Source organism: Corynebacterium sputi DSM 45148 (genome assembly GCF_000427865.1).
Lineage (GTDB): Bacteria > Actinomycetota > Actinomycetes > Mycobacteriales > Mycobacteriaceae > Corynebacterium > Corynebacterium sputi.
Genome location: NZ_ATYV01000004.1, coordinates 115,343 through 173,013 on the forward strand (window position 1 = coordinate 115,343; position 57,671 = coordinate 173,013).

A 57,671-nucleotide genomic window follows, 5' to 3' on the forward strand; every position below is an offset into this window, starting at 1 on the left:
GGCCAGGACGACCTGGCCCATCACGACACGGTCGACGGCCTCCGGGGACACTCCGGAACGCTCGACGGCTGCGCGGATGGCGTGGGCTCCGAGGTCAACCGCCTCGAGGGACGCCAGCTGGCCGAGAAGCTTGCCCTGCGGGGTTCGTGCTCCGGTGAGGATGACGACATCGTCGGGACTTGCTGCGGGGATCGCGCTCATGGGGTACTCCTGTTGTCGTTCTGTCGGGACGCCTGAGTCGACGCCACCCGATATCAGTGATGATTCTATCTACACCTGTCAACCCAGCGAGTGGTAAATCGCATTCTTTCACCAACTTTGACGGTCGGCGCCATGTCTGCTCGCCCCGATCTCAGACCCAACCAAGGATCCGTGGAGCCATTTCCCGCATCTCGACCTTGCGGACCTTGCCGGACGTGGTCATGGGGAAGCCGTCGACAACGTGCACATACCGAGGGATCTTGTGCCGACTGAGTTTTCCGCGGGAGAACTCGGCCAGGTTCTCAGCTGTGAGAGGCTCATCCGGATCTGCGAGCACGACCCACGCCATGATCTCCTCTCCGTAACGATCGTCCGGGACCCCGATCACCTGCGCGTCTCGAACGTTGGGGTGAGTGAAAAGGAATTCCTCGATCTCTCGCGGGTAGATGTTTTCGCCACCGCGGATGAGCATGTCCTTGATCCGGCCAGTGATTGCCACGTAACCGTCCTCATCCATCGCTCCGAGGTCGCCGGTATGCATCCAGCCGTCCTCATCGATGGCTTCGGCGGTCTTCTCCGGGTGGTTCCAGTAACCCTTCATCACTGAGTAACCGCGGGTAAGCATCTCGCCGGATTCGCCCCGCGGTACTGTCTGCCCGTCTTCGTCGACGATTCGCACTTCCAGATGTGGATGGACCAACCCCACAGTGTTTACCCGCTTGTCCAGAGGCGAGTCCTTGTGCGTCTGCATGGACACCGGAGATGTCTCGGTCATTCCGTAGCAAATGGCGATTTCCTCCATATTGAGGTGCTCCATCACCTGATGCATCGTCTTCGACGGGCACGACGTGCCTGCCATGATGCCCGTGCGCAGCGTCGACAGGTCATACGGAGAGCCATACTCCTCGTGGTCGTGGGCTTCTTCCAGCATGGTGATGAACATCGTCGGAACGCCATACAACGAAGTGGCCCGTGAGGAATGCACAGCCTTGAGCGTCTCCCGCGCCTTAAAGGTTGGGCCTGGGATGATTACTGCACCTCCATGACTGAATGTTGCGATAGTTCCCAGCACCATCCCGAAGCAGTGGAAGAACGGTACCGGCAGGCAGACACGGTCCTTTTCTGTGTAACCAAGCAACTCACCGATGAAGTAACCGTTGTTGAGGATATTGCGATGGCTAAGAGTCGCGCCCTTGGGAAAACCGGTGGTTCCGGAGGTGAACTGGATGTTTGCGGCATCATGGTGGTCAACCTCTGCGATTGCGGCAGAGAGGTCATCCACATCGTGGTGAACCTTGTCGAACCACTCCGGTAAGCCGAAGTAGACGATCTCCTCCAGCTCCACTCCGCGCTGCTTCCTCGCTTCAGTGAGCATGGAGCGGTAGTCGGAGTCCTTGTACCTGCGGGCTGCGAACACGCAGCGCACGCCGACTTTTTCCAGGACGTAGTTCAGCTCATGCTGGCGATAGGACGGATTGATATTGACCACCACCAGTCCCAGCAAGTGGCAGGCGTACTGGACGATGATCCATTCCCACCGGTTGGTTGACCAGATACCAATGCGGTCGCCATTGCGATAGCCGGCATCATGCATTGCCGAAGCCAATCGCAGGACCTTGTTGTAAAGCTGCTCGTAGGTGAAGGTCACGTCCGCGTAGACGTCGACAATCGCGTCTCGTCCTGGATGCTTCTCCACCATCGCCCGCAGGTTCGCGGCCAGTGTTTCCTCACGCAATGGCGCGACTCCCTGGTCGATGCCGGGACCATAGACGTGCGAGAGGGCATTGCCGTTCTCATCAACCGCCGTTCGGCCGTAGGAGGTGGGGACGGTCTGGACCTGGGTCATGTCGGACATTGTCATTCTCCTTGGGGTGTAGCGGCGCGGGTTCGGCGTTCGATGGCCTGTGCCTGGCGGAACAGGGGTTCGTCGACCATGCGGCCGTCGAATCGGAATGCGCCTCGATTGTTCTCTGCTTCGGCCAGTAATCGTCTGGCCCAGTCAGCCTGGTCGTCGTCGGGTCGGTATGCCTCGCGGATCACCGGCACCTGCGAAGGATGAATGCACACGGTCGCCCCATAGCCACCGGCTGCGGCATCCAGCGCTTCCTCACGTAGGCCGGCGGTATCGGGGATATCTAGATACACCGAATCCAGTGCCGTTTTGCCGAAGGCACCGGCGGCGAGATGGACCCGCGAACGAACATGCTTCACGACGTCCCGATACGTTCCATCAGCCCGGCGCGACGAGGACCCTCCCAGTCCCGCAGTGAGATCTTCAGCTCCCCACAGCAGCGCTACGACGGGCGCTGCCTCGGCGATTGGCTCTGCTGCCACGGCACCCTTCGGGGTTTCGACCAGAGCAATCACGAGGTAGCCCTGCAGCCTCGTGACCTGTTCGGTGCTCTCAGTCTTGGCGAGCATGACCAGGGAGTATCCGCTGGCTGCGAGGGCTTCGACATCAAGGTCGAAATCCTCGGTGTCAGCCGGATTGACCCGGACAATCGTGCGATCAGAGTCAAGGTCACTGTCGATGACGTGCTGGCGTGCGGCTGCTCTGTTCTCGGGTCGGCAGCCGTCCTCCAGGTCGAGGATGACGCAATCAGCGGCAGCAGCGGCTTTACTAAACCGCTCAGGACGGTCGGCTGGGCAGAACAAAATCGCTGGCCCCGGTGGGATCCAGGCAGTCATGAGGGGTCTCCATCTGAGTCGCGCCCGGCTGGATCGCACTGGACGAGGGTTGTGCGGGTAGCCCTGCAGACGATCTCGTCGTGCTGGTTCCGGCCGATGTGCTCCAGTTCGACAATTCCCTGCCCCGGGCGCGATCCGCTGAGCCGCTTCGAGGTGCATACCGTTTCTGCATAAAGGGTATCTCCGTGGTACATCGGCGCCGGGAAGGAAATCGCCCCGAATCCAAGATTCGCGACAATCGTGCCGAGAGTGAGCTGGGAGACAGACAGCCCCACCACCGTGGACAGGGTCCACATGGAGTTGACCAGCCGTTCACCGCCAAAGCCCGGCTGCTGGGATGCCCAGTGTGCGTCGAGATGCAGGGGCTGGGTGTTCATCGTCAGGGTCGTGAACATCACATTGTCGGTCTCAGTGACGGTTCGACCCGGACAGTGCAGATACCGCACACCCTCGGTGTATTCCTCGAACCAGAGGCCGCGTTGGGTGATGACGGGGGCGTCGGGAAGCGAATCTTGTGTCATTTCCTACAACCCCAATCCGCGAGCGATGAGCATGAGCTGGACCTCGGTGGTGCCTTCGCCGATCTCCAGGATCTTCGAGTCGCGGTAGTGACGGGCGACGCGGTACTCGTTCATGTAGCCGTATCCGCCGTGGACCTGCGTGGCATCGCGGGCATTATCCATCGCAGACTCAGACGACAGCAGCTTCGCGATGTACGCCTCCCGGCGATAATCGACGCCCTTCATCATCTTCGCTGCTGCGTCGTACCAGGCGGTGCGGGCAGCATGAGCGCGTGCCTCCATGCGGGCAATCTTGAACGACACTGCCTGATACTCAGAGATGGAACGGCCCATCGACTTACGTTCCTTCGCGTACTTCACTGATTCATCGACGCATCCCTGCGCGACTCCAGTGGCAAGGGCTGCGATGGCGATACGTCCCTCCGCCAGGATGGACAGGAAGTTCGCGTAGCCGCGGCCACGCTCACCAAGCAGGTTCTCCTTCGGCACTCGCACGTCCTTGAACGTCAGCGGGTGGGTATCGGAGGAGTTCCAGCCGACCTTGTCGTAGGCCGGCTCCGCGGTGAACCCTTCAGTGCCAGCGGGAACAATGATCGTGGAGATCTCCTTCTTCCCGTTCTCCTTCTGGCCGGTGACGGCGGTGACGGTGACCAGCGAGGTGATGTCGGTTCCGGAGTTGGTGATGAATTGCTTGCTGCCGTTGATGATGAAGTCGTCGCCGTCCTCTCGGGCAGTGGTGCGGGTGGCTCCAGCGTCCGATCCTGCTTCTGCTTCGGTCAGGCCGAAACCGCCCAGGGCCCGGCCCGTCACCAGGTCCGGCAGCCACTTCTGCTTTTGCTCTTCAGTGCCGAAGCGATAGATCGGCATAGCACCGAGTCCGACACCTGCCTCGAGGGTGATCGCCGTGGACTGGTCGACGCGGCCGAGCTCCTCCAGCGCGATGCACAGCGAGAAATAGTCGCCGCCCATGCCGCCGTATTCCTCCGGGAAGGGCAGACCGAACAGGCCCATCTCCCCCATCTGCTTCACCACGTCATAGGGGAACTGATGGTTGCGGTAGTTCTCCGCGGCCACCGGATCGACAACGTTATCGGCAAAGTCGCGGACGACCTTCTGCAGTTCGAGGTACTCGGAGGGAAGGACAGCGGTGTTGAGGTCAGTCATGGTGTTCTCCTTGGTTCGTGTTATTCGTTGTTCTCTGCGGTGACTTCGGCCAGCAGCTGACCTGAACCCACCTGGTCTCCGGCGGTGACGGAGAAGGTCACTTCACCTGCATGTGGGGCGCGCAGGGTGTGCTCCATCTTCATGGCCTCTACGACAAGGACGGCATCACCTTCTTCGACGTGGGCGCCGTCCTCCACTGACACTGCAATGACCGAACCGGGCATCGGTGAGCGCAGTTGGCCGTCTCCGGCCTCTGCATCCGCGGCCGCTCGAATGCGCGCACAACGGCGCAGCGACCAGGCCTGGCCGCTGTCTGCGGTGACCACCCAGTACTCGCCGGTGACCGAGACCGACCACCGACGGCTGACCCCGTCGATGACGGTGCGATCGCTGTTGACCGAGGCACTGTGGGGCTCTCCCCCATCGATGACGACGGCAGCGGCCTCCGGCGTTCCAGTGACTTCCACAGTCACGTCGCCCTCCCACCGCAATGTCGTGGCGACGGGGCCAGAGGGCCTCCATCCGTCCGGGGTCTGCCAGGGTGAGGCGGAGTCAGCGCCGCCGGCGGGCCATCGAGAGTTCAGATCATGCATCGTGGCGGCGATGAGTGCCTCGTCAGGGATATGAGCAGCGACGAAGTCACCGGCGACCCGATCCAGCAGTCCAGTGTCGAGGGCTCCGGCGACGACCTCTGGCACATTGATGAGATACCGGCAAAAGTCGGTATTCACTCCGACCCCGGCCACCACGGTTCCCGCAAGTGCAGCATCCAGCCGAGCCAACGCCTCGGCGCGGTCGGCGCCGTGAACGATGACTTTCATCAGCATCGGGTCGTAAAGAATACTGATCTCTGAGCCGTCAGTGATGCCGGAATCCACCCGAACTCCAGATCCGGCGGGTTCAACCACGTGCTGTACGACGCCTCCGGTCGGCAGGAACCCTGCCGCCGGGTCCTCCGCGTAGATCCGAGCCTCGATGGAATGCCCGGTAAATTTCACGTCCTCCTGCGATAGCGGGAGCTTCAGTCCCCGAGCAATGTCGAGTTGGATCGCCACCAAGTCCAGTCCGGTGATTTCCTCCGTCACTGGGTGCTCAACCTGAAGGCGGGTGTTCATCTCCATGAAGTAGAAGGTGTCCGGCTCATTTGCCGGGACGATGAACTCCACGGTGCCAGCACCGACGTAACCCACAGAGCGGGCCGCATCGCACGCTGCCTGGCCGATGCGGTCGCGGGTCGCCTCATCAAGAAGCACGCTCGGTGCTTCCTCGATCACCTTTTGGTGGCGGCGCTGCAGCGAGCACTCGCGCTCACCTGCGTGGATGACCGTCCCGTGGCTGTCAGCGAGGACCTGGACCTCGATGTGCCTCGGGGTGTCTACGAAGTGCTCGAGAAAGAGTGTGTCATCGCCGAAAGCACTGGAGGCTTCGCGGCGTGCGGTGCGGAGGGCGTCGGGAAGCGAATTCGCGTCGTCGACGCGGTGCATTCCCTTGCCTCCACCACCGGCGGATGGCTTGATGAGAACGGGAAAGCCAATGCCCGGCGCGGCGTCAATGAGGTCCGCGTCGCTCAGGCCTGGTCGGGAGATACCCGGAACGGTGGGCACACCACGCTTCTCGACGGCCTCGCGCGCAGAAATCTTGTCACCCATCGTCTCGATCGCGCTAGCGGGTGGACCCATGAAGATGATGCCAGCGTCTGCGCAGGCCCCAGCAAACGCTGCGTTTTCCGAGAGGAACCCGTAGCCGGGGTGGATAGCCTGAGCACCCGTGCGCGCGGCGGCGTCGATGATCTTCTCCGCGACGAGGTAGGACTCCCGTGCTGGGGACGGGCCGATGTGCACCGCCGTATCCGCCAGGTGCACGTGCGGTGCGTCGCGGTCGGCGTCGGAGTAGACGGCGACAGTGCGAACTCCCTGCTCGTGGAGGGTGCGGATGATGCGGCAGGCGATCTCGCCGCGATTGGCAACGAGAACTGTGTCGATGTAATTCATGTGATTCTCCGTGGCCTTTTCGCTACATCCGGAAGAGGCCGAAGCCCTGGTGTCCGGCAGTCTCTGGCAGGGGCTTTCCGGAGGCGACGTCCAACGCCATCCCCAGCATCCGGCGGGTGTCGGCGGGGTCGATCACACCGTCATCCCACAGTCGAGCGGTCGAATACCAGCAGCTGGACTGCTCCTCGAAGGTCTCGCGGACCGGACGCTCAAAGTCCTCCTGTTCCTGCTCGGACCACTGCCCACCGGTGCGCTCAATCTGATTGCGACGAACGGTCGACAGCGTCATCGCTGCCTGCGGTCCACCCATCACTGCGATGCGCGCATTGGGCCACATCCACATGAACCGCGGCGAGTAGGACCGGCCGCACATGGAGTAGTAACCGGCGCCGAACGCTCCACCGATAACGACGGTGAACTTCGGAACCCGCGTCGATGCGACGGCGGTGACCATCTTCGCGCCGTGTTTGGCGATGCCGCCGGACTCGTACTCACGACCAACCATGAATCCGGTGGTGTTCTGCAGGAAGATCAAGGGGATTCCGCGCTGGTCACACAGTTCGATGAAGTGCGCACCTTTCTGCGCGGACTCAGCGAACAACACGCCGTTGTTGGCGATGATCCCGACCTTGTGTCCGTGCAACGTCGCGAAGGCAGTAACCAGCGATGTTCCGTAGTTCGCCTTGAATTCCTTGTAGTCACCGCCGTCGACGAGGATCTCGATGACTTCGTGGACGTCGTAAGGCTGTTTCGGGTCCACCGGAACCACGTCGTAGAGGTCCTTCTGGTCGCGCGACGCCGGGGTGCTTTCCCCCACGTGCCATGCAGGCGCTGCTGGCTGCGGGAGCGTGTCGACGATGCCTCGCACAATCGCCAGCGCATCCTCGTCATCATGAGCCAAATGATCGACGACTCCGGAGACCTTCGCGTGTAGTTCTCCTCCACCGAGCTCCTCAGGGGTGACGTCTTCGCCGGTAGCGGCCTTCACCAGCGGCGGACCGGCGAGGAAGATCGTGCCCTGGTCACCGACGATGACAGTCTCATCCGACATCGCCGGAACGTAAGCGCCACCGGCGGTGCACGACCCCATTACTGCAGAAATCTGCGGTACCCCACGGGCAGACATGTTGGCCTGGTTGTAGAAGATCCGCCCGAAGTGCTCCTTGTCGGGGAACACTTCCTCCTGGCTCAACAACATTGCGCCGCCTGAGTCCACTAGGTAGATGCACGGCAGATCGTTGTCATCCGCTATTTCCTGCGCCCGAAGGTGCTTCTTCACGGTCACTGGGTAATAGGTACCGCCGGAAACCGTCGCGTCATTGGCAGCGACCATGCATCGTCTGCCATTAATGAGGCCGATACCAGCAATAATGCCCGCCGCCGGCGCTGCATCTCCATACATGCCGTTGGCCGCAAGAGGCGCGAACTCAAGAAAAGGGCTGCCAGGGTCCAACAACTCAGTAATGCGGTCCCGCGGGAGCAATTTGCCTCGCTCCATATGGCGGGCGCGAGCCTTTTCAGATCCTCCCTGTGCAGCGAGCGCCAGCCTGTCACGGAGGTCTCGGACCAGCCCCTCGTGCTGCTCCCGATTTGTTGTCGCCATCAGTTCCCACTTCCGTGAATTAACATTAACTAACCGATATGGGGCCAGATTAACGTGACGCAGGACACACGGCAAGAGTTTGTTCCGAAAATGAAGATGGCAAGGAAAACAAAAGCCAGACTCCAGGCGTTTACGCCGAAAACCATTATCGGCATGCGAGAGAGGCTTTTCGACGCAGCCCGCGCCGCCGCAGACGCCATCGGCTACGAAGGCGCCGGCACCGTGGAGTTCCTCGCGGACGCCAAGGGTGAGTTCTTCTTCCTTGAGGTCAACACCCGACTTCAGGTCGAGCACCCAGTCACCGAGGCAACCACCGGGCTGGATCTGGTGGCGTTGCAGCTCTCGGTCGCTGCTGGGCATCCGCTCCCCTCCCTCGAGCCCCCAGAGGCGCTCGGTTGGTCGGTGGAGGCCCGCCTCTACGCCGAAGATCCTTCCAATGAATACCGGCCGATGTCCGGAAACCTCACGGCACTGGAATTCGACGATGTCGTCGCTGAATTCCAAGGTCCGGGTTTCCCAGGTATCCGCCTCGACACCGGCGTCGACCCCTCGCCGGGTGCTCCTGCGCATGTCGGCGTGCACTACGACGCAATGCTGGCGAAGGTTATCTCTTGGGGGCAGACCCGTGGTGAAGCAGTGGCCCGTTTGGCAGCGTCGCTGCGCCGCGCCCGCATCCACGGTCTCGACACCAACCGCGCATTACTGGTCCGGATTTTGGAGGACCCGGAGTTCTGCTCCGGTGACTTCGACACTGGGTTCCTGTCCGGGGATCGGTTCGAGGCTCTCACCGAGCCGCTTCTCGACGCCTCCGCCACCTCCCTCAGCTCCATTGCCGCAGCAGCAGCTCTTGACGAGATCGCTGGTGCCTCCGGGCCGCTGTCCAACTTCCCGCTCGGCTTCCGCAATGTCGGCACCTCGTCTTCCTCTCGTCGTTTCCTGTTGGGCGAAGAAGAAATCACCGTTGCTTTACGACGTTCCCGTTCCTCCACCGTCGCCGCCGACGACCCGGAGATCAGCATCGAGTCCGTCGATGTGGTTCCCACCGCCGGCGGTGCCGCCAAAGCCACTGTCCGTATCAACCGGGCCGGGCTCAACCGAGTTTTCCGAGTGCAGTTGCACGCAGACGGCTCACTTGGGGTCGACTCCGGACTCGGCCCGCTGTCCCTGACCGTCCTGCCTCGCTTCGAAGACCCGGCTGACGCAGTTGCCGAGGGTTCTCTGTTGGCACCGATGCCAGGTTCGGTCACTGCCGTACACGTTGCAGTCGGAGACACCGTGTCCAAGGCCGACATCCTGCTGTCGCTCGAGGCCATGAAGATGGAGCACGGCATCCGGGCCGGCTCAGACGGTGAAGTCACCGAACTAGCCGTGTCCGTCGGCGACCAGGTTGAATCCGGCAAGGTCCTCGCAGTGGTCGAATCCGGCGCTTAACGCCTCATCGACCTGCACACACAACACCTCACAGACACACCACTTTCTCAAGGAGAGAACATGTCCAATCCCCTGAACTTCACCGAGACCTCCGAGCACCGCGACCTACGTAAGGCGGTGGCCGGCGTTGGTGAGAAGTACGGCGCGAAGTACATGTATGCCAAGGCCGACGAGGGTGAATACCCGATGGAGCTGTGGAAGGAAGCCGGCGAGCTGGGCTTCATCGGAGTGAACCTCCCAGAGGAGTACGGCGGCGGCGGTGCAGGCATCACTGAGTTGGCAATTGTCCAGCGCGAACTGGCCACCCATGGCGCTCCGCTGCTGATGCTGGAGGTCTCCCCGGCCATTATCGGCACGATCATTAACACTGCCGGTACTGAGGAGCAGAAGCAGCGCTGGCTGCCGGGTATCGCCTCCGGCGAGTACATCGCAGCCTTTGGAATTACCGAGCCGGACGCTGGCACGAACACTCACAAGATCACCACCACGGCTCACATGGAAAATGGCGAATGGGTAATTAGCGGTCAGAAGACGTTCGTCTCGGGCGTGGACGTCGCTGACTCCGTTCTCATCGTCGCCCGCGTGAAAAACGAGGAGACCGGCAAGTACACCCCGGGCCTCTTCATGGTTCCGACCAACTCGGACGGATTCACCGCCCATCAGATCCCGATGGAAGTGAAGCTTGCCGAGTGGCAGTTCCAGTTGTTCCTGGATGAGGTGCGCATCCCCGAGGACAACCTCATCGGATCCTTAGACACCGGCATGACCCAGCTCTTTATGGGCCTGAACCCGGAGCGCATCATGGCAACTGCCATGGCCGTAGGCAGTGCTGAATACGCTCTGCGCATCGCCACCGAGTACGCCAAGACCCGCGCCGTCTTCGGCCAGCCAATCGGAGCCCACCAGGGAGTCTCCCACCCGCTGGCCCAGTGCCGGATCGAACTGGAGTTGGCGAAACTCATGGGAGAAAAGGCCGCGTCACTGTTCGACGCCGGTGACATCTTCGAAGCGGCAAACATGGCCAAGTATGCCGCGGGTGAGATCTCCGCGAAGGCACTGGACCAGTCCGTTCAGACCCTCGGCGGCAATGGCCTGACCACGGAGTACGGACTCGCGAGGATGTTCTCCGCGTCCCGACTCGGCCGGATCGCGCCGGTCAGCCGCGAAATGATTCTGAACTACGTGTCCCAGAACATGATGGGCCTTCCCAAGAGTTACTGATCCACTACCGACGAACTACCAGGAGACATCATGGCGATCCACTACACCACGCAGGGCGGCACTGCCCGCATCACGCTGAATTCCCCAGAGAACAAGAATGCGCTGTCCCCGCAGATGATCGAGGACTTCACCGACACCCTCACTAGGCATCTGAGGACGAATCAATCCGCACGATCATCGTCGACCACACCGGAAACACCTTCTGCGCTGGCGCAGACCTCAAGGCGGTCGACCTCAACGCAATCGAGGACACCGCTCGGTTGTTCATCGGCCTGCTGCACGGCATAGTCACGACGCCGAAGCCGGTTGTCGCCGTCGTCGATGGCAACGTTCGTGCCGGCGGCACTGGAATCGTCGCAGCCTGTGACATTGCATTTGCTTCTCCGAACTCCACTTTCGGCGTCACCGAGGCACGCATCGGCGTTGCCCCAGCGATGATCACGCTGACCCCGCTGCCGAAGGTCGACCCCCGGGCCGCGGCGTATCACTTGCTAAGCGCCGACACGTTCGGAGCCGACGAGGCACAGCGCATTGGCCTCATCACTGAGACAGTCGAGGATCCCACAGCGAGGGCTAATGCCTGGAGCACTGAGGCTCTCAAGTGCTCGCCGCAAGGCCTGCGCGAGACCAAATCGTTACTTAATCGTCAGTTACGAGAAAGTTTTGATACCCAATCAGATACTCTGGCAGCAAAGTCAGCCAGCCTGTTCCTCACTGAGGAAGCGATCGAGGGAATCTTCGCTTTCCGTGAGCGCCGGGAGCCTTCGAGGGCTGCGGTACCGTGACCCATGCACCGCTGCTCTTGGCTATCCCGGGCGCAGCTACACAGGTTGATGCAGTACCAGTATCCGCCTGATCAGGAAGGAACCGCATTTTGTCCAGGATGCCGAAGCAAGACCGCAGTCGGGAGACTAGGCAGCGACTGCTCGAGACGACCCTCCGCGTGGTCTCCGAACGCGGTCTGCATTCGATGACCATCGGACAGGTCGCGGAAGAGGCTTGCGTTTCCCGGGGCGCTGCACAGCACCACTTTCCTACCCGGGAGAGCCTGATCAAGGAGGTACTCACCTTCTTCTTCGAGCAGCGCAGAGACAGCCTGACATCATCGCTAGACGCACTGCACGAGGAGAAGGGTGAGATCGAGACGCTCGATATGATTCGCCTCGTCATCGCTTTCTTCAATGACAGCTCCTACAGCGCCGCGGTTCACGTCTGGTCCGCTGCTGCCAATGATCCCAAGGTCCGCGAGATCGTGCTGCCTGCTGAGGAGCTCATCTCCCGTTCGGTGTACGAGATGTCCGCGCAGGTCCTCAAGGCTGACCTCAGTGACCAACAGACGCGGCGCATGGTGGGAATGCTCTTGGACTTATCACGCGGATTGGGCTTATCGACGATGCTGATCGACAACCCAGACCACGCCGAGCGCATGGCTCAGGCTTTTGCTGTGGCGTTCGATCAAACCGCTAAACGCCTGAATTAATCGGCGCCCTGGCACCGCCGTGGGACCTACATCCCTAGGCCAGCTGCAGCCATCTCAGTGGCGAGGCGCCGGACTCGCTCCGGCCCCGCCCAACGGACCGTGTGCCGTGACGAGTTGATCAGGCCAGCGGCCAATTGCACCTTGATCCGGGCATCCTCACGATTGAGTCCCGGCTGAGCCGACCGCAAGGTGTCAATCCACATCTCCAAGTACTTCCGCTGAAGCGACCGAACCGTCTCTCGGGCTTCATCGCCCAGGTTCCGCCCCTCCCGCTCCTGCACCCGAATACGGTCCGGGTCAGTCACGGCGAAGTTCACGTGGAAGTCAATCAGCTCCCGCATGGTCTGGTCGGATCCCCAGCCTTCAATCTCAGAGCGCTTTACGACGGCTTCCGCGCCCGCCACCAGTCGCACCGAAATGTCGATGAGAATCTGCCCAAGGAGATCTTCTTTACCAGTGACGTACCGGTACAGTCCCGGGCCGCTGATACCGACCGCCTGGCCGATATCCTCCAGCCTGGTTGAGTGATAACCGCGGTCCGCGATAATCGCAGCCGCTGCGGTCAGGATGGCGGCGTGCCGTTGCTCTCGCACTTCAGCTCGTCGGTTCATGTGGTCATCTTAGCTTTAATTAGCCGCTGTTAACTGAACGTTGGTGAACTTTCCGCACAGTACGGTGCCGCCGACATGGCTCCAGAAACAAAAACCCGGCCCAGGCATGAAGCCTGTGCCGGGTCCGCGCCGAGAATCCTCGGTGCCACGTCCCTGCCTACTGAGCGACCAGTGTGGCACTCGTTTTCAGGGAGTCACTCTCGACCATGTACGAGTCCAGGACTGCATCCTTGATAACCAGTTGGTCTGAGATCAACGCCGGAAGGTTAATAGCGATCGAGGCCAAAGCGGACTCGATGTCTTCCGGGACCCAGTTTGCATCGATCGTCAGAGAAATCGTCTCGAGACCAGCGATCACCGGCGTCATCGTTGCGACCTCAACCAGAATGGAGAAGTTGCCCTCCAGTGTGGTGACCACACCTGGTTTAGCCGTCTTGTTCAACGCGGGGAAGGCACTGTTCGGGGCCTCGAGGGTGAGGTTATCGAGCTCCACCTTGTCTGCTGCGATGCGAAGCGCAGGCTTCGACTGACCCGACGTCGTGATGACGTTGGAAACAGACAACGAAACGTTGTCGATCAGGCGCACTGCGTCCGCCTTGATGGTGAAGTTCTGATCAGACACCGGCATCGCACCGAGTTCCTGTGGAGAGATCGTGCGACCCAACTCGAACGCGGCTTCATCGCCTTGCTCCAGCAGATCATCGATCGACTCTTCAATCCCGCCGATATCCGGAAGCTCAATTTCCGGAAGCCCCGGAGTTTCCGGCAGGAGCTGCCCGCCGGCCTCGTCCGGGACGGTGATGCCGGGAATCTCCGGCAGTCCATCGAGCCACTGGGCCTTAGCCTCAGGAGGAGCCACCAAGGTATGGGCGCCAGCCAGGGCTGCGATCGCGACGATGGCCGTCGCACCTGTGGCAGCCGACTTCCGGCTGAGCTTTTCTGCCCGCTTGAGCTCCTTGCGCTCCTTGCGGGTGAGACCACCCATTTCCTTGGCAGGTTTGGGCATTGGGCTCCAGGAAAGCGCCCAGGCACCACCGACCATTGCCAGTGAGGTGCCCAGAATGAAACCACCGAAGTTGGAGGTCGGCAACGCAACAATCGACAGGATCAGTGCCACGACACCGGTGAGGATTCGACCTTCGCCCTTGAACCAGGTCATCAGGCCACAGACGATCAGCATCACGCCGATCAGCAGGGTCGAGACACCAGAGATCGTCGAGAGGCTGATGATGATGCCCGAGAGCTGGAAAGTGAGGTACGCCGGGGACATGATCACGGCGCCGCCCATGATCATCAGCAGACCGGCGCCGAACGGACGCTGGCCACGCCACTCGGCAAAACGTGAGTTGCGCTTGCCCTTGCCAGCGGCGGCAGCTGCCTCAGCATCTACGTTTTCTTCGAGCTCAGACTCGGCCTCAGCCTCTGCAACATCACCGTCGGCGTAGCCGACCTCGGTCACCTGCTCGTCGTCGATCTCCTCGACCTCAGAGTCATCCCAAGGGTTGTAGGCCTCAGTCTCGAGGAACTCGTCTTCTTCAAAGACCCCGTACTCGTCCTTAGGATCTGAGGACTCAGCCATACCGAGCTCAGAGTTCAGGTCCTGATCCTCGAGCGCAGAGGACGGCACGTTGTCCTGCCCCTGAAGGGACTTTTGGCCGTCCTCGGGAACCTTGGGGAAACTGACTGTGGGGTCTTCTTTGCGATCAGCAGCCACTGTCGGATCCTCGGAGCACATTAATCTGCGCGCCCGCGACCGAGAGCTGATCCGCCGCGAGCGACGTGGCTTCGATTCGCGTGTCGTTTACGAGCAGCTGGTTGGTGAACAGACCCCAGGAGCCCTGGGCTGCGCGGCTATCGACCTGGTTGGCGTCGACACCGATCTGCGCGGAAGTCATGGTCAGGTCACCGTCGACTGACTTCGCACCGAGGAGAAGGTTCTCGGCGGAGAAGTTCTGGCCCGGGACCTGCAGCTTAAAGACTGCTTCGCCAAGACCGGGGATGTTCGGGATCGGGACAGAGAGGCACACGTCGCTTGCGGTGGCACCTACGAACTTCAAGTTCGAGACACCGGTTGCGCCGCCGTCTACTTCTTCAGAACCAACGAAAAGGCTGGTTGTATCACCGGTCATGCTGCCGACAGTCATGTCCATCACGGTGCCAGAGAGTGCGAGGTTGGCCGAAATGCCGCCCTGGGCCATCGCCACGCCGGTACCACCGGCGGCAATGATGCCTCCGGCCAGAATTGAAGCGAAACGCAGCTTCCGCATGTAGCCCATCGGGAGTCCCTTCTCAGAAATATAATTGTCAACCACTGTGCGTACCGGGCGGACCCTGGTGGACCTGCCCCGGCGATCACTGACAGTGATCTAGGCAACAACATGGAAAACCTTAGTGCTCATAACGAAATCTCACCGAGCTTTCAGGAAGACTGAGCCAAAAATGTTTGCACGACAACGCAAATGAGATTCAGCAAGCACCCCCGGAATCTGGTTCGTGCACGGAAAAGGCACCGCAGGCGCTATGCACGAACGGTGCCTTGATTCCGAAATTCGCTTATCAGTGGGCGAAGTGACGTGCTCCGGTGAGGTACATCGTCACGCCTGCTGCTTCAGCGGCTTCGACGACCTCTGCATCGCGGATCGACCCCCCGGGCTGGACAACCGCAGTGACACCTGCGTCTGCGAGCACCTGGAAGCCATCTGCGAAGGGGAAAAAGGCGTCAGAAGCAGCGACTGATCCGGACGCACGCTGCTCTTCACCGGCGAGAGAATCAGCGCGCTGGACGGCCAACTTCGCAGCATCAACGCGGTTGACCTGACCCATACCGACACCGACAGTGGCGCCACCTCGGGCAAGCAGAATCGCGTTGGACTTCACCGCTCGCACCGAACGCCACGCGAAGACCAGGTCCACAAGGGTTTCCTCGTCCGCAGCCGTACCGCAGGCGAGAGTCCAATTAGCCGGGTCATCGCCCTCGGCCTGGAGCTCGTCGCGCTCCTGCATGAGCACGCCACCGGAGACCTCACGGAACTCCACAGCGGACTTCTCCGGCTCCGGAGCGGTCAGGATACGGATGTTCTTCTTCTGGGAGAGGATCTCCACTGCGCCGTCTTCGAAGGACGGGGCGACGATAACCTCGGTGAAGATCTCCGAGACCTGCTTTGCCATCTCCACGGAGACCTGACGGTTCACGGCGATGACGCCACCGAAGGCGGACACCGGGTCGCACGCATGCGCTGCGCGGTGTGCCGCAGCGATGGACTCCTCGGAGACCGCGATGCCACACGGGTTAGCGTGCTTAATGATCGCGACGCAGGGACGCTCGTGGTCCCAGGCAGCGCGCCAAGCAGCGTCGCAGTCGGTGTAGTTGTTGTAACTCATCTCCTTGCCGTGGAGCTGCTCGGACTGTGCCAGGCCGGCTCCGTCCGGGGATGCGTAGAGAGCAGCCTTCTGGTGCGGGTTCTCTCCGTAGCGCAGGGTGGCAGAACGAGTCCACGACCGGCCAGCCCACTCGGGGAACTGCTCAGCGCCCGGGGAGTTCTCGCCCAGCCAGGTCGCCACTGCAATGTCATAGGACGCGGTGTGGCGGAATGCCTCAACTGCGAGCTCGGTGCGCTCGTCGCGGGTAAAGCCACCTTCCCGGGCGGCTGCGGCAACATCGTCGTAGCGCGACGGGTCTACGACCACGGCGACAGACGGGTGGTTCTTCGCTGCGGCACGAACCATCGACGGACCGCCGATGTCGATCTGTTCCACGCAGGCGTCAACGTCAGCGCCAGAGGCGACGGTCTCAGTGAAGGGGTACAGGTTCACGATCACGAGCTGGAATGCCTCGACCTCGAGGTCCGTGAGCTGCTGGAGGTGATCTTCTTTGCGGGTATCCGCCAGAATGCCGGCATGAACGCGCGGGTGCAGCGTCTTTACGCGACCTTCCAAGCACTCGGGGAATCCGGTGATTTCCTCGACACCCGTCACTGGGACGCCGGCGTCCGCGATCCGCGATGCAGTCGATCCGGTGGAGACGATGCTGACGCCCGCCTCGTGCAGGTTGCGAGCCAGGTCTTCCAGGCCCGTCTTGTCGTACACGCTGATCAGCGCGCGCTTGATCTGCTTCCGGTCGTCGGTCATTGGATAGTCGCCTTTCGTCCGTCCCGCGAGATTCCGCGTTCTGCGATTGTGGTCAGAACGTCAGCAAGCAACCGACGTTCTACTATTTTGATTCGTTCGTGCAGGGTATCGACGGTATCCGAGTCGAGAACTTCGACCACTCGCTGCGCAAGAATCGGACCCGTGTCTACTCCGTTGTCGACGATATGGACCGTCGTGCCCGTAACCTTGACTCCGTAATCGAGCGCGTCTGGAACCGCGTGGGCGCCTGGGAATGAAGGAAGCAGCGCCGGGTGCGTATTAATAATCCGCCCGTCGAACGCTGCTACAAACTCCTCACCAAGGATCCGCATGAATCCAGCGGAGACCACTAAGTCCGGGGAGTACGACTCCACCGCGCCAAGCAGCCGTCGATTCCACGCTGTCCGGTCGCGCCGCGCCTCCGCGTCGAACGGGACGGTGAAGGTGTCAATTCCTGCACGGCCCGCCTTCGCGAGCGCTTCGCATTCGAGGTCCGCCCCCACAGCGACGAGCTCAACCGTGTTCTGGTCCAGCTCATCGACAAGTGCCTGGAGCAGCGTTCCACTTCCGGACGCCAGCACAACGACACGCAACGGGGAAGAGCCAGAGGATTCGGTCACGCGGGGGATATTACCTGCCTAGTCTCCGCTTCCAGGATTCCGGGGGACGTCGCCGTCGCCCTCCTCCTCAAGACTTTGCTTCCCGACGTCCCCATCCTCATCGTCCGCACCCTCATCAACGGTGTCAGCCTCATGGCCCTCAGCCAGTTCGGGGTCCTCCCCCGGTTCTTCGACTTCTTCGACTTCTTCAGGCTCTTCAGGCTCTTCATCGAACTCGTCATCGACTTCGAGCTCAGGATCCTCCGGATCTACCTCTTCTAGATCGGTGTCCTCGGGTTCTTCATAGTCGTCTTCCTCGTGCTCGTCGTCGATGTCGGAGATTGGGTCGTGTGCTACGGAGGCGTCGTCAAGCGCGACCTTGTCATTATCTCTCCCAAAGACCTCTGGGAAGCCGCGCACCACAACGACCGTGAGGGCCGCCGGCAGCGCCACCCACACTGAAGCGAGCACTCCCACCAGCGACCATGGGGTTCCAGTCTCACCGAAGTAACCCAATTCACCGCTTGTCATCCACGCCACCGCTGCAACGAGCACACCCGCGACAATCGCGGCGACAACAACCACGTAATAAGCGTTCTCCGAGGCAGAGGTGAACAAGTAGCGATACACCCGCCACATCACAACGCCGACCGGGACCACCAGCAGCACCGCGAACCACACGTGATGCTCCTGCGGCATTCCGCCGAGCAAAGGCAAAGGCGGCAAAGAGCCTGGGATAACCCCAAACAGTCCGACCTCGGCGACACCGACATTGGCCGAAGCGCCAGTCAACACTCCGATCGTCGCAGCCGCCGCGTTGGGCAAATAGAGCAGCGACATAATGGTCATTCCGATGACACCGCCTGCACCGGCGGTCACCGCGTAGGCCTCGCCGACAGCGCCGAATCGGATGAGACCGGCCAGCAACACCACGATGGCAGCGGCTGCCCACAGACATACGACGATGTCCGCTCCCAGCCGCAAGGACTCCACTGGCCACTCCGGCAGACCGCGCCGACGCAGCAATGCAGTCAACAATTTCGGCCCAATGCCCACTGCAAGCGCGATCAATCGCAGCAGCAGAGTCGCAAGCAGAGCAGAGAAAAATGAAGGCGCGTCAACATCAATCAGGGTCGACCGAGAGGCATCCCACAGCATCAACCACGCGATAGACGTGAGAACAACGGGAGTCACCAGGGTGAAGGCCGAGAGGACTCGGATGTCGCGAACTGAGATCGGACCGGACACCTCACGACGGATCCGCCACGCAACTACGCCTACAAACAGCATCGCTGGCACCGCCGGAATCACCCCGAGCGTCACACCATTGACGATCACCGGCGACATGTTCAGCACCATCCACGCCGAGGCCACAGAGGCAGGGAACGGAGTGAGTCCAACATCGGTGATCGTCACGAAGAGAATCGCGAGAGTGATGATGGCGAGCACCGCCACGCCGTCGGTCGCTGCGGACAAGAGTCCGAAGCGACGCAGCCGTGCGTTCAGATCTGAGCGCGGCGAAGGGTCCGCCGCTGCACTGCGCGGAGTCTTCGCTTTTGGCTGTGACTGCCCGGCCTCCCGAGTGGCCTGTGCTGCGGCCGGCCGACCATTGCGTCCAGAATCGGTGGGCTGGCGCTGACCGGTGGCACGCGAGGAAGCCTGACGGGCGGACGCCGCGTTGTCTCCCCGCGCTTCGGGACTGACCCGTTTGGCTTCAGGGGGGACGGGGTTGGCGCGTGGGGTCCGCGGTCGACGCCGGGATCCGGAACCGGGATGGGATCCACCGCGGCTGGACGGACGACCCTTGCGCTGTTTGTCGGACACGGTGAAAAGGCCCTTTCAGACGACGGTGGATGCCTCGGGTGCTTCCCCACACCTCTCCGTCACGATATACGGCACCGGATGAAACGAGGGCACCCCTGGCCAGTCACACCAGTAACACGCCTTTCATTTGGGACTTTTTCGGCGAATCGGTTGATTGATGGATATCAAACCGTTATCGTTTCGTTGGTAAGTAACGACGTGGTCACGAGATCGCACCAAAAGGGCTGCCTTCTCCCGCGTCAACTCCCCCCTTGAAATTGTGAGGAAGACACGTGCGAGAAGGTAGTTTGCGTAGCCGAGGCGGCGCCCACCGCAAGAAGTCTCACGCATCCAATCGCATCGCAGTCGCAACCGTTACAGCTGCAGCAGCCACCTCCGTCGGATCCGGCCTCGCAGTCGCTACCCCGGCACCGGTCGAAGAGGACAACTCGCACCTGACCGCGCAGGCTGCATCCTCGGACTCTTCTACCGCACCGACCGTCGTGTCTGTGCAGGACTTCCGCCCGGTTGGCGACCTGTCCACGCAGCTAAACGCTGCGCTGCAGTTCAACCAGGAGCGCAAGGCACGCGACCTGGCTGACCGCATGCCGAAGCTGGCCTCCCCGGCTGACGGCGCATTCACCTCCGGCTTCGGCCCGCGCTGGGGATCGATGCACAACGGCATCGACATCGCCAACGTCACCAACACCCCGATCCGAACCATCATGGACGGAACGGTCATCGACTCCGGCCCGGCACAGGGTTACGGCCAGTGGATCCGCGTGCTCCACGACGATGGTGCTGTGTCTGTCTACGGACACCTGGAGTCGCTGTACGTCGGCGTCGGCGAGAAGGTCTCCGCAGGGCAGGAAATCGGCGGCATGGGCAACCGTGGTTTCTCCACCGGTACCCACCTCCACTTCGAGATCCACCCGGATGGCTCCACCCCGGTTGACCCGATCCAGTGGTTCATCGAGCGCGGCCTGGCTCTGTTCGCCGGTGCCGTTGAGGGCGCCACCCAGTTCTCGGGCGTCTCCTAAACTCGAACCTGTTGAGCGGTTAATTTCGCTGAATGCGCTCGCCGATCCGGCGGGCGCATTATTTTTATGTCTATGACTTCTTCGAGCAACTCCGCCGTAGCCACCACCGACGCAACGAAGGGCGGCGCCACCTCCACCTACAAGCTATGGCAGAAGCTTTCCGACGTCCCCGTCGTCGGCACCCATCTCTTCTCTGCCGGATACAGCCTCTTCGCTCCGTACTTCGCCACTGTCCTGCCCCACGTCCGCGAGGTCCAGCCGGGCTACGCCGTGGTCTCTGCCCCGAAGTGGTGGGGCGTGCGCAACCACATCGGCACCTTCCACGCGATCGCCGGCTGCAATGTCGCCGAGGCCGCTATGGGTGTTCTGTGCGAGGCATCCGTGCCGACGTCACACCGATGGGTCCCCAAGGCCATGGACGTGCGGTACGTGACCATTTCCAAGGGTGGCCTGACCGCCACCGCCACCGCAGACGTCCCGGATTTCTCCTCGATCACCCCGGAAACCGGCGGCCAGGACCTGCCGGTGACCATCGCGCTGACCGATAAGCGTGGCGTGGTCGTGCAGGAAGTGACCATCACCACCTGGGTGACGGCCAAGAAGCCGAAGAAGTAGGAAAACTAATCTTCTAGAGCTTCTCCATAGGCAGGCCACCGAGCATCATCAAGCGCACCTTGCCTGCCGAGCCGAAGTCGATGGTCGCAGTCTGACGCGGGCCGACGCCATCGACGGAGAGCACCTTGCCCAGGCCGTACTTGTCGTGGACGACCTTGTCTCCGGCATCGAGCTGAAGAACCGTGTTGTTCTTTCGGCTCGGGGCAGTCGACCTGGCCGCGGACCGTCCACTGGCACCGCGGCCGAAGCTGCTTCCGAATCCGCTGCCACCGAAGCCGCCGCCGAAGCTGCTGCCTGCTCCGGCTGAGCGCGGTTCGTTCTCCCACTCGATAGTCTCGTTCGGCATCTCTCCCAGGAACCGTGAGGGCGGGTTCGACTGCGGGGATCCCCACGAGGACCGAGTCCGCGCGCTGGTCAGATAGAGCTTCTCTCGGGCTCGGGTAATACCCACGTACGCCAGACGACGTTCCTCTGCCAATTCCTTCGGGTCACCCAGGGCACGCAAATGCGGGAACTGACCGTCCTCCCAACCGGTAACGAAGACCACTGGGAACTCCAGACCCTTGGCCGTGTGCAGCGTCATCATCGTGACCGTTCCGCGTCCGTCATCGGGGATCTGGTCAGCATCAGCAACCAGGGAGACCTTCTCTAGGAAGGCGGCAAGGCTACCCGGTTCAGCAGCGCCATCGTCGAGACCTGCGTCGAGGTCATCGAACGCCGCGGTGCCATCTTCAGCAGTCGGTTCAGCATCAGCATCAGCATCAGCCTCGGCATCGTCCTCACGGACCCCTTCGCTGGCGTTGTCACTTACAGGTGACACCTTGTCGCCGGATTCACTGTCACCTGTAGGTGACACCTCCGAAACAGGCACATCCCCGCCGACGTCAATGGACCGCTCCAGCGCCGCCTCCGCAGAGAACTCCCTCGCCACGGAGACGAGCTCATTGAGGTTATCCAGCCTCGCCGCGTCCTGTGGATCGTTCGATGCCTCCAGCCCCGCACGATATCCGGTTGCCTCGAGGATTTCCTCAATGAGGTCGCCAATATCGGAGGTGGGGTCGTCGGGAAGCGAAAGTCCTTCCATCATCTCCAGGAACTTGCCGATGGCATTGCGGCCACGCGCAGAGATCGCCGGGATCTCCCCGCGGGCGGCGGCGTGCAGCGCAGTGCCGAACGAGGTCCGAGTGTCCTCGGCATGCAGGGCCACCAGCGACTGAGCTTTGTCACCGATGCCGCGGCGCGGGGTGTTGATGATGCGCTGCAAGGCGACGTCATCATTCGGGTTCGACAACGCACGGAGGTAGGACACGATGTCCCGGACCTCTTTGCGCTCGTAGAACCTGGTTCCACCGACAACGGTGTACGGCACGCCGAGGCGCACAAAAACGTCTTCTAGCGCACGGGAGGCATTGTTTGTCCGATAGAACACAGCAATGTCCGCGTAGCGCTGGTCGCCACGGTCAGTCATCTGCTCGATCTTTGACGCGATGAAGCGAGCCTCATCGTGCTCGTTGTCCGCGTTGTAGCCTCGGATCTTCTCGCCCTCGCCCAGGTCGGTCCACAGCTTCTTCTCTCGACGATTCTCATTGCGAGCAATCACCGAGTTCGCAGCGCTAAGGATCGTCTGCGTGGATCGGTAGTTTTGCTCCAGGAGGATCGAGGTGGCGTCCGGGTAGTCCGCCTCGAATTCTTCGATGTTGCGGATCGTGGCACCTCGGAAGGCATAGATCGACTGATCGGAGTCACCGACCACACACAATTCGCTGGGGGTGGTGTCCCCTTCCCCGGCGCGGCCAACCAGTTCGCGAACCAGGGCGTACTGGGCGTGGTTGGTGTCCTGGTACTCATCGACCAGCACGTGGCGGAAACGCCTGCGGTAGTACTCCGCGACCTGCGGGTGCTCTTTGAAGATGCGGACGGTCTCACCGATCAGGTCATCAAAGTCCAGTGCGTTGGCTCCGCGCAAGCGCCGCTGATATTCGCCGTAAACCCGGGCAACAGTCGTGTCGAACGGGTTGCGAGTCGATTCAGCTTCAGCGAGGGCTTCGGTGGGCCCGGTGAGTTCGTTCTTGAGATTCGAGATCGCCGACGACAGCACGCGGGCACCGAACTTCTTTGAGTCCAGGTCCATGTCTTTGCCGATCATCGCCAGCAAGCGCCGGGAATCGTCAGAGTCATAGATGGAGAAATTAGAGTTCAGCCCTTGCACCAAGGCGTGCTGCATACGCAAGATACGGACACAGGTGGAGTGGAAGGTGGACACCCACATCCGCTCCGCGACTGGGCCGACGAGGCCTGCGACGCGCTCACGCATCTCCGCCGCTGCCTTATTCGTGAAGGTGATGGCGAGGATCTGTCCTGGGTGCACACCACGGTGGCCGATCAAATACGCGATCCGTCGGGTCAGCACCGCGGTCTTACCGGAGCCGGCACCAGCGACGATCAATAGCGGCGAGCCGGCATGGGTGACCGCCTGCAGCTGCTGCGGGTTCAGTCCTTCGAGCAATCGACTCTCCGGCACGGACACTGACGATCCGCTTCCCGACGCCCCCATCGCCCCTCCTCCAGACCGAAGTACCGGACTGGGAGCGGGAGGCGCATCCTGCGAAAACGGGTTCTCTTCACCAGTGGAGGGACCGCCGAAAGGGTCCTCTTCTGGGATCGGTGCCGGTTCAGGCGGAAGCGGGATGTCCGACATCGTTTCCTGGTCCCGTCCGCTGCGGGAATGTGCGTCTGAGGTGCCGAAAGGATTAACCATGATGCCCGTAACCCTAGTCGTGTACCCGACAGCGCACCGATGGGCCACAATAGAGAGATGAATGACGCAGGGATGAATCGCGCCGAGGCCACCGGCGACCCGATCGAGGCCTTCGAGGTCCGCACCCCCACCGGTACTGATGATCCGCTGAGCTCGGAGGAAATCGAGCGGTACCGCAAGGAAATCAACCGGCTCGACGAGATCATCAAGACGGCGGCTAAGCGACGTCAGGAAATCAGCCAGGCGGTCGGCCGCACCCGGATGGGCTCCGGCGGAACGCGGCTAGTGCACACCCGTGAGGTCCAGATCATTAACGAGTTCCGCGACGAACTCGGACCGGAGGGTCCCGCAATTGCTTCTGCGCTACTGCGGATGGGTCGCGGGCGCCTGGGTGGGGCGAGCTAACACCGTCTTGCTGCGTTCGTCGGCGTCAGTAAAACCTCACGCCGGTGCACGGCGCGGTATTGGGCCGTCGGTCTACTCTTGAATCAATGTTCGGCACCACCGAGCCACGACGATGAATCTGGGAGTTGACACGATGGCAGACATCACCGCTACCGACGCTTGGTCCGCACTGGGAGATAGGTACGGCGCACTAGCGGATACCAATCTTCGGAAGTTGTTCATGGATGCTCCCGATCGCGTCAAGGATCTGACCTTTGACGCGGCGGGTCTGCATGTGGACCTGTCGAAGAACATCGTCGACGCTGACACCCTTTCTGCCCTGGTGGAACTGGCGAAGGCCGCTGATGTGGAGGGCGCTCGGGAGAAGATGTTCTCCGGGGCACACCTGAACAACACTGAGGACCGCGCTGTGCTGCACACGGCGCTTCGCCTGCCCCCGGAGGAAGACCTCACGGTTGACGGTCAGGACGCCGCTGCTGATATCCACGAGGTTCTCGGCCGGATGCGGGACTTCAGCCGGGCATTGCGCTCTGGCGACTGGCTCGGCGCTACCGGCCGCACGATCAAGACCGTGGTCAACATCGGCATCGGCGGCTCGGACCTCGGCCCGGCAATGGTGACCAAGGCCCTGCGCACCTATGCCACCGCTGGCATCACTGCGCGTTTTGTCTCTAACGTCGATCCGGCTGACCTCATGGCGACTCTCGACAAGCTCGACCCGGAGTCGACTCTTTTCGTCGTCGCGTCCAAGACCTTCACCACGCAAGAAACCCTCGCCAATGCCCAGGCTGCGCGCCGGTGGTTGGTGGGGCATTTGGGGGAAGAGGCCGTCGAGAAGCATTTTGTGGCGGTCTCCACCAACGCCGAAGAAGTGGCGAAGTTCGGTATCGACACCGACAACATGTTTGGTTTCTGGGACTGGGTGGGCGGCCGCTATTCGGTGCCGTCGGCCATCGGTCTGTCCATCATGTGCGTGATTGGCGCTCAGGACTTCACTCGATTCCTCCAGGGCATGCGGGAAATGGACGAGCACTTCCTGTCTGCTCCGCTGGCAGAGAACGTTCCGGTTCTCATGGCGCTGCTGGGCATTTGGTACACTGACTTCTTCGGCGCCGAAACCCAGGCAGTGCTCCCCTACTCCGAGGATATGTCCCGCTTCCCTGCGTATCTGCAGCAGTTGCTGATGGAATCCAACGGCAAGTCTGTGCGCACGGACGGCACCCGTGTCGATTACCAAACCGGACAGATCTACTGGGGTGAGCCAGGCACCAATGGACAGCACGCGTTTTATCAGATGATTCACCAGGGAACCCGGCTGATTCCGGCTGACTTCATCGGCTTCGCCCGTCCGCGCCAAGACCTGCCGACTGCCGATGGCACCGGTTCGATGCATGACCTGCTGATGTCGAACTTCTTCGCGCAGACCAAGGTTCTCGCCTTCGGCAAGGACGCGGACGAGTTGCGCGCTGAGGGCACTGATGAGGACCTCATCCCGCACAAGATCATGCCGGGCAATCGCCCCTCGACCACGATCCTGGCCGAGGAACTGACTCCCCAAGCGATCGGTTCGCTGATCGCACTGTACGAGCACATCACGTTCGTGCAGGGCATCATCTGGGGCCTGAACTCGTTTGACCAGTGGGGTGTCCAGCTCGGCAAGACCCAGGCGAACGAACTGCTGCCGGCAGTCTCCGGTGAGGAGACCCCAGACTCAGGCGACCCGTCGACCGATGCGCTGCTGAACTGGTTCCGTACGAACCGTTAGCGGGTCCCAGGATGCAGGAAACCTAGTGGAAACACTAGGTTGTTCCTGGTGACAAATTCATATTCCCCGGACCCGGCCAGCGCGACCACCCTCAGCGCCCGCCAGGTCCGTCTCATTGCCTTCGTGGGCATCGCCCTCACGGCCCTCAATATGCGCGCGGCAGTCACCGCGCTTCCGCCACTGATCGGCCGTATCACCCCTGACCTGGGGCTTGACTCTGGCGCTGTGGGTGTTCTGGTGATGCTTCCCACCGCAATGTTCGCGGTGTCGGCCTTCGCCGCCCCGCAGCTGTTGCGCAGGCTGGGGCTGCCCGGTCTGCTGATCGCAGCGATGGTGCTCACTGCCTTGGGGCAGATCTCTCGTGTCCTGGGCCCGTCCACCGCCACATTGTTCGGCGGTTCCCTGCTGGCGCTGTTCGCCATTGGTGTGACCAACGCGGTGGCGCCGCTGGCGGTCCGTGAGTATTTCCCGGACAAGATCCGCAGTATGTCGATGACTTACATGCTGTTCATGCAGGCCGGTATGATGCTTCCGCCATTGCTCGTTGAGCCGGTCGCCACTGCGGCTGGTTCGTGGCAGCTTTCGCTGGCGTCGTGGTCGCTGTTCGCCGTGGCAGCAACGCTGCCATGGATTCCGTTGGCCCTGGCAGCCCGTAAAAACCCGCTTCCCAACGCCTCCGCCTCCCCCAATCCCGACACCACACCCACCCCGACATTGATCCCGATGTGGCGCTCGCCCATCGGACTGGGCCTGTTCGCGATGTTCGGATTCACATCATTTAGTACCTACTGCCTGATCGGGTTCATCCCGCAGATCTTCACCGATGCCGGGGCGAGCCCTGAGTTCGGTGGAATGATGCTGTCCTACTGGGCGATGCTCGGTGGAATCATTGCGGTCTTGGGGCCGTGGCTGGTTGACCGGTTCCGGGATCCGTTCGGAGTCCTCGCGATCTTCCTGTTCCTATATTGCGCCGGAACCGCGGGAATGCTCCTGTCTCCGATGTCACTGCCGTGGCTATGGGTGACGATGTCTGGCCTAGGACCGATTGCCTTCCCGATGGCCTTGACGCTGGTGAACTACCGTGCGCGTACCGCGGTGGGAGCCAGGTCGTTGTCAGCGTTGTGCCAGGGCGCGGGATACACCGTCGCCTGCGCCGGCCCTGTGGCTTTCGGCGCCCTGTACGGCGCCACCGGTAACTGGGTGGCACCGCTAGGTATTTTCATCGCAGCGACGGCTGTGGTCGCGGTGGGCGGCTTCTTCGCGACCCGCCCAGCGATGGTGGAGGACACCATCGCCGAGTGGGGTCTGCGCGGCATCTACCGGCGCCGTCGTGCAGCGCGAGCAGGTCGCGTCGAGCAGCTCGACGACGCCCCCGACTCCAACTAGCGGGCAGGCGCCGGAGTGATGCTCCGGGAGTCGTCCACGATCTCCTTGCCGAAGGGGAAGCAGGTCACCGGGATCATCTTGAGGTTCGCCCATGCCAGCGGCAGGCCGATGATGGTGATCGCCTGCGCGAGGGCGGTGGTGATGTGGGCGATGGACAGCCACAGGCCAGCGACCAGGAACCAGACCACGTTCATCAAGCCGGTACCGACGCCGGCACCTGGCTTCTCCACAACGTTGCGGCCAAAGGGCCACAGCGCGTAGCTCGCCATTCGAAATGAGGCGATACCCGCGGGAATCGTGACGATAAAAATACAGGCGATGATTCCGAAGAAGATGTATCCGATGAAGAGCCAGATACCTCCGGTGATCAGCCAAAGAATGTTGAGGATCAGACGTAGGAGCTTCATGCCTCAATGGTAAACGCCCACCCGAGACGACGGGTGGGCGCTGACACGCGCGGTTAGCCAGGGGCTATTTCTTCTTGCCACCCTTGCGGACGCGGCGGATGATCTCGATCACGATGGCGCCAACGATAGCGACGACCGGCAAGAGGCTCTTCTTGTTGTTATTTCTGCTCATGACAGAAACAGTAGCCAGCCACAGGTGGCCTTCGCCACGGTTTCGCAGCCAACGCGAGCGGGGCACTGCCCCTATGCTGAGGGGCATGACGGTACACGTGGATGACGCAACCCTGGCCCGCCGATTGGCCCTTGGCACCGGGGATATCCTCAAAGGGGTCAGGAACGTTGGGCTGCTGCGCAATTCCGTCCTGGGCAAGAAGGGGGACTCACTGTCCCAGCAGTGGATCGCAGCTGTCCTCCAGGAGCATCGACCGGACGACGGAGTGTTGTCGGAGGAAGCATTCGACGACCGTGAGCGCCTGAATCACAACCGAGTGTGGATCATCGATCCCCTCGACGGCACCAAAGAATTCGCTAACGGCCGCCAGGACTGGGCAGTGCACATCGCGTTGATCGAAGACGGCCAGCCGGTCGTTGCGGCCGTGGGGCTGCCCGACTTGGGGCAGGTTTTCGTCTCTACGGATGTGAAGGCTGTCGGAGGTCCGCTGACGAACAAGATTGTGGTCTCTCGGACCCGGGCTCCGGAGGTGGCTGACTACGTCGCCGAAAGGACCGGCATGGCACTGGAGAAGATGGGATCAGCCGGCGCTAAGGCGATGCATGTCCTCCTCGGTGACATGGATGCCTACATCCACGACGGCGGGCAGTACGAGTGGGACTCCGCGGCCCCGGTTGGCGTGTGTAAGGCCGCCGGACTGCATGTGTCCCGGCTGGATGGTTCAGCGCACACGTTCAATAACGAAGACACGTACATGCCAGATCTCCTGGTCGCTCGACCGGAAGTTGCCGACGAGATCCTGCAACTCTGCAAGGAGTTCAAGGCCAACCAGTAGTCACATTTTTGGGGGCCGGTAACCTATGCAGTATGACCATCGAGACCCCGTATGAGGACCTGCTCCAGGACATTCTGCACAACGGAAGCCTGAAGTCTGACCGCACCGGCACCGGCACCCGTAGCGTGTTCGGGCGCCAGCTCCGATACGACTTGTCGAAGGGTTTTCCCCTTCTGACCACCAAAAAGGTGCACTTGAAGTCGATCGTGTGGGAACTTCTATGGTTCATGCGCGGCAGCTCCGATAACAACTGGCTGCGTGAGCGTGGAGTCACCATCTGGGACGAGTGGGCCGGCGAAGACGGCGACCTCGGCCCCATCTACGGGGTTCAGTGGCGTTCGTGGCCAACGCCGGATGGCCGCCACATCGATCAACTTGCGGACGCACTGCAGTTACTCAAGGATGACCCTGCCTCGCGCCGCAACATCGTCTCCGCATGGAACGTCAGCGAACTGGAGAACATGGCGCTGCCGCCGTGCCACCTGCTGTTCCAGTTCTATGTCGCCGACGGGAAATTGAGCTGCCAGCTCTACCAGCGCAGCGCGGACATGTTCCTCGGTGTGCCGTTCAACATCGCTTCCTACGCTTTGCTGACCCACATGATGGCTCAGCAGGCGGGACTGGAGGTCGGCGACTTCATTTGGACCGGCGGCGACTGCCACATCTATGACAACCATCTCGAGCAGGTTGAGCTGCAGCTTTCCCGCGAGGCCCGCCCCTATCCGGTGCTGGAGCTGGCCAAGGCCGATTCCCTTTTCGAGTACGATTACGAAGACATCCAGGTCGTCGGATACGACCCCCACCCAGCAATCAGAGGGGCGGTAGCAGTGTGATGTCCTCACCGGAAGCTGGCGCAACGCGCCCGGGCCGGATCGGAATGATCTGGGCGCAGACCATCGATGGGGTGATCGGTGACGGTTCAGCCATGCCGTGGCACCTGCCGGAGGACCTCGCTCATTTCCGCAGGACCACCACTGGGGCACCGGTCATCATGGGCCGACGCACGTGGGACTCGCTCAACCCGCGTTTTCGTCCGCTGCCGAAACGTCGCAATATCGTCCTTAGCAGGAACTACTCCGATTTCGAGGGGGCCGAGCACGCCCCGGATTTCCGCCGGGCAATAGCATTGGTCGCGGACGAGCCGATCGCGTGGATCATCGGCGGAGGTCGTGTCTACCGCGAGGGTCTGGACATCGCCACCGAATGTGTCGTCACCGAGATCGATATGGATCCTGACATTGAGATTCCCGTCACTGCACCGGAATTGATCGACTGGGAGGTTGAATCCCGCTCGGACTGGCTGACCGCGGAGAACGGTCTGCGGTACCGCTTCACCCGCTGGTATCCGCTGTAGACACCCGAAACCACATCTAGCATGACCGTGGTTGAATGTCCCGCATGAGCGAAATCACGACTCCCGAGACCAACCAGCACGTCACCATCTTCGCCACCACGTGGTGCCCCTTCTGCCAGAACCTGCTGTCCTCCCTGAGCAAGGCCGAGGTTCCCTTTGAGGGATGGGACGTGGAAAAGCACGACGACTTGGCTGAATGGGTCAAGTCGGTCAACGGCGGCAACCGAGTCGTGCCGACCGTCCTCTACTCCGACGGCACGTACGAGACGAACCCGCCGGCTGCTGTGGTTGAGGAGAAGTACTTGGAACTAGCAGGAAAATAATTGCTTCCCGACGCCCTTCTCCCCGCCGGCGCGATTGCCTGGCGGGGAGAAGGGGACGTCGTTAAGCGGGGTTTTAATCCAGATCATCGTGCGCCATGAGCTGGCGCGCGGCTTCAGTGATGGAACCGGACATCGACGGGTACACCGAGAAGGTGTTCGCCAGATCACGGACTGTGAGGTTGTTCGTCACGCACACCGCCAGCGGCAAGATCAGCTCCGAGGCAGTCGGAGCAACGATGACGCCGCCGACGATGATGCCGGAGTTCTTACGGCAGAACAGCTTCACGAAACCGTGGCGGATCGAGCGCATCTTCGCACGCGGGTTGCCGCGCAGGGGGAAGACCTCAATGCGAGCAGAAACCTCTCCGGACTCGATCTGTGCCTGAGAGACACCGACGGTGGCAATCTCCGGGCGGGTGAAGACGGCCGAAGAAACGGTGCGCAGGCGAATCGGGGTAACGCCCTCACCGAGTGAGTGGTACATCGCGATACGGCCCTGCATTGCCGCGACAGAGGCCAGGGGGAACAGGTCGGTGCAGTCACCGGCGGCGTAGATACCCGGCACCGAAGTGCGCGAGACGCGGTCCACCTGAATGTGTCCGGAACGAGTCAGTGCGACGCCGACTGCGTCCAAGCCAAGTCCACGGGTATTCGGAACAGAACCGACAGTCATCAGGGCGTGGGATCCGCGGATCTCTCGGCCATCGGAGGTGACAACGCGAACGCCGCCGTCTTCGGTGCGCTCGACAAGGTCACAACGGGCATTCTTCACCACGTCGACACCACGCTCGAAGAGGACGGCCTCGAGGGAATCTGCGGCGTCAGCGTCCTCGTGCGGCAGGATGCGGTCACGAGAAGCGACCATCGTGACCTTCGCGCCCAGCTCAGCGAAGGAGGAGACGAACTCAGCACCGGTGACACCGGAACCGACCACGACGAGGTGCTCGGGGACCTCTTCCAGGTTGTAGACCTGGCGCCAGGTGAGGATGCGCTCGCCGTCCGGGATGGCGCCCGGCAGCACGCGCGGGGAGGAGCCGGTGGCCAGCAGCACCAAGTCGCACTCGATGGTCTCCTCGCCGCCTTCGAACAGCTCCACGGTGACGTAGTGGGTGATGCGGCCGGACTCGTAATCGTCCAGGCGACCGCGGCCCTGCAGCACCGTGATGCCTTCGCGTTCCATCTGCGCGCTCAGGTCGCCGGACTGGTTCGCAGCCAGCGCCTGCACACGGTCGTTCACCGCGGTGAAGTCGATGGAGCGGTTAGAGAAGTCCGGGCGCAGGCCCATGTCGTCTGCACGACGCATGTCGGTACGGACGCCGGTCGCGGCGATGAACGCCTTCGACGGCACGCAGTCCCACAGGACCGACGAGCCGCCCATCCCTGCGTCCTCGACGATGGTCACCTCTGCGCCGTACTTCGCCCCGACCAGTGCGGCCTCGTAGCCAGCGGGGCCTCCACCGATGATCACGATCTTCTTCGCCACAGGGTTCCTCTCAAACGTCGAACGTCGCCCATTCCCGGGTCTCGGGGGCAGGGCAACTGGGTAATAGCGTTATCAAGTCTAGTGGAGTATGTGTCGGCCACGCTCAGCGCGGGGATCATCAGGCACAGAGTCAGCCTCAGCACGGCCATACCGTGCGACGATGCCGGCGAACAGCTTCACGCCGACGCTGAGGCACCGCTCATCCACGACCAAATCATCCCGGTGCAGATCGTGCTTCTCCCCATGACCGGACCAGCATCCCAAGCGAGCCATCGACCCGGGAACGTGCTCCAGGTACCAGCCGAAGTCCTCTCCCCCGCTGGACTGAGGAGCCTCAATCAGAGCCGACGGGTCGACCGCGCGGACGGTCTCTGCGACCAGTGCCGTGCAGTAGTCATCGTTGATCACTGGCGGCACGCCCTTGACGTATTTCAGTGCGTGATCGACCCCAGTCGGTGCCAGTACCTGCTCGATCAGGTCTCTCATGAGCGGTTCAATGCCGCGCCAGGTGGCCACATCGGCGCTGCGGATCGTGCCGAGCATCGTGCCGTGGGAGGGAATTGCGTTGGCTGCGTAACCAGCATTGGCAGCGCCGAAAGTCAGCACGGTGCCAGTACGCGGGTCGACCCGACGGGACAGCAGACCCGGAAGCTCGGTCAGAAGTTTGCCCATGGCGAAAGTAAGGTCGGCGGTGATGTGCGGGCGCGCCGAGTGCCCGCCGGGGCCGTCAAGACGAATTTCCATGGTGTCTCCGGCGGAGGTGATCGCACCGACCCGGACACCAATCTGTCCGACGCGAAGCTTCGGCTCGCAGTGCACTGCAAAAATCCTGGCAACGCCGTCGAGTCCACCGAATTCGATGACATCTGGAGCACCTCCCTCCATGACCTCTTCGGCCGGTTGGAAGATGAAGCGCAGCGGAACGGGTACGCCGCCGTGCTCACGGTCGTACTCGGCCATCGCCAGGGCGGTACCGAGAGTGATCGCCGTGTGGAAGTCATGCCCGCAGGCGTGCATGACGCCCGGGCTCTGGCTGCTGAACGGCAGGTCGGTGTTTTCGGTCAGTGGAAGGGCGTCCATGTCACCGCGGAAGGCGAGCCGACCGACCGGCTCCCCCACCTCATCGAGCCGGTCGTCCCCGATATCGACCATCAGTCCGGTGTTCGGGAATCGCACTGGCTGCAAACCTGCGTCGCTCAGCAACGCTGCCACCAGGTCGGTGGTCCCGAATTCCATGTGAGACAGCTCAGGGTTTTCGTGCACACGCCTGCGGAATCGCTCGATCTCGTCGCCGTTGCGCTGCCACCAGTCCCCGATAAAGTCTTCAATCACGACTACCACTGTAGGACCATGTCCTGTGAGAACCAGTTCGTGGCCCCTCGGACCGGTGCTACAGGTCGATGTTGCGGGGTCCGTAGAGGCGGTCGCCAGCGTCGCCGAGTCCCGGGACGATGTAGGCATCATCGTTCAGTTCCGGGTCGATGACTCCGGTAACCAGTCGAATCTCAATGTCGGAACCCTCCAACGCGTCGACCCCCGGCTGTCCGGAAACGACACAGATTGCAGTGATGCTCTTCGGATTGCGGTCCGCCAAGAGCCGGGCTGCATGGAGCAGCGATCCGCCGGTGGCCAGCATCGGGTCCAGGAGGAACACATCGCGGCCACTCAGGTCCGCGGGCAGAGCTTCTAGGTAGGCCACGGGCACGTGGGTCTCCTCATTACGCGCGAGTCCGACGAAGCCGACCTGCGCGTCCGGGATCATCGACAGAGCTGGGTCAACCATCCCCAAGCCAGCACGAATGATCGGAACGAGAATCGGCGGGTCTTCGAGCCTGCGTCCGGTCGTTGTCGCGACCGGGGTGGTCACCTCAAATTCTTCGATGTTCAGGTCTCGGGCTGCCTCGTACACCAGCATCGAGCTGAGGTCGGTGAGAGCAGCGCGGAAGCCGGCATTGTCCGTCGCTTCATCGCGAAGCACGGTCAACCGGGTGGCGGCGAGTGGGTGGTCGACAACCTTGATCTCCATGCCCCACAAGCTACTCGCGCTACGCCCAGGGGATGCAGCCGGCGACATTTCTGGGAACCAGTGTGGGGTTCGTTGCGTCTAACTAGGTGAAGGACTTGTTTGTTCCACCATTGATTCTCTGGGGAAGGATCTCCGATGCCCGTCTCGTCAGCACTGTCCAGTTCATCTATTTCACTTGATCCGTCGTTGGTCTCGACTGCGTCTTCGGCCATGCGGGGCCTCTCCGCAGCGTCCTCAGTGGTGCCCGCAGTGCCTGGTGCGCTGTCTGCATTAGCGGCCGGTGGAACCGGTGTCGTTCAGGCCGGAGCCACCGCGATGCCGGGTATCTCCGGGGTTGTGAAGTTTTGCACTGCCGCGGCCACGGCAGCGACCGTCCAAGCCGACCGGATCATGCAACTCGGCGGGTTCGCCGGCGCCGCGGCCAATTCATTGGATTCTGTGGTGGGGGCTGTCTCCGATCATGAGCTAAACACCAGCTCCGCGATGGACAACCTTTCCGGACAGGTGATCGTATGATCCCCGCAGGCCTCGCCCAGATCCCAGTCCAGATCATCAGTGCTGCTGGTGAAGCCGCATTGTCGGCCGCTCCGGCCCTCCAGTCGACGGTGTTCCCGTCTCCGCCGGACGGCCCGATGTGGTCCAGTGTCAGCAACTCACTTGCCGACGGCTTCAGCGGCGACGCCGGCACCGCCGTTCAGAGCGCAGTAAGCCTCGCCGGAGCCGCTTCGGCAATCATGGATGGTGATGCCATCACTGGCGCCGCCGCAATCGTCGAAGGCTCAATATCCATCGCGACGGCCGTGGCCGAATTGGCGCAGATAGCAACCGAGTTCATCGCCGCCGCCATCAGCACAATCACGGCAGCAGCAGCTTCGGGACCGGCCGCACCGATGATGGCCCTTCCCGCCCTCATTCAGCAGGCCACGAAATCACTCGGTCAAGCAGCCTCGGTCGTCGCACGTCTTGAATCGCAGCTAGCCGGACCGACTGCGCAACTCGAACAAATCGCTTCGAAAACAGTGCCGATGCCAGACGAACCCCGAGCCCTTGGCACAGGTTTTAATAATGCCAACACTTCCGCACAATCCACCGGGTCCGGACTATCCCCGGCTCAAGGGGCCTTCACCCAAGCGAGCAATTCCAGCGAGGGTGCGAGCGATATCGGAGGCGACTCAGTGCTCTCCGATGGCGAGGGAGCTCCCACTCCAGAGGCTCAGGCCGCCGTCCAGAATGCATTGTCTGCAGTGGGAACTCCCTACGTCTGGGGAGGAACTACGCCAGGCTCGGGCCTTGATTGCAGCGGCTTAACGCAGTGGGCCTATGGGCAGGCCGGAGTCGATATTCCCCGTACTGCGGCCGAGCAGACGGTAGGTCGATCAGTCTCTGCAGATGAGCTGCTACCCGGAGATCTTGTTATCTGGTCAGGCCACGTCGCGATGGTCACCGGTGACGGGATGATGGTCGAGGCCGGCGATCCGGTGCAGGTTAATCCGATCCGTACCTCGAACATCGGGATGGAGTTCCATGGGTACTGGAGGCCGACGGGCTAGACAATAGTTTTCAGCGCATTTCCGGCACCTAGTGCTCCATCGGAAAGCAGCCATAGTCTCGAGCGGCAGGTCACTAAGGGATGCCTTCTACCACCTTAAAAACATCCGTGTTTAGCTTCTCATTCTCAATTCGATTTCATGCCCATCCAACGACTCTTTTAATTTCATGGCAATCGCAGTAACCATTTCGAGTGCCGACAGCTGCGCGAATGCAAAGACAACCATGCACCCTCGACTACCAGGCTTGTATTCCAAAATACCGTTGGTCACGATTTCTAGTTTCGCACCCTTTACCTTATCGAAGACATCAATGTGATCTATTTCGTAATACTTAGTCGATCCAATTCCATTATCATTCCTCGATACCCCCCAAGGCTTAGGACGAAGACCGTTGGCCCAAAATTCATCTGATTCAACTTCCACAAGAACCAACACGCTGGCACCAATGCCAATGCCAAAAAGAATAAAGGAGAAATAATCGAACTCCCCGCCCGCGCCGGGAGCATCGCCGGATTAATTACCCCAGAACCAAAATAAACTGGCAACATGAACATGGTGGCAGCGAACACATAAATCAGATAGGAACGATATATTACGTTCCCTGAACTCAAAACCTTCACAAAGTTCCATCTAACCAAGGCATACACACGCGAAAATGACGTACCGCGCGCACCAATCGCAAGAAAAAGTAGAAGGAAATCGATTGACATCATTCCGACAGTGCGAAAGAACTCGCCATGAGCGATAGAATACGCAAGAAGAATAGCTCCGGGACTTAAGGCAATAACACCAAATAATACTGCTCCAATTAGCTTATCCACAAGACCCTCCCGCTTTGGATAATTCTAAAGCCTTCCTTCCATAGTAGATAAAACCTCTTCAATTTCCCAACCCGAAACATAGTAAGGATACCCAGCTCCATCAATGCACCATCCTCAAAATGAGATAACATACACCGATTCAACGCAGATAGTTCCAGAAACTCAGATCTAAAGCGACTCTTTCAATTTGCCCCATCGCTCGGACTCCCAACTTATCGCCCTTACAACCCACCCCGTTTCCGCATTCAACTCCTGTCGACTTGGAGATACACTTCGCTGACCATCAGCTAAGACTGCTGACACACAGCCCATCCGATAGAACCCCAAAGTCGATTCCATATCACCTTCTCTCCGAGACGACCCCCAAAGAAATATGCGCTTATCTTGGAAGAGCAAACCAGCCAGAGCACACTAAACCAGAAGCGTGACTGCAAAATGCGCCGTCAATTACCTCAATGCACCCGCTTAACATAATTTCGATACTCCCGTCCAAACTTGGGAGTCTTCACCGAGACCGGAACATCAGAGAAAACTTGATTCCATTCGCAGGGGAATAAATGCGGGAATACAAACTGAGGCACCCAGATCAGGCGCTTCAAAGAAAGCCCTCCTTGCCGGATAAACCTAACTTCCAAATAGGTTCGACGGGACCCCACAACCGCGATCTCCTCAACTTCCGCCCAATTGCATTTCCGTTCCCGCATACCAGCCTGCCGAAAACGAAACTCTTCATGCCCTACCTCAATTACGGATTCATGTTTTCCCAAAATTTACACAAACTTAAACAAGGCGATTCCAATCAGAGCAAATCCCATGATTTGCTGCCCAGCAGTTGTTTCTGCGGGATCAATCATTCGCCGAGGCAGAACCAGTTCAGGAGCCATAATAATTGTCACGCCCGCCACGAAAAGAAACGCAAAGTGACCGAACAACAGAATATAAGCCGGCGAGTTCGACTTCATATTTACCGAATCTGTCAGATTAGATACTTTTGCCCGAATGAAAGGTAGTGGTGCCCACCTAGGAGCTAGAATTGCAAGAAACGCAACAGCCATCGCAATCCCCATCATCGACCACGTTAAACCCCTCAGGAGGCGCAAATCCCTCCCAACCCCTCCACTTAGGCTTATATAGAATCCAGCACCTCAGAACTGAAAATCCGGCTGCGAATACACTCTGCCTTGTACATTCCATTAAACGTCTCCACCAACGCGTTGTCGTAGGCATCACCGACCGTGCCTACCGACGGGCTGATACCCTCATCAGCCAACGCACCTGGAACTTCACTGCCGTGTACTGGCTCCCAGCATCTGAATTATGAATCAGGCGGCCACGATTAACTAGATGATCAGCCCGGCTACGCTCCCACAACGCCAGACGCCACGGAATTCGCACAAGTTCCACACCCCTGAATGCGTGCGCGCGATGGGCAATCATCCCTGGCCATAGTTACACATAAAGATTCAGTAACGATTTTCTCACGCTTCTCGATTCGATCGAGATCCGTTTACTCGTTCCGCGCTTCCACAACCTCGGGTTCCGTCCGTGTCCGTCCAACTCACCGGGTATCCTTTCGGTGACGTTTGCGGACTACACCAGGAACGGGGTTATTCATGCCCAGGCACAGCATTGCCGCCATCAAGCTCGAGCTGACCGCAGGATCGGCCTACACCCTCTTCGCGCCGGAATGGCGTGAGGGAAACGCGGAATGGCAGGCGGTTCTCGGCCGCGGTGACGAGGTCTACCTCTTCCCCACCGCCGAGGAGATGCTGGCTTTCCTGGAGTCCGGCGCTGAGCATGACTTCACTGCTCACCCCGATTGGAAGTCATTCTCTACGCACCTGGCCGACAGCTGCGCCATTGCTCCGCGCAACTCCTTCGATGTCGTTGGACTGCCAGATGCCCTGGCAGGTGAGCCGAACTTCGACAATGTCGACAAGGTCCAGCGCACCTTCGACATGACCCGTTCCCTGGCGGAGATCTGCGACCTCTCGAAGACTCGCCGCATGTTCACGGTGAACTCCACTCTGAACACCGCGCAGGAAGGTGTTGAGGCATTCCAGGGCGCAGGCGCCGGCCAGTGGTCCGCCATCGGCCGCATCGTGCTGGCCAACTGGAATGACGTCGTCGACGAACTCGACACCTTGAATGGTCATGCCCCTGCTGTCGACGCCACCGCAGTTGCCGCTGCCGCGACTGCGATCACCACCGCGCAAGAGCGCCAGGAAAAGCTTCGCGAAGAGGCTGCCAAGAAGCGCGAGGAAGAGGCCAAGAAGGCCGAAGAGAAGAAGGCTGCGGGCGATCCGTACGACGCAACCGTGTGGGCTCGTGCCGGTATCGACCCGATCAAGATTTCTATCTCCGGCCGTACTCTCTACACGCTGCGGTGCTACCTCGGTGACCGCGCCGTGTTCCTGGGCAAGAACGGCGAGATCAACACCTTCTCCCAGCCGCGTCAGCTGACCCGCTGGGTCCTGGAGCACGATGATCACGACCTGGCTCACCTGACGACGTGGAACGAGATCATTGTTGCCGCTAACGCCGGCGAGCTTGAGGTCACCGTTCACCCAGACAACGTGTACACCTTCACTGGTCTCGCGAATGACATCGCAGAAGGCCCCGGCTCCGTTGACCGCGCGCAGTTGGCCCGTGCCTACGAACTCATTGCCGACGCTGCTGACTGGGCTGACGACGATGCAGTGAACTCGACGCTCGCCGCCAACCAGCAGCTCCAGTGGCTGCTGAACTACCTGTTGGACAAGAGCTCCCCGGATGAGCCGGTACCGCCCTTCGACGAAGAGGCCTCCGGCTGGAGGAACCTGGAGTCGGGCCTGACGGACCGCTTCACTACCAGCATCTGACAGAAACTCCCCGTACCGAATCTTCGGTGCGGGGAGTCTTCTATCAAGGGCGTGAGATCACCAGGCGTGGTGGACCTCTGCCTGGTTGTACACCGGGGTGTCGATGCCCTCATGGCGAGCCTTCAGCTGCAGCGCGAGGTACCGCGAGTAGTGGCGGGACTGGTGCAGATTGCCGCCATGGAACCAGAGGTTCTCCACTTGGGTGGGCTTCCACATGTTGCGGAGTTCGCCTTCCCACGGTCCTGGGTCCTTGGTTGTGTCCGAGCCGAGTCCCCAGCAGCGTCCAACCTTCTCTGCGGTCGGTTCATCGATCAGCTGGGCAACCCATCCGTTCATGGATCCGTATCCGGTGGCAAGCACGACTACGTCGGCGGGAAGCTCGGTGCCGTCGGTAAGCACAGCAGTGTCCTCGGTGAGGTGGTCGATGCTAACGCCCGACTGCACCGGGATGTCGCCATTGGCAACAAGTTCGCAGGCACCCACATCGATGTAATAGCCGGAGCCGCGACGCAGGTACTTAAGGAAGAGGCCGGAGTCGTCGTCGCCAAAGTCGTTCATGAAGCCGACTGCCTCGAGGCTGTCATAGAAGTCTTTGTCGTCCTCGCGGATCTTGTCGAACGCAACCTTCTGGACGCCCGGAAGAACCTTGTACGGCCATGAAGCAAAGAGCAGGTCGGCGGAGTCAGTGTCGATGCCAGCGTCAAGGGCATCCTCGGAGTACAGAGGACCGAAGATCTCCCGCATCAGCGAATCAGACTTCACGATGTGTGTTGAGGAGCGCTGAACCATCACGGGCTTTGCGCCATTCTCTACGAGATCCGCACAAATGTCGTGGGCAGAGTTGTTCGCTCCGAGCACTACGACGTTCTTGCCCTCATCAGCAGCACCGCCTGGGTGCTCAGAGGAGTGCCGGATATCGCCGCGGAAAACGTCCGCGCCCGGAAGTTCCGGCTTGTTCGGCACACCAGACATGCCCGTGGCGAAGATCAACTGGGTCGGACGCAGCTCCACCGGCTCGCCCTCACGGACGACGGTGACGGTCCAGGTACCGCTCGACTCATCCCACACTGCATTGCGGCACTCAGTCGAAGACCAATAGTCCAGGTCCATGATCCCCACGTAATGCTCCAGCCAGTCCCCCATCTTGTCCTTCGGGGTGAATACCGGCCAGGAGTCCGGGAACGGGAGGTACGGGAGGTGGTCGTACCAAACCGGGTCGTGGAGGCAGAGCGAGTGGTAGCGACCGCGCCACTGATCACCCGGGCGCGGATGCTTGTCGATGACCAGGGTGGGAACTCCCTGATGCTTCAACCGCGCTGCCAACGCGATGCCACCTTGACCGCCGCCAATGACGAGGGCGTAGGGCTGTTCGCTGTAGCCCAACGACGCCTTGCGCTCCTCCCGGTGGTCCAACCAGTTGCGCTTGTCATTGCCACTGCCGTGGATGACGCCGTTCTCGCGGCGACGTCCCTTCGGCTCAGGGTGTTCGAGCAGCTCTCGGGCGGAGGTCATCATGGTCCAGACCTTGCCGCCACGCACTCGGGCAATGCCGCGGCACGCAAACTCTGCGGTATCCACGGAGAAGTGGATGCGAGTGACGCCGTCGCCCTCGTCCGCTGCGTCGCCGTCCAGTGCGATGTTCGACAGGCGGCACCTGGGCCATGTGGAAGCGACCATTTCGGCGATGGCTGATGCGCCCTCAACCGTTGTCAGGTTCCACGTGAAGCCCAGCAAGTCCCGCCAGAAGCCATCTTCTTCAAACAGGTCAGCCACCGCTGAAGCGGCGCTGTCTGCTGAGTCTGCATTCGTCGCGGCTTGGAAGCCGTCCAACCACTGCGTCGCGCTCTCATTGAGCGATTCCCTGGTGACAGTCTGCGTCATTTCCCACTCCTTCTTACGTCATGGAGTTGTGTCATGGATCACAACGAGAACAAACGTAACGGGACACCAAGTTACTTGTCACTAACTATTTTTCGGCAGATACGACGAATAGCCCGCTACCAGCGAACACTGGTAGTGGGCCATTCGTTAAGTACTTACGAATACAGTTCGAGATGAACTTCTTGTGGACGATTTACGCCCCACAGGAGGCATCTGGCAGGGCGGAAACTAGCCGCCGTCGAGCACCGACTCGACCTCTTCGTCGACGTCGACTTCACCGTCGTTGTCACGGTCGGTCAGACGCAGGAACTCCGGGTAGACCTGGGTATCCAGGATCTGCTCGCGGGTCGGCAGGTCCACAAAGGCGTTCTCCAGCGCGTTAGCCACGAGCTGGAACAGGTCGGTGAAGCCGTAACCGAAGTTGTCGACCAGCACCATCATCTCGTCCGTCATGGTCGTGCCGGTGAGCAGACGGTTGTCGGTGTTGACGGTGCAAGTGAAGCCCAGGTCGTCGAGAAGCGGGAACGGGTGGTCGGCGATGTCGTCGACTGCACCGGTCTGCACGTTCGAGGTCGGGCACAGCTCCAGCGGGATGCGCTGGTCGCGGACGTAACCGGACAGGAACTGGAGGTCGATGCCATCCAGGGTCGCGGTGAAGTCCTCGTAGATGCGGAAACCGTGGCCGATGCGGTTACAGCCGACGATGATGGCCTTGCGGATCGAATCCACGCCACCGGTCTGGCCAGCGTCCACAGTGGACGGGGCGAGCTTGCGGCGCAGGAGGTCAAATGCCTCCTTATGGTTCTCGATCGGGTTGCCCTGCTCCGGGCCTTCCAGGCCGAATGCCACCAGGTACGGGTGGTCAGAATTCTCCGGAACGTTGTCGACAACCAGTCGCGCGATTTCCTCGGAGCGGTTCTCGTCTCGGCGGGCGCAGATGATACCGCGGGCGGTGATCGTCTTACCCTCGTACTCGGCAGCATCCTCGCCGTCGCGGAGGCCCTCGGCGATTGCATCGGCGACGTCCTGGAGCGTCAGTCCCTTACGCAGGTGCCGCTCCGGAGAGATACGCAGCTCGGCGTAGACGACGTTGTCACGGGCCAGGTCCAGGACAGCTTCGCGGGTGATCCTGATGATCGCATCGGTGGTCTGGGTCAGTGCCAGGAGGTGCTTCTCCACCTCGGCACGGTTCTTGTCGCAATGGGAGTCACAGCGCTTGACGAACCATGCGGCAAGTTCGTCGGGGTTGGTGTACGGCAGGTCGTCGTAGTTCTGTGCTTCGGCCAACTCAATCAGAGTCTCCGGTCGAATACCTCCGACGATGTGATCGTGCAGAACTACCTTCGGCAGCCCCGCGACGACACGTGCCTCAACCTGCTGAGAGTTCGCGTCGGATACATCCATAGTGTGCATGTCGAAATACGCTAGCCGAGACTCTTCCTCAGGTCATATCAATCGCGGGCCGAGTTGGTCTGGCACACTGCCCCCGTGAGTATTTCCCATGCAGTTCCAGAGAATCGTACGGCGCGTGACATGCGTCGAATTGCCACAGTCGCAGTGGCTACGGCCCTCCCGCTGACCATCGCGGCGCCCGTATCGGCGCAAGAGGCTGAGCCTCTGACCTGGAATGATAATGAGAATCTGCAGGATCTGCGGTACGACGAGGAGGTCCTCGACTGGGCAGAACTCCGCGATCCTTCGGACTGCAGGTACCAGCAGAACCCCCCGGATCCGATCCCTGTGGGTGTGGGTGAAGATCCCGAAGAAATTGTAGACGAGACCACCATCTCGAACCCCCAAACGGCCATCCCCGATCCACTTCCGGCCCCCTCTGCGACACCTGGCGGACCACAGATGGAGGAATGCGGCATGGTTGCGGCACCTGGGTTCCAGGTTCCGGAGGAGATGTCCTCCACCGCTTGGATGGTCGCGGATCTCAATTCTGGAGAGGTTCTCGCCAGTCAGGACCCGCACGGGCGCTACCGACCTGCATCAATCATCAAAGTCTTGGTTGCTATCACTGCGATTAGGGAGCTGAACCTCGAAGACACCATCGAGGTGACCTACGAGGATGCCTCGGTCATCGGATCCCGAGCGGGGCTAGTCGACGGGGTCCAGTACTCCGTCGAAACGCTCCTGCAGGGACTGCTCCTGAACTCCGGCAATGACTGCGCCAGTGCGCTAGTCCGCGCACTGGGCGGGGAGCAGGAGACGGTTCGCAAGGTCAACGAACTGGCCAAGGAACTCGGCGCTACCGACACCCGTGTGTATGACGTCTCCGGGCTGGAAGCCCCCGGCCAGATGACTTCCGCTTTCGATCTCGCATTGTTCTACCGCGCTGCCTTCGAGAATGAGACCTACCGAAAGCTCTCCGCCACTACCCTCGCAACGATGCCAGGAGACGGCGAGCTTATCGAGGACTTTGAGATGTCCAATGACAACCAGCTCCTGCAGTCCGAGTACGAAGGTGCCCTCGGCGGAAAGACTGGCTTCACTGACGAAGCTCGGCACACCTTCGTCGGCGTCAGTGAACGCGGAGACCGACGGCTGGCTGCGATCGTCCTGGACAACCCCGCCACGGTCACTCGCCCGTGGGAAGAGGCGGTGAACCTCAGCGATGCCGGCTACATGACCCCCGCCGGGCAGTCGGTGGGAAGCCTCAACGAACTGCGCCACCTGAGCCCGGAAGCGGCTGAACGAGTCGGCGACGACCCCGCAGACCACCCAGCACTTGCCGACTCAGTCGAGGACAGCGGCAACGCACTGTGGATTGCCGGTGGCCTACTTGCCGCGGTGATCCTTCTCGCCGTGGGCACCTTCGCCCTTGGTTCGCGTAAACGCCGAGGTAATCGCTGATAGCCGGTACCGCCCAGAGGCTGAGGTGCCAGATTCGGCCTCTTGGTGATCTTCTGGAGCGGCCGGAGTAAATCCGGCTTCCGAGGCTGCCTCCGGTCGGATCATGACGACCGCCGGCGGCGGAGCATCCACCTCCACATTCGCCATGCCTTCCTTGGACGTGGCGGTCAACGCCGCAAGGTACATCGTCATCCGCCACAGCAGGTAGAGGATGACCATCAAACCGATGACCGGCCCGAACATCGCACCCGCGGGGTTACGCAAAGCAGAGGCGAAGAACAGCGAACCGAAGGACTTGATCAGTTCCAGCCCGATCGCACCAAGGATCGCGTACCCACATGCCGGGCGGGTCGGCACGAAACCGAACGGCAGTGCTTTGAGCATCCAGAAGAATAAGATCCAGTTCGCCAGCAGTCCAATTACGAGCGTCGCTGCCCGGATGAGGAAACGGTCTAGGTCGTTGTCCCCCCGGTCGATGTAGTCAAGGATCCGTTGCAAAACTCCGGAGGACCCGATGGCGGTGACGGTGAACGTCAGGATGATCATCAGGCCCATGCCCACTAGGACCAGCAGGTCGCGGAGTTTTCCCAGGAGCCAATGCTCAGGGACGATGTTGCGCTTCCAGATGGACGTCATGCCCCGGCGCAGGGTCGTCATCCAATACAGGCCCGTCCACATACCAACGAGGAACGCCACCGTGGCCACCGAGCCTGTCTGAGTGATGGCCGTCTGCATCACGTCGATGATGGTGTCTCCGAACTGGCCGCCAATGTTTTCCCGGACTACGTCTTCAACCCGTTCAGAGAGCTCAGGGCTGCCGCCAAGGATGTAACCGGCGACGGAGAACATCACCATCAACAGTGGGACCACCGCGAGCACCGAGAAATACGTGATGCCAGCGGCGTACTGGCTTCCGCCCTGCTGGGAGTACCGCTCCTGCATCTCAAACAGGCGGTTGTACACCTCGGACCGGGCGCGGATTTTGTCGTTCAGGGTCTCCTTTGGCGCGTCACCCCACCGCTCGACACCGTATTCGTCAATGTGAACGTTCGGCTTGCCGTCTGACGAGGCGGCCATACACGGACCTTTCTGACAGGTCGGACGACCTGCGCGGGTACGACTTAAATTCTCCAAGGAAACTTAAGAAGAAACTTAACTGTCGTGCCCGCCTCGGCGCCACCTGCTTCAGGCCAGCGATACCTCCGGTGTTACTTGGCGGGGAGGAATCCGACGCGGTCGTAGACGTCGGAAAGCGTCTTCGAGGCAACGCCTCGTGCCTTCTCCGCGCCACGGGCGAGGATGTTCTCGAGCTCGGCGCGGTCGCCCATCAGCTCGTCATAACGCTCGCGCAGCGGGGTGGTGAACGCCTCCAAGGCATCAGCGGTATCGCCCTTGAGCTGTCCGTAGCCGGAGCCGGAGGTCTGGTACTCCGCGACGATGTCGTCAATACTGCGATCGGTCAGCGAAGACTGCACGACCAGCAGGTTCGACACTCCCGGCTTGTTTTCCTTGTCGTAGCGGATCTCCCCGTCGTTGTCAGTGACGGCGGAGCGGATGCGCTTGGCGGAGGTCTTCGGGTTATCCAGAAGGTTGATGACGCCCTTCGGGTTGGACCCGGATTTGGACATTTTCGCGGTCGGCTCCTGCAGGTCGTAAATCTTCGCCGCGCCCTCCAGAATGTGTCCCTCCGGCACCACGAACGTCTTCTTGTACCGACCGTTGAACCGCTCAGCCAGGGTGCGAGTGAGCTCCAGATGCTGGCGCTGATCCTCACCGACCGGCACAAGCTGTGGTCGGTAGAGCAGGATGTCCGCGGCCATGAGGACCGGGTAGGAGAACAGTCCAACGGTGGTGCGGTCCGCGCCCTGTTTCTGCGACTTATCCTTGAACTGCGTCATGCGGGAGGCCTCACCGAACCCAGTAATGCAGTTGAGGACCCAGGCCAACTCGGCGTGCTCCGGCACGTGCGATTGCACGAACAAGGTGGAGCGCTCAGGATCGATGCCCAGGGCGATCAGCTGCGCGCAGCCGGCGATGGTGCGCTCGCGCAGTTCCTTCGGATCCTGATCGACAGTGATCGCGTGCATGTTGGGGATGAAGTAGAACGCGTCGAAATCATCCTGCAGACGAATCCACTGGCGCACCGCTCCGAGGTAGTTCCCCAGGTGGTAGGAATCCGCGGTCGGCTGGATTCCAGACAGCACGCGCTGGCGCTTCTCCGGCTTCCCGACGTTCCCCTCCCCACTTCCCGCAACCTTCTCAACGGACGTGGACTCCTGCACTTCGCTCATGATGTGCGATGTTAGCGGGTGCGCCTGGCGACCAGATGAACGGCTGCGACTGCGGAGGCCGTGGACTCGTTCGGGTACCAGCCTTTCACCAGGTTCACCGCCGGCCGCAGACCATGCTCCTGCAAGACCCGGCCCACCCTGTCGCGCTGGTCGGCGGTGAGTTCAACGGGAGGGACTGGCCCGCGACGTCGTAAAGCAATAACGCCGAGCCCGATCAGGGCGAGCACGCAAAGAACCCCAACCCACCACGGCCATCCATAGAAGATTGTCCAGGCCAGAACCGCCAGGAGCAGCGCCGCGGGAATGATCAGCGACAGTCGAGGGCCGGATGGCTCCGGTCCGCTGAGCTCGCGGTCCATCTTCCGCAGACGGTCCAGATCCCTCTCGTCCATCGGGTCTACCTTTCTCTACCTGTACTCGACCACCACCGGTGCGTGGTCGGTCCACCGCTGATCATAAGCCAGCGGGCGGTCGACCCTGGCCGAGGTCACGCGCTCGAGCATCGGAGCAGTGACCGCCTGGTAGTCGATGCGCCAGCCGGCATTCGTGTCGAAGGCCTGTCCGCGGTAGGTCCACCATGAGTACGGTCCGTCTTCCTCCGGGTGCAGTCGCCGCACCGCATCGAACCACACCGGCGACTCTGTTGCCTGTGGCGCGGTCCACTCGGAGCCATCGGTGAACGCACCGGCGGTCAGCTCCTTTTCCGAGGCGTTCAGCAGGGACGGCTGCGGCGCCTCGTCCGGCCAGTTGCCGAACACCGAGGACATCCAGTTGCGCTCCTGCGGCAAGAAACCGGACTTATTGCGGTTGCCCTTGTGGTTCTTCAGATCCTGCTCGCGATGGCAGATGTTCCAGTCGCCGCCGATGACAACGTTGCCAGCATTTCCGGTTGCCGCCAGGAAGTCCCCGAAGGCGTCGAGGAAGCGGTACTTCTCGTCCTGCTTTTCCGTCAGCGCAGAGCCGGACGGCAGGTACAGCGACGCCACGGTCACCGCTTCGCCGATGCCGGAGTCCTCAGCGGAAACAGTCGCCGACAAGTACCGACCGCACGCGTCGAACTCCTCAGAGCCGAAACCGACCTGTACGTTCGTCAGTTCTTTCCGAGACAGAATCCCGACGCCCGCGCGCCCCTTCGCCAGCTGATTCTCCGCGTTGTACCAGTGCCATCCATCGTCGATCGCAGGGGCAAGTGCCTTCTCAGCCTGTGCATCGGTGGCCCGGACCTCCTGCAGGAGGATGATGTCGGCATCGGTTTCGGCTAGCCACGGCAGCATGCCGAGGTTGTTGTCGTGCCGTTCCTTCACCGCTGCGCGGATTCCGTTTACGTTCAGTGTCGCGATAGTCAGACTCATGCCGTACAGCGTATCGATGGCCCCGACGGTGGTCCCTCTGGCTATTCGCGCCCTCGCATCAGGGGTCAAGAATCGTTACGCTGCTTCGGTAACCCAAAACACGCCCGAGGAGCACACGTGGCTAATCATTTCGACTTTTATTCGTCGTTGAACCTGTCCCAGTCGGACTCTCCGACCGAGCTGCACAACGCCATCCAATCGCGCCTCGGCGTTCTCCAGAGCCAGGGTGCTCCGGTCGACAGTGCAGAGGTTCAGCAACTTCTTGTTGCAGATCAGATCCTCGGGCATCCGGAAAACCGGGTCCGGTACGACGCACGTCTCGAGGACCCCTCTGCCCCGCCCATGGGAGTCACCGAACTTCGTGCGCTGGGCAGCACTGGGCGTTTCCCTGATGAAGGTGCGCCCAATTCGTTCGCACCGACCTCGGCACGCCCGGAGAAGCAGGACGCACCGGCAGCCCTGGAGGAGGGCTCCACCTCGGTAATGCCTGCGGCGTCCCCGTCTACTCCGGCTGCGCCGGCAACCCCCTCTGCTCCCGACGCCCAGTCCTCACCCTCCATCCCCACACCACGCCAGGAACCGACTTTCCCTCCGGCTCCGTCCTCCTACTCCACCCCGAGTGCCCCGCCGGCGGCCCCCAAGGCCCCGGAGTCTGGCGCTCAGCCGCCGTTCGGCCAGGGCAGTCGGGGGTTCGCTCCGCAGGGCGCTCCCGCCCCTCGGCCCTCCTCTGACTCGAAGGCACCGCAGCCTCCTCAGTCTCCGTACACCGCGCCGCCTGCTGGCCCCGCCACACCGGCAGAGACCAGCGCTCCCAAGCAGCTTCCTGGCCCCCTGGCGCCGCTTACTAGCGCACCGGTGACCGCGAAGGCACTGGTGTTCACCCTGCTGGGCACCGGCGTCGTCGGCATTCTCGGGCTGCTCGGCTCACTGTTCACCGCGGTCAATGCACTGGCCAGCACGAACTCCAGTGATGCCCAAAACATCGACATGATCTTCGGTGAGGGCTTCGGCGACCTCATTCTGGATATGTCCTGGATGCTGATCACCCCGGCTGCAGTGCTGTTTGCTGTCATCACCTTGGCCTCGGTCGGTGCCGCTGACCGAGTTCTGCGGGTTCCCGGTTCTCTGAGCCCGATCTCGGTCACCGCCACCGGTGCCGTCATCACTGTGCTGTCGCTAACGGCCGCGATTCTCAGCGTGGGCATCATGCTGACCATTGCGACGGTTCTCACCACGATTGCCGGTGTCGCCATCATCGTGCTCGCATGGCTCCCAGCTACAGCCCCGTGGTTCACCCGCACGGCATAAAAGCCCTCACGCCGTTAACTCGGCGACCATGACCCGGACAGCACCCTTCCCCCCGCGGAGGGGTGCTTTCTGTTACATTCTCGAAAACTATGGCAATAAACGAAGAACTTTCCATACGGAAATGGAACGGCGGGCTACGGGCTAACAGCGGTGAACTGCAGCACATATGTACTCCAGATAGCATCGTCGCCTGACCTGCGACGGCATCTCCGCCGTGAAAGACCCACCCGGTCTGGGTTATCGTGGACACATCAAGACGTAAATTACGTAGTCCTTCACCACATAGGAGTTCTATCTACATGTCCACCATTATCTGGACCCGGACCGATGAAGCCCCTCTTCTCGCGACCTACTCTTTCGAACCGATCGTGAAGGCTTTTGCTTCTCGCGCTGGAGTTGACGTCGAGACTCGCGACATCTCTCTGGCCGCCCGGATCATCGCCCAGTTCTCCGATCAGCTGCCCGAGGACAAGCGTCAGTCGGACGACCTCGCGGAGCTCGGCGAAATGGTGAAGGAACCGCACGCCAACATCATCAAGCTGCCGAACATCTCTGCATCGGTACCGCAGATCAAGCGCGCAGTCGCTGAGTTGCAGTCCAAGGGTTACGACATTCCGAAGTACCTCACCCAGCCGGATTCGGACGAGGACCGCGCGGACCGCAAGAAGTACGACAAGGTCAAGGGCTCTGCTGTGAACCCGGTCCTGCGTGAGGGCAACTCCGATCGCCGCGCCCCGGAGGCCGTCAAGGGCTTCGCTCGCAAGCACCCGCACCGCATGGGCGAGTGGTCTTCGGATTCGAAGACCCGCGTGTCGGCCATGGCATCTAACGACTTCCGCCACAACGAGAAGTCCGTAATCATGGAGAAGGACGACAAGCTCACGTACGTCCTAGAAACCGATGACGGACACGAGATCATCCTGAAGAAGGACATGCCGGTCCTCAAGGGTGAGATCATCGACGGCACGGGCATCAACTCCCAGATCCTCTCCAGCTTCCTGAAGTCCCAGATCCGCCGCGCGAAGCGCGAGAACATCCTGTTCTCCGTGCACCTCAAGGCGACCATGATGAAGGTCTCCGATCCGCTGATTTTCGGCGAGGTCATCAAGGCATACTTCCCGTCGGTCTACCCGAAGTTTGAGGCGAAGCTCGCGTCCGTAAACCTCACCCCGGAGTACGGCATCGGCGCCATCCTCGATGGTCTGCACAAGCTTGACGACGCTGACGCTGCAGCCATCAAGGCCGCCATCGAGCGCGACCTGGAGAATGGCCCCGACCTGTACATGGTCGATGACTCCCGTGGCATCACCAACCTGCATGTGCCCTCCGACGTCATCGTCGACGCCTCCATGCCGGCTCTGATCCGCAATGGCGGCCAGGGCTGGGGCCCGGACGGAGAGCCCGCCGACACCCTCGCGGTCATCCCGGACTCCTCCTACGCCGGTGTTTACCAGGCAGTTATCGAAGACTGCAAGAAGAACGGCGCCTTCGACCCGACGACCATGGGCACCGTCCCGAACGTCGGCCTCATGGCACAGAAGGCTGAGGAGTACGGCTCCCACGACAAGACCTTCCAGCTGCCGGAAGACGGCATCATCCAGGTCCTCGACTCTGAGGGCAACGTCCTCATCGAGCACCACGTCGCCCGCGGCGACATCTGGCGCTCCTGCCAGACCAAGGACGCCCCGATCCGCGACTGGGTACGCCTTGCCGTTGACCGCGCAGCGAAGACCGGCGACCCGGCCGTGTTCTGGCTCGACCCGGCTCGCGCCCACGACGCGAACCTGATCACCAAGGTCAACGAGTACCTCGAGGACTACGACACCGAGGGCCTGGACATCCGCATCATGGACCCGGTGGAGGCCACCAAGTTCTCCGTCGAGCGCATCCGTCGTGGCGAGAACACCATCTCCGTCACCGGCAACGTCCTGCGTGACTACCTCACCGACCTGTTCCCGATCATGGAGCTCGGCACCTCCGCCAAGATGCTCTCCGTCGTCCCGCTGATGGCTGGCGGCGGACTGTTCGAGACCGGTGCCGGAGGCTCCGCCCCGAAGCACGTCCAGCAGCTCGTCGAAGAGAACCACCTGCGTTGGGACTCCCTCGGTGAGTTCCTCGCACTGGCAGAGTCCCTGCGTTACGCCGCAGAGGACACCGACGACAGCGCTGCTGCCGTCATGGCGGACGCACTGGATCGTGCCACCGCTACCCTGCTCGACAACGATCGCTCCCCGTCCCGCAAGGTCGGCGAGATCGACAACCGTGGCTCCCACTTCTACCTGGCCCTGTACTGGGCACAGGAGCTGGCAGCGCAGGACGAGAACGCCGAGCTCAAGGAGGCCTTCACCGAGGTCGCCGAGAAGCTCAGCGAGAACGAGTCTGCTATCGCCGACAAGCTCATCGAGGTCCAGGGTTCCCCGGTCGACATCGGAGGCTACTTCCAGCCTGAGGATGACAAGGTCACCGCAGTGATGCGCCCGTCCGAGGTCTTCAACGAGATCATCGACGGCCTCACCAAGTAGGCCCCTCCAGGTTCACCTGACGCGATTCGGCCCCGGTCCCACGAAAGTGGGCCGGGGCCGTTGGCGTCGGGAAGCGAATCTTTAGCGTTTAGCCGAACATCGCACGCAGGGCGATGACGCAGATCGCGGACGTCAGTGCGGACGCCGGGATGGTCACCACCCATGCCAGTGCGATGGGCTTCATCAGTTTCCAGTTCGCTGCGCTATTGACAATGCCGACGCCGAGCACGGCACCGATGAGGATGTGCGTCGAGGACACCGGGATACCCAGAACCGACGCCGCCATGACGACAAATGCTGCTGCCAACTCCGCAGAGAAACCCGATGCCGGGTGCATCTTGGTCAGGCCACTGCCAACAGTCTGAATCACGCGACGGCCAACGAACCACAGACCCACAACCAGAGCGATACCCATGGCAATGAGTGCCGGGGTGGGGATGACGGTGCTCTCGCCGATTTCGCCGGTACGAAGAACGTCAATGACCGCAGAGAACGGTCCAATCGCATTAGAGATGTCATTTGCACCGTGCGAAAAGGCGAACGCAGCTGCGGTGAAGACCTGAAGCCACGAGAACAAGGTGAACGTCGATCGGGACAGTTCCTGGCCGCGCAGAGACTTAGCGAAGACGAAGACCATCATCCAGACCGACATTGCCAGCAGGGCAATAATCAGCGTGGTTCCCAGAGGGCTGATGTTCAGGTGCAGGTTCTTGAAACCCTTGAACAGCAGCATGGAACTGATGACCACGGCGCCCAGTGACGCGAAGATCGGTACCCAGTGTTCCAGCGCCCGGTGTGCCCGGACCTCTCGTTCCTGCTGCTGGATGTCCTGAAGTCCGCGGTAGTAGTCAGACTCGTAGGTCTTCGGGATGTCGCGGGGATCGGCGAACATCACCGAGTCGCGAGCCATCGCGGTGGTGTACGACTCGAACTGCAACACCGACAAGCGACGGACGCTGGACTGGTGCTTCTCGGCCAATTCGTTGCGCTTAACTCGCAGGAGCTTCAGTTGCTCATCCGCACGCTCGTTGTAGATCAGAATGTGTCGCTTGACCGAACTGAAGAGGACCCACGCGACCAATCCGCCAAGCAGCGGAGAAATGACCCAGGAAGAGGCGATCTTTCCGATCTCGCCCCACTGGACCATTCCTTCGACGCCTGCACCGGTGATGACACCGATCATCAGCGCGGCACCAACGATGCCGCCGATAATCGAGTGGGTGGTGGACACTGGCCAACCGAAGAACGTGGCGAGCATCAGCCACACGGCGGCTCCGAGCATCGCTGCCATCATGATGAACACGAAGTCCATTGGGTCGATATGAGACGCACTGATATCGACGATGCCTGAACGGACCGTATCGGTGACCGCGCCACCGGCAAGGACAGCGCCGCCGACCTCGAAGACGGCAGCGATGAGCAACGCCTGTTTCAGCGTCAGCGTCCCGGCACCAACAGAGGTACCGAATGAGTTCGCGACGTCATTGCCGCCAATATTGAACGCCATGAACATGGCGAAGATGATGGCCGCCACAAGGACGATGCGGCTGGCCTCATTGTGGACATAGTCATGCGACCAGATGGTGACCGCGACGAATGTGATCGCCAAAAGCAGTCCAAACGCGAGATGCAGTGCGTAATCGCTGCGCCCCCGTTCCATCGGCCCGGGTGCGGCTTGCACCTCGGTCACACCTGACAAGGTGGTACTCCTTCATTAACCAACGGCCGCGGCCCAAACGGAAACGCACGGCAGAATGCTGCAGGTCCCGCTGTCATCAGGTCGTGGTTGGGCCGTCAGGAAATCAGGAATGCACTAGTGAACAGCATCTGACGAAAAGATTAATGCAGAGAACCGATACCTCCCAAAGGCTGTGACGAAGAGGACTCCGATCATTTCCGGAACAAATCCATTGCACTAGACAGCTCTGTTCATTAGGTTCGTTGACATGACTAAATACGACAACACCGACGCCGCCCAGTGGGGCCTGTCCACCCGCGCCATCCACGTCGGCGCCACCCCGGAAGATCACGGCTCCGCCCGTAACCTCCCGATTTACAACACCACCTCCTTTGTCTTCGACTCCGCCGAGCATGCCGCCGCCCGGTTTAATCTCTCCGACCCAGGACCGATCTACACTCGCCTAACCAACCCGACCGTCGACGCAGTGGAGCAGCGCCTGGCAAACCTTGAGGGCGGCGTCGCCGCCGTGTTGTTCGCCTCTGGGCAGGCCGCTGAGACCGCTGCGATTTTCACTCTCGCCCAGGCCGGTGACCACTTGGTGGTCTCACCTCGCTTGTACGGAGGAACCGAAACGCTCTTCAAGGTGACCCTCCCCCGCCTCGGCATCACTGCCACCTTCGTAGAAGACCCCGACGACCCGGAGTCATGGCAGGCCGCAGTGCAAGACAACACCGTCGGGTTGTTCGCTGAGACCGTCGCCAACCCGCAGGCAGATATTCTGGACGTGCCCGTCATCGCAGAGGTGGCCCACCGCAACAACGTCCCGCTGATCGTGGACAACACGGTGGCGACTCCGGCACTCATCCGACCCATCGAGCTCGGCGCGGACATCGTCGTCTCGTCGACCACCAAGTACCTCACCGGCAATGGCTCTGCTCTTGGAGGCGTGATCGTCGATGGCGGAAAGTTCGACTGGACACAGCAGCGCGACGGCCGAGACATTTTCCCCAACTTCACCGAACCAGACGTGGCGTACCACGGCCTGAAATTCGCCGACCTCGGCGCTCCCGCATTCGCACTACGCGCCCGCGCCGGCATCATCCGCGACACCGGCGCAGCCCCCTCCCCGTTCAATGCCTGGGTTCTCGCGCAAGGCCTAGACACCCTCACCCTTCGCATCGAACGGCACAATGCCAACGCCCAGAAAGTCGCCGAATACCTCACCGACCACCCGAAGGTGGAATCCGTCGCCTACGCAGGACTGCCGGACTCACAGTGGTACCCGATCAAGGAAAAGCTGGAGCTCAACGGTGCTGGCGGAGTCCTCGCCTTCGAACTGAAGGACGCTGACCGCGACAAAGCCTGGGCTTTTATCGACGCCCTGAAACTCCACTCCAACGTAGCCAACATCGGCGACGTTCGATCCCTCGTCATCCACCCCGCAACTACCACCCACTCCCAATCCGACGAGGCCGGCCTTGCCCGCGCCGGAATCTCTCAGGCGACCGTTCGGCTCGCCGTCGGCATCGAGGATGTGGACGACATCATCGCCGATCTAAACCAAGCATTCGACCAGATCTAACCGGTGAGTGTGGAGGTGTGGTGGTGTGGAGGGGAACGTCGTAAAGCAATGGTTGGTAAGTAATGTGAACCACATGGCCTCCTCCCCCCAGAAGACCCTGCCGCCCGAAGGCGAGACCGGATACATCCACATCGGCGACGTGACCACCGAAGCCGGCGCGACGATCCCCGACGTGACCGTTGCATTCGAGCGGTGGGGCCGGCTGAACGAGGATGGGTCGAACGTCATCGTGCTCGAACACGCCCTCACCGGCGATGCCCACGCCTCCGGACCCGTCACTGATGATCACCCGACCGCTGGTTGGTGGAACGGTATCATCGGTTCCGGACGAGCGCTAGACACCGACCGATACCTCATCATCTGCACGAACGTCCTCGGCGGCTGCCAAGGAACCACCGGCCCATCCTCACCACACCCAGAGGATGGAAAACCCTGGGGATCCCGATTCCCGGCGATCTCCGTGCGGGATATTGTCACCGCCGAACGAGCAGCATTGCGCGAACTAGGGATCACCCACCTCCAAGCGGTAATCGGTGGCTCGCTCGGTGGAGCACGCGCACTGGAGTGGTCGCTGATGTACCCGAATGATGTGGGACGGGCGTTGGTGATGTGCGTCGGAGCGCGGGCAAGCGCCTGGCAGATCGGCATCCAATCCGCGCAGATTCAGTTCATCGAATCCGACCCTGAGTGGCATGGCGGCGATTACTACGAACTGGGTACGGCGCCTGTGCGTGGACTGGGCTTTGCTCGCCGGATCGCGCACCTGACGTACCGCGGCGAATTGGAACTGGATGACCGATTCGGAGCCTCTGCACAACCGGGTGAAAATCCGCTGGGTGCTATGCGCGGTGAAGGCCGTTTCCAGGTCGAGAGCTATCTCGACCACCAGGCGGAGAAACTGGCATGCCGATTCGACGCCGGCTCCTACGTCACGCTCACGGACGCGCTCAATCGCCACGACATCGGCCGCGGCCGCGGAGGCATGAACGATGCACTCGCCGCCTCCATCGTCCCCACGCTCATTGTTGGCGTGGACACGGACATTCTGTACCCGATCCACCAGCAGGAGCACCTCGCCCGGAACCTGGGAAATTGCCTTGGTCTGGAGACGATTACCTCAGCCGTGGGCCACGATGGGTTCCTTACAGAGTTCGAGCGAGTCGATAGCATCGTCCGCGGGTTCGTCGAGGGAATCGGCGCGTGGGGGCTGGGCCTTCGGGATTGGGCGTAGAGGTGGATGCGCCCCGCCTGATGACGAGTGATTGATTCCGGTCATAGCGATCGATGCCGACCTGGGAAAACGCGGCGACCGGTGATCGGAATCAGGCACCAGTGCAGTGGCTAACTGCCCAATGCATCAACCGAGGCGGACAGAAACACCATTCCACCGCCAACGAGGCTGCAGAAGAACAGGTCAAACCTCGACGACCGCACCGACATCACCCCGAGCAGCCGGTCCGGCAGGAACTGGCGGAGGACCCCCAGGTAGATCAGCGAGATTCCCAGGATGAGGGTGGCTCGGCGCCACCTCTCCAACCCAAGGAACACCACAAACGCACCGAAGCCCACAAACAGCAGGCCATACAGGCCGTACTGCAGCCGCAGATCCCACTTCTCCCCACGAGCGACAGCACCTTTAGGCGTGTGCGGGTTGATTTTAGGATCCGGGATCGCGGAGACATCCGCGCGCTGGGAAATTTCCCTCATGGTGTTTTACTGACTTCCCCTGCGGCTCAGAGCCCAGCGAGAAGTTCAGCCCTCTCGACAACATTGCGGACCAGGAACGCGCGGGTCAACGGACCCACGCCGCCCGGGTTCGGGGAAACGTATCCGGCAACGTCCCAAACATCGCGGCGGACATCGCCGGCGAGCTTGCCCTCGACACGCGAAACTCCAACATCCAGAACTGCGGCGCCGGGCTTGACCATGTCAGCGGTGATGATGTGCGGGACACCAGCGGCGGCGATGATGACATCGGCGCTACGGGTTTCAGCGGCCAGGTCCTTAGTACCGGTGTGGCAAAGGGTGACGGTGGAGTTCTCGCTGCGACGGGTGAGCATCAAACCGATCGGCCGCCCGACGGTCACGCCACGCCCCACAACAACAACCTTCGCACCATTTAGTTCAACCCCGTAACGACGCAGCAGGTGGATCGAGCCGTTCGGGGTACACGGCAGTGGAGCCGGCTCATTGAGCACCAGCTTGCCCAGGTTGACCGGGTGCAGACCGTCCGCGTCCTTCTCTGGGTCGATCAATCCGAGGATGCGGTTCTCATCGAGGTGCTTCGGCAACGGCAGCTGCACGATGTAACCGGTGCACTCGGGATCCTCGTTGAGGTCACGAATTACAGCCTCGAGGTCTTCCTGGGTGGTGTCCGCCGGCAGGTCGCGGCGGATGGAGGCGACACCGATCTGCTCGCAGTCGCGGTGCTTCATCTTGACGTAGGAGTGGGATCCCGGGTCATCGCCGACCAGCACAGTCGCCAGTCCTGGGGTAATCCCCTTCTCCTTCAGCTTTGCCACGCGGGCGGCGAGATCCTGGAAGATCTCGTCACGGTAGAGGTTGCCGTCAAGTTTGATCGCCGTCATGCGGTCAATTATTGCAGCCGCCCGCCGAACTCTCATATTTCCGTGCGGCGCCACTGCTGCCGTTCACCCCGGTCGCGCACGACAATCCCCTCAGCTCCAAGTGCTTCGCTTAGTTGCGCCCCATCTTCTTCATCCCCTTTCTCTATAGCATGCGCACGTGTCCGCAGGATGGCATTGACCCTGTCGCTGAGCTCCGGGTCACCGTCGAGCCACCGGACATAGTCATTGTCGAACGGATCGAAGTCATGCCATGCCAGTCCGAAGTGACTGACTGCTTCCTTGAGTTCGGCAGCGCTTGGCTCCACCTCTGCGCGAACGAGAACTCCAGTATCGGCCCCCAGCACGGTAATCAGACCGTTCTCCCCAGG

General features: G+C 61.3%; 53 protein-coding genes and 1 pseudogene (2 of these 54 running past the window's edge). 22 read left to right on the plus strand and 32 right to left on the minus strand.

From position 1 onward, the window contains the following. The 7 genes from YWU_RS0103555 to YWU_RS0103585 form a co-directional block, all read right to left on the minus strand. Positions 1–201: the 5' end (the start) of an acetyl-CoA C-acetyltransferase gene (locus YWU_RS0103555; protein ID WP_027019385.1), read on the minus strand. It extends 1,005 nt beyond the left edge of the window; 201 of the gene's 1,206 nt are visible here — the first part of the coding sequence; the start codon lies at positions 199–201; its stop codon lies beyond the left edge, outside the window. 151 nt (positions 202–352) lie between these two features. Next, positions 353–2,047 (minus strand): AMP-binding protein, encoded by a 1,695-nt coding sequence (locus YWU_RS0103560; RefSeq protein ID WP_205618292.1) that lies wholly within the window; start codon positions 2,045–2,047, stop codon positions 353–355. An 11-nt stretch (positions 2,048–2,058) separates the two neighbouring features. Continuing rightward, positions 2,059–2,889, minus strand: coding sequence for an HpcH/HpaI aldolase/citrate lyase family protein (locus YWU_RS0103565; protein WP_027019387.1), 831 nt, complete (start codon positions 2,887–2,889; stop codon positions 2,059–2,061). After that, positions 2,886–3,410: a MaoC family dehydratase gene (locus YWU_RS0103570; RefSeq protein ID WP_027019388.1), complete on the minus strand. Its 525-nt coding sequence runs from the start codon at positions 3,408–3,410 to the stop codon at positions 2,886–2,888. The genes YWU_RS0103565 and YWU_RS0103570 overlap by 4 nt, the downstream gene beginning before the upstream one ends. A gap of 3 nt (positions 3,411–3,413) precedes the next feature. Further along, on the minus strand, positions 3,414–4,574 hold the full coding sequence (locus tag YWU_RS0103575; RefSeq protein WP_027019389.1) for an acyl-CoA dehydrogenase family protein: 1,161 nt from the start codon (positions 4,572–4,574) through the stop codon (positions 3,414–3,416). Positions 4,575–4,594: 20 nt separating this feature from the next. Next, complete coding sequence (locus YWU_RS0103580; protein WP_027019390.1) at positions 4,595–6,565, minus strand: ATP-binding protein; 1,971 nt, start codon at positions 6,563–6,565, stop codon at positions 4,595–4,597. Between the two features lie 22 nt (positions 6,566–6,587). Beyond that, positions 6,588–8,168, minus strand: coding sequence for a carboxyl transferase domain-containing protein (locus tag YWU_RS0103585; protein WP_034646929.1), 1,581 nt, complete (start codon positions 8,166–8,168; stop codon positions 6,588–6,590). A 153-nt stretch (positions 8,169–8,321) separates the two neighbouring features. Between YWU_RS0103585 and YWU_RS14960 the strand changes: the two genes are divergently transcribed. The 5 genes from YWU_RS14960 (at position 8,322) to YWU_RS14970 (ending at position 12,300) form a co-directional block, all read left to right on the plus strand. Beyond that, entirely contained in the window at positions 8,322–9,599 is a 1,278-nt protein-coding gene (locus tag YWU_RS14960; protein WP_051259986.1) for an ATP-binding protein, read from the plus strand. Positions 9,600–9,659: 60 nt separating this feature from the next. After that, entirely contained in the window at positions 9,660–10,820 is a 1,161-nt protein-coding gene (locus tag YWU_RS0103595) for an acyl-CoA dehydrogenase family protein (RefSeq protein ID WP_205618286.1), read from the plus strand. A 30-nt stretch (positions 10,821–10,850) separates the two neighbouring features. Further along, positions 10,851–11,108 carry a Clp protease/crotonase-like domain-containing protein gene (locus YWU_RS18550; RefSeq protein ID WP_240484044.1) on the plus strand — a complete coding sequence of 86 codons (258 nt, stop codon included), beginning with the start codon at positions 10,851–10,853 and terminating at the stop codon, positions 11,106–11,108. After that, complete coding sequence (locus tag YWU_RS14965; RefSeq protein WP_240484048.1) at positions 10,997–11,605, plus strand: enoyl-CoA hydratase-related protein; 609 nt, start codon at positions 10,997–10,999, stop codon at positions 11,603–11,605. Before YWU_RS18550 ends, YWU_RS14965 begins: the two co-directional genes overlap by 112 nt. Before the next feature lie 98 nt (positions 11,606–11,703). After that, positions 11,704–12,300 (plus strand): TetR/AcrR family transcriptional regulator, encoded by a 597-nt coding sequence (locus YWU_RS14970; protein WP_051259988.1) that lies wholly within the window; start codon positions 11,704–11,706, stop codon positions 12,298–12,300. Between the two features lie 26 nt (positions 12,301–12,326). Here YWU_RS14970 and YWU_RS0103610 read toward each other — a convergent pair whose 3' ends face one another. From YWU_RS0103610 to YWU_RS14980, 6 genes are all read right to left on the minus strand, one after another. Beyond that, positions 12,327–12,911, minus strand: coding sequence for a TetR/AcrR family transcriptional regulator (locus YWU_RS0103610; protein WP_027019393.1), 585 nt, complete (start codon positions 12,909–12,911; stop codon positions 12,327–12,329). Between the two features lie 157 nt (positions 12,912–13,068). Continuing rightward, on the minus strand, positions 13,069–14,625 hold the full coding sequence (locus tag YWU_RS14975) for a DUF6114 domain-containing protein (RefSeq protein ID WP_051259989.1): 1,557 nt from the start codon (positions 14,623–14,625) through the stop codon (positions 13,069–13,071). Further along, entirely contained in the window at positions 14,615–15,223 is a 609-nt protein-coding gene (locus YWU_RS0103620; RefSeq protein ID WP_240484045.1) for a DUF6230 family protein, read from the minus strand. Before YWU_RS0103620 ends, YWU_RS14975 begins: the two co-directional genes overlap by 11 nt. A gap of 244 nt (positions 15,224–15,467) precedes the next feature. After that, positions 15,468–17,039, minus strand: coding sequence for a bifunctional phosphoribosylaminoimidazolecarboxamide formyltransferase/IMP cyclohydrolase (gene purH, locus YWU_RS0103625; protein WP_027019395.1), 1,572 nt, complete (start codon positions 17,037–17,039; stop codon positions 15,468–15,470). After that, positions 17,036–17,659: a phosphoribosylglycinamide formyltransferase gene (gene purN / locus YWU_RS0103630; protein ID WP_027019396.1), complete on the minus strand. Its 624-nt coding sequence runs from the start codon at positions 17,657–17,659 to the stop codon at positions 17,036–17,038. Before purN ends, purH begins: the two co-directional genes overlap by 4 nt. Positions 17,660–17,677: 18 nt before the next feature. Continuing rightward, a complete protein-coding gene (locus YWU_RS14980) occupies positions 17,678–19,462 on the minus strand; it encodes a cell division protein PerM (RefSeq protein ID WP_051259990.1) in 1,785 nt (594 codons plus the stop codon). 272 nt (positions 19,463–19,734) lie between these two features. On the opposite strand from YWU_RS14980, the gene YWU_RS14985 reads away from it, so the two are divergent. Both YWU_RS14985 and YWU_RS14990 read left to right on the plus strand, forming a co-directional pair. Then, entirely contained in the window at positions 19,735–20,481 is a 747-nt protein-coding gene (locus YWU_RS14985) for a M23 family metallopeptidase (RefSeq protein WP_051259991.1), read from the plus strand. Positions 20,482–20,553: 72 nt separating this feature from the next. Continuing rightward, positions 20,554–21,096, plus strand: a complete 543-nt coding sequence (locus tag YWU_RS14990) for a hotdog fold domain-containing protein (protein ID WP_034646993.1) — start codon at positions 20,554–20,556, stop codon at positions 21,094–21,096. Between the two features lie 13 nt (positions 21,097–21,109). On the opposite strand, the gene YWU_RS0103650 is transcribed toward YWU_RS14990, so the two are convergent. After that, positions 21,110–23,650 carry a UvrD-helicase domain-containing protein gene (locus YWU_RS0103650; protein ID WP_051260004.1) on the minus strand — a complete coding sequence of 847 codons (2,541 nt, stop codon included), beginning with the start codon at positions 23,648–23,650 and terminating at the stop codon, positions 21,110–21,112. A gap of 261 nt (positions 23,651–23,911) precedes the next feature. Here YWU_RS0103650 and YWU_RS0103655 point away from each other — a divergent pair, with 261 nt between their 5' ends. The 3 genes from YWU_RS0103655 to YWU_RS14995 all read left to right on the plus strand — a co-directional run bounded on the left by YWU_RS0103655 (position 23,912) and on the right by YWU_RS14995 (position 27,410). Beyond that, entirely contained in the window at positions 23,912–24,259 is a 348-nt protein-coding gene (locus YWU_RS0103655) for a chorismate mutase (RefSeq protein WP_240484046.1), read from the plus strand. Between the two features lie 133 nt (positions 24,260–24,392). Next, positions 24,393–26,024, plus strand: a complete 1,632-nt coding sequence (gene pgi, locus YWU_RS0103660; protein ID WP_027019399.1) for a glucose-6-phosphate isomerase — start codon at positions 24,393–24,395, stop codon at positions 26,022–26,024. A gap of 48 nt (positions 26,025–26,072) precedes the next feature. Next, complete coding sequence (locus YWU_RS14995) at positions 26,073–27,410, plus strand: MFS transporter (protein ID WP_051259992.1); 1,338 nt, start codon at positions 26,073–26,075, stop codon at positions 27,408–27,410. On the opposite strand, the gene YWU_RS0103670 is transcribed toward YWU_RS14995, so the two are convergent. Continuing rightward, complete coding sequence (locus YWU_RS0103670; protein ID WP_027019400.1) at positions 27,407–27,817, minus strand: YccF domain-containing protein; 411 nt, start codon at positions 27,815–27,817, stop codon at positions 27,407–27,409. The genes YWU_RS14995 and YWU_RS0103670 overlap by 4 nt on opposite strands. Before the next feature lie 257 nt (positions 27,818–28,074). On the opposite strand from YWU_RS0103670, the gene YWU_RS0103680 reads away from it, so the two are divergent. From YWU_RS0103680 to YWU_RS0103695, 4 genes are read left to right on the plus strand one after another with little or no spacing between them, the layout of a single operon-like run. Continuing rightward, positions 28,075–28,824 carry a 3'(2'),5'-bisphosphate nucleotidase CysQ gene (locus YWU_RS0103680; protein ID WP_027019401.1) on the plus strand — a complete coding sequence of 250 codons (750 nt, stop codon included), beginning with the start codon at positions 28,075–28,077 and terminating at the stop codon, positions 28,822–28,824. A gap of 32 nt (positions 28,825–28,856) precedes the next feature. After that, entirely contained in the window at positions 28,857–29,657 is an 801-nt protein-coding gene (locus YWU_RS0103685; RefSeq protein ID WP_027019402.1) for a thymidylate synthase, read from the plus strand. After that, complete coding sequence (locus YWU_RS0103690) at positions 29,657–30,178, plus strand: dihydrofolate reductase (RefSeq protein WP_034646935.1); 522 nt, start codon at positions 29,657–29,659, stop codon at positions 30,176–30,178. The genes YWU_RS0103685 and YWU_RS0103690 overlap by 1 nt, the downstream gene beginning before the upstream one ends. Before the next feature lie 44 nt (positions 30,179–30,222). Then, on the plus strand, positions 30,223–30,501 hold the full coding sequence (locus tag YWU_RS0103695; RefSeq protein ID WP_027019404.1) for a glutaredoxin domain-containing protein: 279 nt from the start codon (positions 30,223–30,225) through the stop codon (positions 30,499–30,501). 73 nt (positions 30,502–30,574) lie between these two features. On the opposite strand, the gene YWU_RS0103700 is transcribed toward YWU_RS0103695, so the two are convergent. From YWU_RS0103700 to upp, 3 genes are all read right to left on the minus strand, one after another. Beyond that, the gene (locus tag YWU_RS0103700) at positions 30,575–31,984 is read right to left on the minus strand and encodes an NAD(P)H-quinone dehydrogenase (protein WP_027019405.1); all 1,410 of its coding nucleotides are present in this window, start codon (positions 31,982–31,984) and stop codon (positions 30,575–30,577) included. Between the two features lie 78 nt (positions 31,985–32,062). Further along, positions 32,063–33,316, minus strand: coding sequence for an amidohydrolase (locus YWU_RS0103705; RefSeq protein ID WP_027019406.1), 1,254 nt, complete (start codon positions 33,314–33,316; stop codon positions 32,063–32,065). A gap of 58 nt (positions 33,317–33,374) precedes the next feature. After that, the gene (gene upp, locus YWU_RS0103710) at positions 33,375–34,010 is read right to left on the minus strand and encodes a uracil phosphoribosyltransferase (protein WP_027019407.1); all 636 of its coding nucleotides are present in this window, start codon (positions 34,008–34,010) and stop codon (positions 33,375–33,377) included. Between the two features lie 135 nt (positions 34,011–34,145). On the opposite strand from upp, the gene YWU_RS0103715 reads away from it, so the two are divergent. Both YWU_RS0103715 and YWU_RS0103720 read left to right on the plus strand, forming a co-directional pair. Beyond that, the gene (locus YWU_RS0103715) at positions 34,146–34,526 is read left to right on the plus strand and encodes a hypothetical protein (protein WP_027019408.1); all 381 of its coding nucleotides are present in this window, start codon (positions 34,146–34,148) and stop codon (positions 34,524–34,526) included. Beyond that, positions 34,523–35,560 carry a C40 family peptidase gene (locus YWU_RS0103720; protein ID WP_027019409.1) on the plus strand — a complete coding sequence of 346 codons (1,038 nt, stop codon included), beginning with the start codon at positions 34,523–34,525 and terminating at the stop codon, positions 35,558–35,560. The genes YWU_RS0103715 and YWU_RS0103720 overlap by 4 nt, the downstream gene beginning before the upstream one ends. 111 nt (positions 35,561–35,671) lie before the next feature. Here YWU_RS0103720 and YWU_RS18320 read toward each other — a convergent pair whose 3' ends face one another. From YWU_RS18320 to YWU_RS18555, 4 genes and pseudogenes are all read right to left on the minus strand, one after another. Beyond that, the gene (locus tag YWU_RS18320; RefSeq protein WP_169718875.1) at positions 35,672–35,830 is read right to left on the minus strand and encodes a hypothetical protein; all 159 of its coding nucleotides are present in this window, start codon (positions 35,828–35,830) and stop codon (positions 35,672–35,674) included. Positions 35,831–35,877: 47 nt separating this feature from the next. Continuing rightward, a complete protein-coding gene (locus YWU_RS0103730; protein ID WP_027019410.1) occupies positions 35,878–36,381 on the minus strand; it encodes a hypothetical protein in 504 nt (167 codons plus the stop codon). 770 nt (positions 36,382–37,151) lie between these two features. Further along, on the minus strand, positions 37,152–37,448 hold the full coding sequence (locus tag YWU_RS0103740; protein WP_156892703.1) for a hypothetical protein: 297 nt from the start codon (positions 37,446–37,448) through the stop codon (positions 37,152–37,154). 101 nt (positions 37,449–37,549) lie between these two features. After that, positions 37,550–37,710 (minus strand): annotated as a pseudogene (locus tag YWU_RS18555) (IS3-like element IS3501 family transposase); the annotation flags it as partial. A gap of 284 nt (positions 37,711–37,994) precedes the next feature. Between YWU_RS18555 and YWU_RS0103745 the strand changes: the two are divergent. Then, complete coding sequence (locus YWU_RS0103745) at positions 37,995–39,242, plus strand: hypothetical protein (protein WP_027019412.1); 1,248 nt, start codon at positions 37,995–37,997, stop codon at positions 39,240–39,242. 57 nt (positions 39,243–39,299) lie between these two features. Here YWU_RS0103745 and YWU_RS0103750 read toward each other — a convergent pair whose 3' ends face one another. Further along, positions 39,300–41,123: a flavin-containing monooxygenase gene (locus tag YWU_RS0103750; protein ID WP_027019413.1), complete on the minus strand. Its 1,824-nt coding sequence runs from the start codon at positions 41,121–41,123 to the stop codon at positions 39,300–39,302. Positions 41,124–41,351: 228 nt separating this feature from the next. Beyond that, a complete protein-coding gene (locus YWU_RS0103755; protein ID WP_051259993.1) occupies positions 41,352–42,536 on the minus strand; it encodes an adenosine deaminase in 1,185 nt (394 codons plus the stop codon). Between the two features lie 75 nt (positions 42,537–42,611). Here YWU_RS0103755 and YWU_RS15000 point away from each other — a divergent pair, with 75 nt between their 5' ends. Further along, the gene (locus YWU_RS15000; RefSeq protein WP_205618287.1) at positions 42,612–43,979 is read left to right on the plus strand and encodes a D-alanyl-D-alanine carboxypeptidase family protein; all 1,368 of its coding nucleotides are present in this window, start codon (positions 42,612–42,614) and stop codon (positions 43,977–43,979) included. On the opposite strand, the gene YWU_RS15005 is transcribed toward YWU_RS15000, so the two are convergent. The 4 genes from YWU_RS15005 to YWU_RS0103780 all read right to left on the minus strand — a co-directional run bounded on the left by YWU_RS15005 (position 43,905) and on the right by YWU_RS0103780 (position 47,622). Continuing rightward, on the minus strand, positions 43,905–45,056 hold the full coding sequence (locus YWU_RS15005; RefSeq protein WP_051259994.1) for a YhjD/YihY/BrkB family envelope integrity protein: 1,152 nt from the start codon (positions 45,054–45,056) through the stop codon (positions 43,905–43,907). The genes YWU_RS15000 and YWU_RS15005 overlap by 75 nt on opposite strands. A 131-nt stretch (positions 45,057–45,187) precedes the next feature. Beyond that, the gene (gene trpS / locus YWU_RS0103770) at positions 45,188–46,270 is read right to left on the minus strand and encodes a tryptophan--tRNA ligase (RefSeq protein ID WP_084141709.1); all 1,083 of its coding nucleotides are present in this window, start codon (positions 46,268–46,270) and stop codon (positions 45,188–45,190) included. An 11-nt stretch (positions 46,271–46,281) separates the two neighbouring features. Continuing rightward, positions 46,282–46,662, minus strand: a complete 381-nt coding sequence (locus YWU_RS0103775; RefSeq protein WP_027019417.1) for a hypothetical protein — start codon at positions 46,660–46,662, stop codon at positions 46,282–46,284. A 15-nt stretch (positions 46,663–46,677) separates the two neighbouring features. Further along, positions 46,678–47,622, minus strand: coding sequence for an exodeoxyribonuclease III (locus YWU_RS0103780; RefSeq protein WP_027019418.1), 945 nt, complete (start codon positions 47,620–47,622; stop codon positions 46,678–46,680). A gap of 117 nt (positions 47,623–47,739) precedes the next feature. Here YWU_RS0103780 and YWU_RS0103785 point away from each other — a divergent pair, with 117 nt between their 5' ends. Next, on the plus strand, positions 47,740–48,930 hold the full coding sequence (locus tag YWU_RS0103785; protein WP_027019419.1) for a hypothetical protein: 1,191 nt from the start codon (positions 47,740–47,742) through the stop codon (positions 48,928–48,930). Between the two features lie 299 nt (positions 48,931–49,229). Further along, a complete protein-coding gene (locus YWU_RS0103790) occupies positions 49,230–51,452 on the plus strand; it encodes an NADP-dependent isocitrate dehydrogenase (protein ID WP_027019420.1) in 2,223 nt (740 codons plus the stop codon). Between the two features lie 88 nt (positions 51,453–51,540). Here YWU_RS0103790 and YWU_RS0103795 read toward each other — a convergent pair whose 3' ends face one another. Next, on the minus strand, positions 51,541–53,112 hold the full coding sequence (locus tag YWU_RS0103795) for an inorganic phosphate transporter (protein ID WP_051260006.1): 1,572 nt from the start codon (positions 53,110–53,112) through the stop codon (positions 51,541–51,543). 286 nt (positions 53,113–53,398) lie between these two features. On the opposite strand from YWU_RS0103795, the gene YWU_RS0103800 reads away from it, so the two are divergent. After that, a complete protein-coding gene (locus YWU_RS0103800) occupies positions 53,399–54,715 on the plus strand; it encodes an O-acetylhomoserine/O-acetylserine sulfhydrylase (protein ID WP_051259995.1) in 1,317 nt (438 codons plus the stop codon). A gap of 73 nt (positions 54,716–54,788) precedes the next feature. Beyond that, positions 54,789–55,946: a homoserine O-acetyltransferase MetX gene (metX, locus tag YWU_RS15010; protein WP_051259996.1), complete on the plus strand. Its 1,158-nt coding sequence runs from the start codon at positions 54,789–54,791 to the stop codon at positions 55,944–55,946. 110 nt (positions 55,947–56,056) lie between these two features. Here the strand turns inward: metX and YWU_RS0103810 are convergent, their stop codons facing one another. The 3 genes in view from YWU_RS0103810 to YWU_RS15015 are tightly spaced (at most 32 nt apart) and all read right to left on the minus strand, a layout consistent with a single transcriptional unit that may run on beyond the window. Next, a complete protein-coding gene (locus tag YWU_RS0103810; RefSeq protein WP_027019423.1) occupies positions 56,057–56,422 on the minus strand; it encodes a DUF3017 domain-containing protein in 366 nt (121 codons plus the stop codon). Positions 56,423–56,448: 26 nt separating this feature from the next. Next, positions 56,449–57,303 (minus strand): bifunctional methylenetetrahydrofolate dehydrogenase/methenyltetrahydrofolate cyclohydrolase, encoded by an 855-nt coding sequence (locus YWU_RS0103815; protein ID WP_027019424.1) that lies wholly within the window; start codon positions 57,301–57,303, stop codon positions 56,449–56,451. A 32-nt stretch (positions 57,304–57,335) separates the two neighbouring features. Beyond that, a protein-coding gene (locus YWU_RS15015; protein WP_051259997.1) for a YqeB family protein crosses the window boundary here: on the minus strand, positions 57,336–57,671 show its 3' end. Its footprint extends 390 nt past the window's final position; 336 of the gene's 726 nt are visible here — the last part of the coding sequence; the start codon falls outside the window, past its right edge — the gene reads right to left on this strand; it ends in the stop codon at positions 57,336–57,338.

What these genes read in the sequence shown, in the direction of transcription:
- YWU_RS0103560 (WP_205618292.1), bottom strand. Translation starts at nt 2,047, where the DNA reads ATGACCCAGGTCCAGACCGTCCCCACCTCCTACGGCCGAACGGCGGTT.
- YWU_RS0103565 (WP_027019387.1), bottom strand. Translation starts at nt 2,889, where the DNA reads ATGACTGCCTGGATCCCACCGGGGCCAGCGATTTTGTTCTGCCCAGCC.
- YWU_RS0103570 (WP_027019388.1), bottom strand. Translation starts at nt 3,410, where the DNA reads ATGACACAAGATTCGCTTCCCGACGCCCCCGTCATCACCCAACGCGGC.
- YWU_RS0103575 (WP_027019389.1), bottom strand. Translation starts at nt 4,574, where the DNA reads ATGACTGACCTCAACACCGCTGTCCTTCCCTCCGAGTACCTCGAACTG.
- YWU_RS0103580 (WP_027019390.1), bottom strand. Translation starts at nt 6,565, where the DNA reads ATGAATTACATCGACACAGTTCTCGTTGCCAATCGCGGCGAGATCGCC.
- YWU_RS0103585 (WP_034646929.1), bottom strand. Translation starts at nt 8,168, where the DNA reads ATGGCGACAACAAATCGGGAGCAGCACGAGGGGCTGGTCCGAGACCTC.
- YWU_RS14960 (WP_051259986.1), top strand. Translation starts at nt 8,322, where the DNA reads ATGCGAGAGAGGCTTTTCGACGCAGCCCGCGCCGCCGCAGACGCCATC.
- YWU_RS0103595 (WP_205618286.1), top strand. Translation starts at nt 9,660, where the DNA reads ATGTCCAATCCCCTGAACTTCACCGAGACCTCCGAGCACCGCGACCTA.
- YWU_RS18550 (WP_240484044.1), top strand. Translation starts at nt 10,851, where the DNA reads ATGGCGATCCACTACACCACGCAGGGCGGCACTGCCCGCATCACGCTG.
- YWU_RS14970 (WP_051259988.1), top strand. Translation starts at nt 11,704, where the DNA reads ATGCCGAAGCAAGACCGCAGTCGGGAGACTAGGCAGCGACTGCTCGAG.
- YWU_RS0103610 (WP_027019393.1), bottom strand. Translation starts at nt 12,911, where the DNA reads ATGAACCGACGAGCTGAAGTGCGAGAGCAACGGCACGCCGCCATCCTG.
- purH (WP_027019395.1), bottom strand. Translation starts at nt 17,039, where the DNA reads ATGACCGACGACCGGAAGCAGATCAAGCGCGCGCTGATCAGCGTGTAC.
- YWU_RS14990 (WP_034646993.1), top strand. Translation starts at nt 20,554, where the DNA reads ATGACTTCTTCGAGCAACTCCGCCGTAGCCACCACCGACGCAACGAAG.
- YWU_RS0103650 (WP_051260004.1), bottom strand. Translation starts at nt 23,650, where the DNA reads ATGGGGGCGTCGGGAAGCGGATCGTCAGTGTCCGTGCCGGAGAGTCGA.
- YWU_RS0103655 (WP_240484046.1), top strand. Translation starts at nt 23,912, where the DNA reads ATGAATGACGCAGGGATGAATCGCGCCGAGGCCACCGGCGACCCGATC.
- pgi (WP_027019399.1), top strand. Translation starts at nt 24,393, where the DNA reads ATGGCAGACATCACCGCTACCGACGCTTGGTCCGCACTGGGAGATAGG.
- YWU_RS0103670 (WP_027019400.1), bottom strand. Translation starts at nt 27,817, where the DNA reads ATGAAGCTCCTACGTCTGATCCTCAACATTCTTTGGCTGATCACCGGA.
- YWU_RS0103680 (WP_027019401.1), top strand. Translation starts at nt 28,075, where the DNA reads ATGACGGTACACGTGGATGACGCAACCCTGGCCCGCCGATTGGCCCTT.
- YWU_RS0103685 (WP_027019402.1), top strand. Translation starts at nt 28,857, where the DNA reads ATGACCATCGAGACCCCGTATGAGGACCTGCTCCAGGACATTCTGCAC.
- YWU_RS0103690 (WP_034646935.1), top strand. Translation starts at nt 29,657, where the DNA reads ATGTCCTCACCGGAAGCTGGCGCAACGCGCCCGGGCCGGATCGGAATG.
- YWU_RS0103695 (WP_027019404.1), top strand. Translation starts at nt 30,223, where the DNA reads ATGAGCGAAATCACGACTCCCGAGACCAACCAGCACGTCACCATCTTC.
- upp (WP_027019407.1), bottom strand. Translation starts at nt 34,010, where the DNA reads ATGGAGATCAAGGTTGTCGACCACCCACTCGCCGCCACCCGGTTGACC.
- YWU_RS0103715 (WP_027019408.1), top strand. Translation starts at nt 34,146, where the DNA reads ATGCCCGTCTCGTCAGCACTGTCCAGTTCATCTATTTCACTTGATCCG.
- YWU_RS0103720 (WP_027019409.1), top strand. Translation starts at nt 34,523, where the DNA reads ATGATCCCCGCAGGCCTCGCCCAGATCCCAGTCCAGATCATCAGTGCT.
- YWU_RS0103740 (WP_156892703.1), bottom strand. Translation starts at nt 37,448, where the DNA reads ATGGGGATTGCGATGGCTGTTGCGTTTCTTGCAATTCTAGCTCCTAGG.
- YWU_RS0103745 (WP_027019412.1), top strand. Translation starts at nt 37,995, where the DNA reads ATGCCCAGGCACAGCATTGCCGCCATCAAGCTCGAGCTGACCGCAGGA.
- YWU_RS0103750 (WP_027019413.1), bottom strand. Translation starts at nt 41,123, where the DNA reads ATGACGCAGACTGTCACCAGGGAATCGCTCAATGAGAGCGCGACGCAG.
- YWU_RS0103755 (WP_051259993.1), bottom strand. Translation starts at nt 42,536, where the DNA reads ATGCACACTATGGATGTATCCGACGCGAACTCTCAGCAGGTTGAGGCA.
- YWU_RS15005 (WP_051259994.1), bottom strand. Translation starts at nt 45,056, where the DNA reads ATGGCCGCCTCGTCAGACGGCAAGCCGAACGTTCACATTGACGAATAC.
- trpS (WP_084141709.1), bottom strand. Translation starts at nt 46,270, where the DNA reads ATGAGCGAAGTGCAGGAGTCCACGTCCGTTGAGAAGGTTGCGGGAAGT.
- YWU_RS0103775 (WP_027019417.1), bottom strand. Translation starts at nt 46,662, where the DNA reads ATGGACGAGAGGGATCTGGACCGTCTGCGGAAGATGGACCGCGAGCTC.
- YWU_RS0103780 (WP_027019418.1), bottom strand. Translation starts at nt 47,622, where the DNA reads ATGAGTCTGACTATCGCGACACTGAACGTAAACGGAATCCGCGCAGCG.
- YWU_RS0103790 (WP_027019420.1), top strand. Translation starts at nt 49,230, where the DNA reads ATGTCCACCATTATCTGGACCCGGACCGATGAAGCCCCTCTTCTCGCG.
- YWU_RS0103795 (WP_051260006.1), bottom strand. Translation starts at nt 53,112, where the DNA reads ATGGAACGGGGGCGCAGCGATTACGCACTGCATCTCGCGTTTGGACTG.
- YWU_RS0103800 (WP_051259995.1), top strand. Translation starts at nt 53,399, where the DNA reads ATGACTAAATACGACAACACCGACGCCGCCCAGTGGGGCCTGTCCACC.
- metX (WP_051259996.1), top strand. Translation starts at nt 54,789, where the DNA reads ATGGCCTCCTCCCCCCAGAAGACCCTGCCGCCCGAAGGCGAGACCGGA.
- YWU_RS0103810 (WP_027019423.1), bottom strand. Translation starts at nt 56,422, where the DNA reads ATGAGGGAAATTTCCCAGCGCGCGGATGTCTCCGCGATCCCGGATCCT.
- YWU_RS0103815 (WP_027019424.1), bottom strand. Translation starts at nt 57,303, where the DNA reads ATGACGGCGATCAAACTTGACGGCAACCTCTACCGTGACGAGATCTTC.